The organism is Streptomyces sp. LBL, from assembly GCF_029893585.1.
GTDB lineage: Bacteria > Actinomycetota > Actinomycetes > Streptomycetales > Streptomycetaceae > Streptomyces.
This window is the reverse complement of the sequence record NZ_JARXYX010000020.1, coordinates 1-57,671: the sequence shown is the minus strand read 5'-3', so window position 1 is coordinate 57,671 and position 57,671 is coordinate 1. Positions and strand designations below refer to the sequence as shown.

Sequence of the window (57,671 nt, the reverse complement as noted above, 5' to 3'; positions counted from 1 at the left end):
GCCCGGCACGGCATGACACCCGCCGAACTGCGCACCGCCGTCCGCCGTGGCGCCGGCTGCAGCCCCAAGGACTACCTGCTCGGCGTCCGCCTCGGCCGCGCCAAGGAACTCCTCGCCGCCACCGAACTGCCCGTCGCGGCCGTCGCCCGCCGCGTCGGCTACGACGATCCGGCCTACTTCTCCCGCCTGTTCACCCGCCGGGTCGGCACCGCCCCCGTCCGCTTCCGCGCCCAGCAGGGCCGCACCGTCCCCGGCGGCTGGAGCAACCAGGTCCCCGACCCGACCGATCCACCCATGATCGAACACGCGCCCGCCCCTTAGGGTGGTCGCCCATGACCACCAGCAACACCGGAACCGGTGATGACGTCGACCCCGCCGTCCGCGAGGAGCTCGCCCGGCTGCGCGACAGCATCGACAACATCGACGCGGCCGTCATCCACATGCTCGCCGAACGCTTCAAGTGCACCCAGCAGGTAGGCCACCTCAAGGCCCGCCACCGGCTGCCGCCCGCCGACCCGGCCCGCGAGGGTCGCCAGATCGAACGTCTGCGCACCCTCGCCGGGAACGCCAAACTCGACCCGGCCTTCGCTGAGAAGTTCCTCAACTTCATCGTCGCCGAGGTGATCAGACACCACGAGCGGATCGCCGAGGACACGAGCAACAGCTCGACACCTCTGGCGAACTGACCTCGTCCGACGCGCCCGGGGAGGTGACACGGGGGCCCCGGAGCGCCATGCTGCGATGTGTACTCCTTGTCAGCTGACGAGCACGCCCCGTCAGCTCCCCGGCATATGCTGGTCTGTCCACGAGGGCACGAGGGAGGGACGTCGGGCCATGCCGTCGGATGCCAGAATCCTCATCGTCGACGACCACGAGGACACGCTGTACGCGCTGGAAAGCGCCCTGGCCCCGCTGGGTTACCGGACGGCCCGCGCCACCAGCGGCGACGAGGCCCTCAAACAGGTGCTGCGCGGCCAGGTCGGCCTCCTCCTGCTCGACGTACGCACGCCCGGAGTCGGCGGCCTGGACGTCGTGCGCTACCTGCGCCGCCTGGAACAGACCCAGCACATTCCCGTCATCCTGCTCACCGGCTTCGGCCCGGACCACGAACTGACCTCCGCCGCCTTCCGACTCGGCGTCGCCGACCTCGTCATGAAACCCATCGACCCCTGGGCCCTGCGCACCAAGGTCCGCTACCTGTTCGACACCCACCAGCGCCATCTCGCCCTCGAACACGAGGTACGCGCGCTACGCGCCCTCGCCAAGGACCACACCGAGACCGGCAACCCTCCCGCACGGCCCGCCCCGCCTCACCCGGACGCCCAGGTCCCGCTCCAGTACGCACAGAGGGCGCACACCGGCAAGCTCGAACAAGGCCGGACATAGGGCGCGTACCGATCCGCCTCTGTGCCTGGTCGGTGCCATCAGGCAGCATGGCCTGCATGTCCGTACTGACGCGCGACGAAGCGCAGACCCGAGCCACGCTCCTCGACGTCCACCGCTACACGATCGACCTCGATCTGACCACCGGGGACGACACCTTCGGCTCCCGCACCGTCATCAGGTTCACCGTACGCGCGGACCACGACGCCACGGACACCTTCGTCGAGGTCAAGCCCGCCACGCTGCGCACCGTCACCCTCGACGGACAGCCCCTCGACCCCGAGACCCTGGACGAGAACCGGCTGCCGCTGAAAAACCTCACCCCCGGCGAGCACGAACTGCGCGTCGACGCGGACATGCGTTACTCCCGCACCGGCGAGGGCATGCACCGCTTCACCGACCCCACGGACGGCGAGACCTACGTCTACACGCAGCTGTTCATGGACGACGTCCAGCGCGTCTTCGCCGCCTTCGACCAGCCCGACCTCAAGGCCGTCTTCGAACTGTCGGTGACGGCCCCCGCGCGCTGGACGGTGCTCGCCAACGGCGTCACCGACCACCTCGGCGACGGCCGCTGGCAGGCCGCACCCACCCCGCTGATCTCCACCTACCTCGTCGCCGTCGCCGCCGGACCCTGGCACTCCGTACGCACCGAACACCGCGGCCTGCCCTTCGGCATCCACTGCCGCCGCTCCCTCGCCCCCCACCTGGACACGGACGCCGACGAACTGTTCGAGATCACCCGGCAGTGCTACGACCGCTACCACGAGAAGTTCGAGGAGCCCTACCCCTTCGACTCCTACGACCAGGCCTTCGTCCCCGAGTTCAACGCCGGCGCCATGGAGAACCCCGGCCTGGTCACCTTCCGCGACGAGTTCGTCTACCGCTCCGCCGTCACCGACACCGAACGCCAGACCCGCGCCATCGTCATCGCCCACGAGATGGCCCACATGTGGTTCGGCGACCTCGTCACCCTGCGCTGGTGGGACGACATCTGGCTGAACGAGTCCTTCGCCGAGTACATGGGCTACCAGACCCTCACCGAAGCCACCCGCTTCACCGACACCTGGACCGACTTCGGCGTCACCCGCAAGGCGTGGGGCTACGACGCCGACCAGCGCCCCTCCACCCACCCCGTCGCCCCCGAGAACGTCGACGACACCGACGCCGCCCTCCTCAACTTCGACGGCATCTCCTACGCCAAGGGCGCCTCCGCCCTGCGTCAACTGGTGACCTGGCTCGGCGAGAAGGACTTCCTGGCCGGCATCAACACCCACTTCACCCGCCACCGCTTCGCCAACGCCACTCTCGCCGACTTCATCGACTCCCTCGCCGCCCACACCGAACGCGACGTCCACGCCTGGGCCGACGCCTGGCTGCGCACCACCGGCGTCGACACCCTCACCTCCGAAGTCCGAGCCGAGGACGGAAACTGGCACCTCGACATCCGGCACGGGAGCGGCCCCGGAGTCCGGTCCGAGCCCGACCCCGCCAAGAACCGCCACGGTCTCACCCATCTCACCACCCTCCAGTCGCCCGGCAGCTTGCGCCCGCACCGCATCGTCATCGGCGTCTACGAACGCGACCTCCACGACGCGCGCCTGCTGACCCTGCGCAAGCGCCTGGAGGCGGACCTCCCCGCCACCGGCAACATCGGCATCGGCGCCGCCGGCCCCCGCCCCGCCCTCGTCCTCCTCAACGACGGCGACTTCACCTACGCCAAGGTCCGCTTCGACGCCGAGTCCCTCGACACCGTCAGAAAGGTCCTGTCCGGCCTGCCCGAACCACTCACCCGCGCCGTCGTGTGGAACGCCCTCCGGGACACCGTCCGCGACGGCGAACTCCCCGCCGCCGCCTACCTGGAGGCCGCCCGCACCCACCTGCCGTACGAGACGGACCTCGCCCTCGTCCAGGGCGTCCTCGCCTTCGCCTCCGCCCAGGTCACCGACCGCTACCTCACCCCCGAACGGCGGCCCGCCGCCCTCACCACCCTCACCGCCCTGTGCCGCGACCTCATCCGCCGCACCGAGGACGGCGACAACCCCGGCCTGCGCCTGATCGCCGTACGCCACGTCATCGACGTCGCCGCCCACCCCGACACCATCGCCGCCTGGCTCGCCGACGGCACCGTGCCCGGCGGACCCGAACTCGACCCCGAACTGCGCTGGCGCGTCCTGGGCCGGCTCGCCGTCCTCGGCGCCACCGACGAGCGGGCCATCGCCGCCGAACTCGCACGCGACCCGTCCGCCACCGGCCAGGAGGGCGCCGCCCGCTGCCGGGCCGCGCTGCCCGACCCCGAGGCCAAGCACAGGGCGTGGGAGGCGATGTTCACCGACGACGACCTCTCCAACTACCTCTTCACCGCCACCGCCCAGGGCTTCTGGCAGCCCGAACAGGCCGACCTGGTACGGGAGTACGTACCGCGCTACTACCAGGACGCCGTCGCCGTGGCCGCCCGCCGCGGCCCCGCCATCGCCGACGCCGCAGGCCGCTGGGCCTTCCCCGCCTACGCGGTCGACACCGACACCCTTCGCCTCGGCGAGGAATGCCTGCGCGACGCCGACCCCATCCCCGCCCTGCGCCGCAAACTCACCGACCAACTCGACGACCTGGAGCGGGCGTTGCGCGTGCGAGAGGCCTAAGCGTCCGGGGCCGCTGGTGGGCGCCCGATGCGGTGCCGACCGTGAGCGGTCCGCGAAGTCGTCCCGCAGATAACAGCCCAATATCTGCGCTGACGTGATCCGTCACCTGTGGTGACGTTCTCCAGCCGCTACGTGAAGCGGCTCTGTTATCTGTGGCGAGGGGGAAGCGATGCCCCCTCGCAGCCGGTGACCGAGGTGAACGCCTGGTCCGCGCCGGTCCAGGAGAACACCTCCAGCAACACCTCCGGCAGGTCCACGCGGGGCAGCATCGCGTTCACCGCCGCCCGCAGGTCCAGGAGGGAAGCCGGTTCGGGCTCCGGCGCCAGGGCGGCAAAGTGCAGGCGGCCGTCATCGTCGAAGGAGATCTGCGCGTTGTCCGGCAGCCGGGCCGCCACCCCCCCGGCAGGCGCCGTCCGGCAGCGCGGCCCGCGCCGCCAGGTGCTCGTCCGCCCCCTCGGGCAGGCCCAGGGACGCCAGCACGGTGGGCTTGGCCTGCTCCCATGCCTCACCAGCCAGTAGCTTCGCCCGGGTCACCCCACTTTGAGGAGTTCTTCGCGAGAGCGGCTGTGAGTTCGGCGGGGGCGTCTTCTTGGACAAGATGGCCCCTCGCACGGCAGTACCCCCCTTCGGGTTCCGATCGTTGAACTTTTCGGGCGTGTCCACGCAACCGCGTACAGGCTGGAACTCCCCTCGCCCAGCGCCCCGGAGATCAACGATGAGCACGCCGCCGCTCGCCTCAGGCACCGAAGCCCCCACGCCCTGCGGCCGTTGCTCCACACCGTCCTCGACGCGCTGCACGACGGCACCCTCGCCCGCGGCGGCCCCCTGCCCGCCCACCATCAGCTCGGTCCTCTTCCGGCCCACCCGGCGCCACCGACAGCGCCGTGGCCGCCGTACGCCGCCGACTCCTCACCGACGGCCACGCCGTCCTCGGCCGCGCCCGCTTCGACGGCCGGCTCTGGCTCAAGGCGACCCTCCTCAACCCCCACGTCCAGCCAGAGGACCTGGCCGGCCTCCTGAAACTCGCCGAATCACCCGCGGAAGGAAAAACCCCTCGATGACCACGCCCCCCAACCCTCCACACCTCAACCCTCCACACCACGAGCCCCCACACTCCAACCCTCCACACCCCAACCCCTCACACCACGAGCCCCCACACCCCAACCCCCCGCACCACGAGCCCGGCGCACCCCGCGACCTCGTCGGTATCGGTATCGGCCCCTTCAACCTCTCCCTCGCCGCCCTCGCCCACCCCCTCACCGAACTCGACACCGTCTTCTACGAACAGCGCCCCACCTTCGACTGGCACCCAGGCCAGCTCATCGACGGCGCCACCATCCAGGTCCCCTTCCTCGCCGACCTGGTCACCCTCGCCGACCCCACCAGCCCCTGGACCTTCCTCAACTACCTCAGAACCAGCGAGCGCCTCTTCCCCTTCTACTTCGCCGAGCGCTTCCACATCGAACGCGCCGAATACGACGCCTACTGCCGCTGGGTCTCCGAGAACCTCCCCGCACTCCGCTTCGGCCACCAGGTCGACGCCGTCCGCTGGAACCCCGAACGCGACCTCTTCGAGGTCGACTTCACCCAACCCGGCACCGACGGAGAGGCAGAAGCCCTCGGCCGCACCTACGCCCGCAACGTCGTCCTCGGCATCGGCACCGAACCGTACGTACCCGAACCCCTCAAGCCCCTCGTCGAAGCACCCGGCGTACCCGTCATCCACGCAGCCGACTACCTCGACCACCGCGACACACTCCTCGCCGCAGGTCACGTCACCGTCATCGGCTCCGGACAGTCCGGCGCCGAGATCTTCCTCGACCTGCTCCGCCGACGCCCCGCCGGCCGCGAGAAACTCCACTGGCTCGGACGCACCGAAGCCTTCGCACCCATGGAGTACTCGAAGCTCGGCCTCGAACACTTCACCCCCGACTACACCCGCTACTTCCACGCCCTCACCGAAAGCGTCCGGGACCGCCTCGTCACCACCCAGTGGCAACTCCACAAAGGCATCGCCGCCCACACCCTCGCCGCCATCCACGACGAGCTCTACCACCGCACCCTCCACGGCGGCTGGCCCGACACCGTCCTCACCCCCGGCGTCCGCGTCCGCACCGCCGGCCGCATCGCCACCACCGAAATCGAACTCCACCTCGAACACACCCAGCAGAACACCCGCACCCGTCTCACCACCGACGCCGTCGTCCTCGCCACCGGCTACCGCGAACGCCCCCTCGACCGCATCCTCGCCGGCCTCGACCCCTACCTACGCCGCGACCACCGCGAACGCCCCCGCGTCGACGAACAGTTCCGCCTCGTCCTCGACCCCTCCGTGACCGGCACGGTCCACATCCAGAACGCCGAACACCACACCCACGGCATCGGTACCCCGGACCTCGGCCTCGCCGCCTGGCGCAGCGCCACCATCCTCAACACCCTGACGGAGACGAATCCCTACCCACTGCCCACCCGCACCGCCTTCACCACCTTCGGCCTCTCACAGCCACAGCCCCACATCCCACCCGCCCGCCAGGCACCGACACTCACCCCCCTCGTCGACATCCGGTGAAGCCCTGGGAGAGGTGAAGCCCTAAAAGACCGGCGTGCCGTTCCTCGTCAGCTTCCAGTCCACCGACGCGAAGTCCTTCGGATCCAGCACACCCTTCGCCGTCACCCACTCCGCGATCCGCGTCCGGATCTCCGTCGACTCCGACCACAACTCCTTCGCCGACGCCACATACGGGAACGCACCACCGCCATTGGCACGGTAGTTGTTCACCGCCAGCACGAACTGCTGCCCATCGTCCAGCGCGGCACCGTCATACGACAGGTTCCTGATCCGCGACCCCGCCGCCTGGGCGATGTCGATCTCATACGACAACCCCGACACATAGTCATAGTTGTAGTCCGGACGACCACCCGCGTTCGTCACCTTCTCCACGTCGACAACCGCGCCCGCCCCCGTCTGCACGAAATACTGCGCCGAGTACTCCAGATACGCCCGGACCTGCGCCCCCGTCATCAACTTCGCGACCAGCGTGTTGTCGTACACATACAAGCTCGACAGATCCCGGATCGTCACCTCCCCGGCCGGGATCTCCGACGTCCGCGAGAACGGAGACGCCTGCGCGATCACCGGCACCGACGCGAACTCCGTACCCGCCAGCGCCGCCCTGACCACGTCCTCCTGCACCTTGGTGATCAGATCGATGATCGGCGCGTCCCGGTAACGGGCATCCACCGTCGTCAGCGTCTCCGTCGCCGAACCGACCACCTGGTTCACATACGCCACCACGACATCATGATCGTCCTTCAGCAGCCGGGAGATCCTCGGATCATCGGCAACCGAGTTCGCATTGCGCACCGACGCCGAAACCGACTCGACCGTCCAACGGCCCCTCGACAACACCAACTCGAAGTCGAACACGGACAGCCGCTCCGCGTACGCCAACGGCTCTGACAGCACGACCTCCCGCCCCGTCTCCTCGTTCGCGACCAGCAGCTCCGGAATCTCCACATGCGCATGACCGACGAGAATCGCGTCGATCCCCGGCACCTGCCGCGCCACCAGCGCCGCCGAATTCTCCACATACGGCACCTGATCGCCGTACGACGACGTACCCGACGACCCTGAATGCGCCGACACCACCACCACATCCGCACCCATCGACCGCAGCCTCGGCACCCACTTCGCCGCCTGCTCCTCCAGACCCGGAAACGTCAACCTGCCCTGCACATAAGCCTTGTCCCAGATCGCGATACCGGGATTCGTCAGACCCAGCACCGCCACCTTCACCGGCGGCGCCCCCTTCACCGGAAACCTCTTGAAGAAGTACGGCGGAAACGCCGGCCGCAGCGTCCTCGCGTCCAACGCGTTCGCACCCAGCAACGGGAAGTCACACTGCTCCTCGAACTTCCGCAGCGTCTCGATCCCGTAATTGAACTCGTGATTGCCCAACGCCACCGCGTCATACCCGATCGCGTTCATCGCCGCCGCCATCGGATGCACCGGACCACCCTCCGCGGTGATCGGATCGACCTTCGCGTAGTAGTACGTCAACGGCGTACCCTGAATCGTGTCGCCGGCGTCCAACAACAACGTGTTGCCCCGGCCCTTCTCCGCGCGGACCTGATTCACCAGCGTCGAGATCCGCGCCAGACCCTGCGCGTTGCCCTGGGCGTCCGCGTACTCCGCGTCCTTGAAGTAGTCCCAGTTGAAGACATGACCGTGCAGGTCGGTGGTGCCCATGACCGTCAGCGAGTACCGCTTCACCGGCCCACGCCCCTTCCCCGCCACCTCAGCCTTGCCCATCTCCCCGGCCCCCGCGGCCTGCGCCGCCGGAGCCGCCGCGGCACTCGCCAGCGCCACCCCCGCCCCGGTCACGGCCGACTTCTTCAGGAACTTCCGGCGACCCAACGACATATCTCGAACTCCTCGCAGAACGGCCCGAACGGTCCTCGCATCATGATCAATGACGCGCGTAGATTCTGGCCCGAACACACCCAGCCGCAACAGACCCCACACGTCTCGATCTGATGACCAGCACGGCCCCCAAGCAGATAAGAACTGACACAGTGGGACACATGACCACCCCACCCCCCGACCACCACCACCCGGGCGCCGCCGCCCCCTACGGCACCCCCGACGCCCCCCGCATCGCCGTCCGCGGCGAAGCCCACCTCGAAGTCGACCCCGAAATCGCCCGCCTCGACATCACCGTCGCCTCACGAGGCAAAGACCGCCGCACCGCCCTCGACGACCTCACCCGCCGCAACACCACCGTCCTCGACCTCATCAAAACCTACGGCGACTCAGTCGAACGACTCGAAACCGGCGCCTTCTCCCTCACCCCCCAACTCAAAGAAGGCCGCGGCGAACGCGTCCACGCCCACCACGGCCGCGTCCACATCACCGCCGAACTCACCGACTTCACCGCCCTCAGCGAACTCACCACCCGCCTCGCCGACCTCGACCTCACCCGCGTCGACGGCCCCTGGTGGACCCTGCGCCCCGACTCACCCGCCCACCGCCAAGCCCGACAGCAAGCCGTACGCGAAGCAGTGCAACGCGCCAGGGAATACGCCGAAGCCCTCGGTACCACACTCACCGCCCTCGTGGAACTCGCCGACACCGGCGCCGACAGCACCCCACCCGCCTACCCCGCCCCACCCGGCAGCCGCATGCGCTCCATGGCCCACGGCGCCACCGAGAACACCGCCGCCGCCCCCCTCGACCTCGAACCCCAACGCCAACGCGTCCACGCCCAGGTCAACGCCCGATTCACCATGGCCCCGCCACGTCTGTGATCCGCGGAGGCGTTTACAGCCGCAAAGTAGCTGCACATCGAAAATCCCATCGAATGCTCATGGGAGCGCCCCTATGCGCAATTCAACCCTTGTCAATACCCATTCACCCAAAGGTTATTGAGCAGCCATGCGCGCCCAATTCCCTACCCGCCAGTAAGCTCTAGGCTCAGACCATGCGCCGAGCAAAAATCGTCTGCACCCTTGGCCCCGCCACCGACTCGTACGACCAGCTCAAAGCGCTCGTCGAGGCCGGAATGGACGTCGCCCGATTCAACCTCAGCCACGGCACCCACGCCGAACACGAGGAGCGCTACCAGCGCGTACGCAAGGCCTCCGACGAGACCGGCCACAGCGTCGGCCTGCTTGCCGACCTTCAAGGCCCGAAGATCCGCCTCGGCCGCTTCACCGAAGGACCCGTACTCCTCGAACGCGGCGACACCTTCACCATCACCGTCGAAGAAAACGCCGCGGGAGACCGCCACAGCTGCGGCACCACCCACCAAGGCCTCGCCACCGACGTCACCCTCGGCGAACGCATCCTCGTCGACGACGGAAAAGTCTGCCTCGAAGTCACCTCCGTCGACGGCCCCCGCGTCCACACCACCGTCATCGAAGGCGGCGTGATCTCCGACCACAAGGGCCTCAACCTCCCCGGAGTCGCGGTGTCCGTCCCCGCACTCTCCGACAAGGACGAAGCAGACCTCCGCTGGGCCCTGCGCACCGGCTTCGACGTCATCGCCCTCTCGTTCGTACGGACCGGCCACGACGTCCACGACGTCCACCGCATCATGGACGAAGAGGGCCGCAGACTCCCCGTCATCGCCAAAATCGAAAAACCCCAGGCAGTCGACGCCATCGACGGCATCGTCGACGCCTTCGACGGCATCATGGTCGCCCGCGGCGACCTCGGCGTGGAAATGCCCCTCGAACAGGTCCCGATCGTCCAGAAACGCGCGATCAAACTCGCCAAACGCAACGCCAAGCCCGTCATCGTCGCCACACAGATGCTCGAATCCATGATCGAGAACTCACGCCCGACGAGGGCCGAGGCCAGCGACGTCGCCAACGCCGTCATCGACGGGACCGACGCGGTGATGCTGTCCGGCGAAACCAGCGTCGGCAAGTACCCGATCGAGACGGTCCGCACCATGGCCAAAATCGTCGAAGCGGCCGAGGAGGACATCCTGGCCAAGGGTCTCCCCCCGCTCACGGACAGCAACAAACCCCGCACCCAGGGCGGCGCCGTCGCCCGAGCGGCAGCTGAGATCGGCGACTTCCTCAACGCCAAGTTCCTCGTCGCGTTCACCCAGTCCGGCGACACCGTCCGCCGGCTGTCCCGCTACCGCTCCCCGATCCCCCTCCTCGCCTTCACCCCCGAACCGGCCACCCGCTCCCAGCTCAGCCTGACGTGGGGCGTGGAGACGTTCCTCGGCCCCCAGGCCCAGTCCACGGACGCGATGGTCGACCAGGTGGACGAGCTGCTGCTGCGGTACGGCCGCTGCGAGAAAGGCGACGTCGTGGTCATCACGGCCGGCTCCCCGCCGGGAGTCTCGGGCTCGACCAACCTGGTGCGGGTGCATCACATCGGGGTGGATGACAAGTAGGACGACCGGTGGGCCGGTGAGTGGGCCGGTCAGTGCTTCAGTGTTTGGGGCCTACGTGGGCGTCCATGAGGGCTACTGAGGCTTTGCGGGCGACGGAGATGTTCCGCGCGTTCGCCTGCTTCCAGGCGACGCCCACGTGGTCCAGTGTGTCGGTGAAGAGCCGGGTGATGTCGCCCGACAGGTTGGTGAAGAAGTACCGGGGATATTCGTAGCGCTTCCGCTCGCCCCCGATGAGGCGAGTCGTCCAGTTGGTGATGCGGCAGCCGTCCGAGTGGATGAGGCCGCGGATGAATTCCCAGGGGTACGTGTCGACGATGGCCTGCTGCCAAGGTTCGAGAGCGATCCGGCGTTCGTGTTTCTTGCCGGGGCCGTGCTGAGGGAAGAGGTAGGGCCAGTGCGGGTAGTACCCGGCTACTGATACGTAGCCATGAGCCTGGACGCGGTAGGCGTTGCCTGCTGGATTGACAGCACGCATGGCGGCCGTGCAAGCCTCAATGAGCCCTGGCCAGGCATCGGCGCATGCGATACGGAGGTAGTAGCCGGTGCCGCGCGTGTGCGAGCTGATACAGCCGTCGCCGAGGTAGAGGCCCAGCAGGTAGGCGTACGAGACTTCATCGGTTGGCGGGCCGGGGGGCGGGGTCACCATGCGGGGCAGGGGCTTGAGTCGGTTCTGCCAGGAGCGGATTGCGGCATGTGAGATACCGGTCTCGCGGCTCACCGAGTTCAGGCTGCGGCCTTGGGCGACCAGCGCGAGCGCTCGCTTGCGGGTGTTGACGTCGTACATGTGCCCACTCTGTGAGAGGGATCGTGACGACACGCAGTAAAAAGCGGATGTTCACGAGAACGTGGACATCCGCTTTCGATGGGGATCCTTCGAATCGAAGGTTAAGTGCCCCGGGTGGGACTCGAACCCACACTGAATACCTTTTGAGGGTATCGTCTCTACCGATTGGACTACCGGAGCTTCTTCGAACCGAAGGTTAGTGTAGCCCCTCGGTGCATCAAACATACAGGAGCTAGGTAGGCTCAGGGCAAGCAGTACCTTGCCCCGTACCGAGGAGCCCCCGTGACCGCCCCCGAGTCGCCCCAGCCCGTTGACGCGCCCGACGACGACAAGTCGCACGTGCCTCCGCTGACGACCCGTGTCGTCATCGCCGAGGACGAGGCCCTGATCCGGCTCGACCTCAAGGAGATGCTGGAGGAAGAGGGTTACAGCGTCGTCGGTGAGGCCGGTGACGGTGAGCAGGCCGTCGAGTTGGCCCGTGAGCACAAGCCGGACCTTGTCATCCTCGATGTGAAGATGCCGAAGCTGGACGGTATCTCCGCGGCCGAGAAGATCGCCGAGGAGCGGATCGCCCCGGTGCTGATGCTGACCGCTTTCTCGCAGCGTGACCTCGTGGAGCGGGCGCGGGACGCTGGTGCGATGGCGTATCTGGTGAAGCCGTTCAGCAAGAGTGATGTCGTGCCGGCGATCGAGATGGCCGTGTCGCGGTTCACGGAGCTGCGGGAGCTGGAGAACGAGGTCGCGGACCTTTCCCAGCGGTTGGAGACACGGAAGCTGGTGGACCGGGCGAAGTCGATTCTGCAGACGGAGTACGGGCTGACGGAGCCGGCGGCGTTCCGGTGGATTCAGAAGACGTCGATGGATCGTCGGATGTCGATGCAGCAGGTGGCTGAGGCGGTCATCGCGGATGCCGACGAGAAGAAGGCCAACAAGGGCTGACGCCCGTCCCTGAACGCCGTCGAGGCCCGCGCCCCTGTTGTCCGGGGGGGCGCGGGCCTCGACGTACTCCGTGAGTGGGTTCAGTCCTCGCCGAGGTAGGCCTTGCGTACGGACTCGTCGTGCAGCAGGTCCTGTCCGCCGCCGGAGAGGACGATGTTGCCGACTTCCATGACGTGTCCCTGGTCGGCGAGGGAGAGCGCGGCCTGGGCGTTCTGTTCGACCAGGAGGATGGTCGTGCCCTGGGACTTGAGTTCGGCGATGGTGGCCATGATCTTCTGCATCATGATCGGGGAGAGGCCCATGGAGGGTTCGTCGAGCATGAGCAGTTTGGGCTGGGACATCAGGGCGCGTCCCATGGCCAGCATCTGCTGTTCGCCGCCGGAGAGGGTTCCTGCGGCCTGCTTCCTGCGTTCTCCGAGGATGGGGAAGAGGTCGTAGGCGCGCTGGATGTCTTTCTCGATGCCTGCCTTGTCGGTGCGTAGAAACGCTCCGAGCTGGAGGTTTTCGGTGATCGTCAGCCGGGGGAAGATGTGGCGTCCCTCGGGGGAGTGGGCGAGGCCCAGGGCGACGATCTTGTGGGCGGGGATGCTGGTGAGGGGTTTGCCGTCGAAGACGATGCGGCCGCTGCTCGGCTTGAGGAGCCCGGAGAGGGTGCGGAGGGTGGTCGTCTTGCCGGCGCCGTTGGTGCCGATGAGGGTGACGACCTGGCCGGCTTCGACGCTGAAGGAGATGCCCTTGACGGCTTCGATCTTGCCGTAGGAGACCCGGAGGTCCTCGACTTCGAGGAGTGCGGTCACTGGGCTTCTCCCTTGGTGCTGGTGGTGCTTGGCGCGTCGGTGGCTTCGGCGGCGGTGATCCGCGCTGCCTCGGCTTCTCCGGGTTCGCCCTCGAACGGTTCGCCGAGGTAGGCGGCGATGACGCGTTCGTCGGCCTGGACGACTTCGGAGGTGCCTTCGACGAGCTTTTCGCCCTGGACGAGGACGGCGACGCGGTCGCACAGGTTGAAGATGAAGCGCATGTCGTGCTCGATGACGAGTACGGCGATGCCCTTGTCGCGGATGGCGAAGACGAGTTCTTCGGCGGCGCGGGTTTCCTGGGGGTTCATGCCGGCGGTGGGCTCGTCGAGGAGCAGGATGCCGGGTTCGCTCGCCATGGCGCGGGCGATTTCCAGCTTGCGCTGTTCGCCGTAGGGGAGGTTGCGGGCGAGGTGGTCGCGTTTGTGGGCGAGACCGATGAACTCCAGGAGTTCCATGGCGCGTTCTTCGCTGGCTTTTTCGGCTTTCTTGAAGCCGGGGCCGCGCAGGAGGGCCGACCAGAGGCCTTCCTTGGTGCGGGTGTGGCGGCCGACGAGGACGTTCTCGAGGACCGTCATGTTGGCGAAGAGGCGGATGTTCTGGAACGTCCGGGCGATGCCTGCCTTGGTCACCAGGTGTGGCTTGGGCGGCAGGACTGTGCCCTTGTAGGAGACCGTGCCTTCGGTGGGGATGTACAGGCCGGTGAGGCAGTTGAAGAAGGTGGTCTTGCCGGCGCCGTTGGGTCCGATGAGGCCGACGATTTCCCCGGCGTTGACGGTGAAGTCGACGGAGCGGACGGCGGTGAGGCCGCCGAAGCGCATGGTGACGTCGCGTGCTTCGAGTACTGGTGTGGTCATGAGGTCACGCCCCCGCCTTGGTGACGGTCGCCGGTGTGTCGGTGAGCGTCGTCTGTTCTGGTACGTCGAGTTGGCCGGTCTCGTGGAATTCGAGCTGGCGGCGGCGGTTGGCGATGATGCCTTCGGGGCGGAAGCGCATCAGCAGGATGAGGGCGATGCCGAACGCGAGCAGCGACTTGTCCTGGAGGAAGACCAGTTTCTCGGGCAGCAGGTAGAGCAGGGCGGCGCCGAGGATGGGTCCGGCGACGGTGCCCATGCCGCCGAGGACGACGGCGGCGAGGAGGAAGGCCGAGTTGGGGGGTGTGGCTCCCGCGAACTGGTAGGGGTTGGGGACGACGCTGTAGGTGACGTGGGCGCTGACGGTGCCGGCGAGGCCGGCGAGGGAGGCGCCGAGGGCGAAGGCGACGAGTTTGACGCGGAAGCCGTTGATGCCCATGGCGGTTGCGGCGGTTTCGTCTTCGCGGATGGCGATCCAGGAGCGGCCGATGCGGGAGTCGGCGGCGCGGGTGTAGACGAGGATGACGATGGCCATGATGAGGACCATCAGGAGGTAGTAGTTGGCGAATCGGCCGAGGGTGAAGCTGCCGATGTCGTGGGCTTTGCCGAGGTTGAAGCCGAAGAAGCTGAGGTCGGGGATGGCGGGGATGCCGTTGGGGCCGTTGGTGAGGTCGGGGCCGGAGTCGCCGTCCATGTTGTTGACGGCGATGCGGAAGATTTCACCGAAGCCGAGGGTGACGATGGCGAGGTAGTCGCCGCGCAGGCGCAGGGTGGGGGCGCCGATGAGGATGCCGAAGACGAGGCTGGCGGCGGCGCCGGTGATGGCGGCGGCCCAGAAGGGGAAGTGGATGCCGGAGAAGGTGGAGAACTCGGAGCCGGAGACGAGGGCGGCGGTGTAGGCGCCGACGCCGAGGAAGGCGACGTATCCGAGGTCGAGGAGTCCGGCGAGGCCGACGACGATGTTGAGGCCGAGGGCGACGGTTCCGAAGATGAGGATGTTGACGCCGATGTTGGCGTAGTGGTCGTCGGTCTGGGTGAAGGGGAACGCGATCGCGGCGGCGAAGCCCATGGCGAGCGTGAAGCTGCGGTTGTGGGCGACGATGCGGGAGAAGCGGTCGAGGAGGCCTGCGGTGTGCAGGGCCCAGACGTTGAGGATGACGACGAGGAGGAAGCCGATGAAGAGTTCGCCGTATTCGGTGTCGATGCCGTAGGTGAAGACGGTGAGGCCGACGACGGTGACGACGGTGATGGCGGCGCGTTCGAACCAGGGGGACAGGGCCTGCGGGGCGGGGATCTGGTCCGCCTTGGTGAGGTAGGCCTTGAGGTTGTCCTTGGTGCTGTGTGTCTGCCTGTGGGGGAGGGAGAGGGCGCCGAGGAGGGGGAGGAGGGAGGCGACGGCCGCGATCCATGCGCCGGGTTCGAGGTTGGCGAGGCCCCCGAGTTCGACGCTGATGGAGATGACGGTGTACCAGGTGACGGCGAAGCCGCCGAGGGCGGTGAGGACGAGTGGTGCGTTGTTGCGGGCGGGCAGGAGCCAGCCGAGGCCGCGGGTGCCGTACGAGGCGAGGGAGAACAGGGTGGTGAGGACGCCCGCGATGAGGGTGAGCACTTGCAGGCCGCCGGGGTAGCCGGTGACGGTGAGGTCGCCGGGGAACTCGGAGGTCCAGGTCCAGGCGAGGAAGGTGGAGGCGGCGGTGGCGATGCCGCCGGCGAGGAGGAGGGCGCGGGCTGCGGGGGTGGGCAGGGGCAGCAGGCCGCGGGTGGCGGCGGCGTCCCAGGCCGACGTGGTGGTCTCGGTCATGTGATCACGCCCTGTCCGCGACGCGTTCGCCGAGTAGGCCTTGTGGCCTGACGAGGAGGACGATGATGAGGAGGCAGAAGGCCCAGACGTTCGCCCAGCTCTGGCCGCCGAGCTGCTGCATGCCGGGGACGCCGTCGATGTAGGCGGAGGCGAGGGTTTCGGCGACGCCGAGGACGAGGCCGCCGAGCATGGCGCCGTAGATGTTGCCGATGCCGCCGAGGACGGCGGCGGTGAAGGCCTTGAGGCCCATGAGGAAGCCCATACGGTAGTCGATGTTGCCGTACTTGAGGCCGTAGGCGACAGCGGCGACGGCGGCGAAGAAGCCGCCGATGGCGAAGGCGATGACGATGATGCGGTTGGTGTCGATGCCCATGAGCTGGGCGGTGTCCGGGTCCTGGGCGGTGGCCTGCATGGCGCGGCCGGTGCGGCTCTTGCGGACGAAGAGGGCCAGGGCGGACATGCACACGATCGCGGCGACGACGAGGAAGATGTCGGCGTCCTTGATGGTGATGGAGCCGATGTCGTGGGTGGCGTCGAGGCCGGGGAAGGCGCGGGCGCGGTCGGCGCCGGGGTAGAAGTTGCGGACGACTTCCTGGAGGGCCAGGGAGAGGCCGATCGCGGTGATGAGCGGTGCCAGGCGTGGTGCTCCGCGCAGGGGCCGGTAGGCGAACCGTTCCGCTCCGACGGCGATGAGGATGGCGACGATGCCGCCGCCTATCAGCATCAGGGGGACGGCGATCGCCATCGCCGTGCCGTCGGGGAGGAGGTAGAAGTAGACCGTGAGGGCGCCGAAGCCCCCGGTCATGAAGATCTCGCCGTGCGCGAAGTTGATGAGCTGGACGATGCCGTACACCATCGTGTATCCGATGGCGATGAGCCCGTACATCGAGCCGAGAAGCAGCCCGTTGGCCAGCTGCTGCGGCAGGGTGTTCACCGCGTGGCCTCCATGTCGCTGGTGGTCGTGTGCACTGGTGGTGTGCGGGGTGGTCTGGGGTGCGCTGTCGTGTGCGTGGGTGGGGTGTGCGTGAGTGTCATGTGTGGGGGCCTGGATGTGGAAAACGGGCCGCGCGGTCGGGGTTCTCCTTCCGCGCGGCCCGTGTGAGGTGTGCTGAAGGGCCTGGGTCAGTTGAGGGTGGCGGTGCCGGTGTTGACGGCCTTCCACTTGCCCTTTTCGACCTGGTAGACCGTCAGCTGCTTGTTGGTGGTGTCGCCGTACTGGTCGAAGGAGACCTTGCCGGTGAGGCCGTCGAAGTCGGACTTCTGGACCTCGTCGACGACGGTGGAGCGCAGGGCGTTGATGTCGCTGGGGACCTTGCCGCTGTTGGCGTCGGCGGCGGCCTTCACGGCCTTGATGATGGCGGTGGCGGCGTCGTAGGAGTAGGCGCCGTAGGCGCCGTAGTCACCCTTGTAGCCCTTGGACTTGTAGGTCTCGATGAAGGTCTTGGCGGCGGGCAGGGTGTCGGCGGGGACGCCGATGGCGGTGGAGAGGTCGCCTTCGGAGGAGGTGCCGGCGGCCTCGATGTAGGTGGAGGCGAACATGCCGTCGCCGCCGAACAGCGGGATCTTGGCGCCGGTGCCCTTGAGCTGCTTGGTGATCAGCGAGGACTCGTCGTACTGGCCGCCGTAGTAGACCAGGTCGGCACCGGAGTTCTTGATCTTGGTGACGAGGGAGCCGAAGTCCTTGTCGCCGGTGTTGACGTGGTCGGTCTGGACGACCTGGCCGCCGATTTTCTTGAACTGCTGGCCGAAGATCTTCGCGAGGCCGGCGCCGTAGGTCTGCTTGTCGTCGACTACGAAGACCTTCTTCTTCTTGAGGGTCTTGTAGGCGTACTGGGCGGCGAAGCTGCCCTGCAGTTCGTCGGTGGTGGCGGTGCGGAAGTACGTCTTGTACGGGCGCTTCTTGGCGGTCTGCCAGTTCTTGCCCTGGGTCAGCTCGGGGTTGGTGTTCGCGGGGGAGATCTCGACCATGTTGGCCGAGGCGAAGACCTGCTGCATGGTCTGGGCGACGCCGGAGTTCAGCGGGCCGACGGCGCCGACGGAGGTCTTGTCGCCGGTGATGGCGGTGGCGTTCTGCTGTCCGGTGGCGGGCTGGGCCTTGTCGTCGAAGGCCTTCAGCTTGAAGGTCACGCCGGGGACGAGCTTGTTCTTGTTGGCGTCGTCGACGGCGATCTGGGCGCCGTACTGGATGCCGAGCCCGGTGGTGGAGTTCTCGCCGGAGAGGGGGGCGTCGACGCCGATGGTCAGGGTGGTGTCCCCGTTGTCGCCGCTGTCGCCGCCTTTGTCGTCACGGGAGCCGCATGCGGTGAGCGTCAGAGCTCCAGTCGCGAGGACGGAGGTAAGTATCACCATGGAACGTCGCACAATCAGTCCTTTCCGCAGGCACTGCCGCCGCGGTTGGGGGCGGCCGGTGCCGCGCTGGTACCGAACTCCCGATGGAGCGGTGACTGGCCGTGACTCTAAGCCCGGTTTGCAGGCCGGGGCATCGTCGAGGGCTGGCTTGTGACTTTCTTGTTATGACGTGATGGATGGCAGGCTTCGGCAAAGGCGACTCTCAGCCGTTTTGGCGTGAATCCGCTGTGTCCGCATTCTGAGAACGTGCACTTCCGCTCGGTCGCGGGGCGGTGGTGCGGATCAGGGCTCGCGGGAGGGCCCCGGGGGCCCGGAAAGGCCGTCGGAGTGGCCGCGGCCGATGAGGAAACTGTTGCGTTGTATTGCGTGTGTGTTACGGAGCGTTACGCCTGGAAAAGGGGGGAGCCGCATTTCAGGGGCGGGTCGGAACAGTCGGATAAGGAGATCTCGACGGATTCCGGCGCGTTGTTCCGTGTTCGTACGCTGAAGGCGGGCTCGGGTGTGACGCGGCCGCGCGGTCCGGGGGCGGTGGCGCTGGTGACCCGTGGGGTGACGGGGGGCCGTTCTCGACGTCGACGGTGAACCGGAAGCGCCCGCTGTGGGTTGGGGGTCGGGAGCCGGGGCGCAGCACCCGCACGTACGCTCCCGGTGCGAGGCCTGTCCCCGGCTCCAGTGGCCCGTGCCGTCACTCAGCCGCCCGCACGTTCGCCGCGTCCGCCGCTGTCACGTCCCGGAGCAGACACGTCAGGCGCGCGGTGCACACCCGCCGCCCCTCCTCGTCGCTGATCACGATCTCGTACGTCGCCGTGGACCGCCCCCGGTGCACCGGTGTGGCCACTCCGGTCACCAGTCCGGATCGCGCGCCTCGGTGGTGGGTGCAGTTGAGGTCGACGCCGACCGCGATCTTCGAGCTTCCGCCGTGGAGCATCGATCCGACCGACCCGAGTGTCTCGGCGAGCACTGCGGAGGCGCCGCCGTGCAGCAGTCCGTACGGCTGGGTGTTGCCTTCGACCGGCATGGTCCCGACGACCCGCTCCGCCGATGCTTCCAGGATCTGTACCCCCATCCGCGCGCCGAGGTGTCCCGCGGAGAACAGGGCCGGCAGGTCGACGCCGAGGGCGGCGTACTCGTCGATGACCTCCTGCGGGAACTTCACGTGCTGGTGCTCGCCCATGGGGTGCGGCTCCGTTCGTCATGCAGATCTGGTGGCTGAGCAAACGCTCAGTCGGTCGCCGATTGTTCCAGACGTATGACGACGGACTTGCTGGCCGGGGTGTTACTGGTGTCAGCGGTGGCGTCCAGCGGTACGAGCACGTTGGTCTCGGGGTAGTAGGCGGCGGCGCACCCGCGCGCGGTCGGGTAGTGCACGACCCGGAAGCCGGGAGCCCGCCGTCCCACGCCGTCCTTCCACTCGCTCACGAGATCCACGTACGCCCCGTCGGCCACCCCGAGGGCCTGCGCGTCCTCGGGGTTGACGAGGACCACCCGGCGGCCGTTCCTGATGCCCCGGTAGCGGTCGTCGAGGCCGTAGATCGTGGTGTTGTACTGGTCGTGCGAGCGCAGAGTCTGCAGCAGCAGTCGGCCCTCGGGCAGCTTCGGGTATTCGACCGGCGCGGCGGTGAAGTTGGCCTTCCCGGTGGCGGTCGGGAAGCGGCGCTCGTCGCGGGGGGCGTGCGGGAGGGCGAAGCCGCCAGGGCGACCAGCAGAACCAGTGACCCGCGCGTTGAAGTCCTCGAAGCCGGGGATGACGCGGGCGACGCGGTCGCGGATGGTGGCGTAGTCCTTCTCGAACTCCTCCCACGGCACCTTGCTGTCCTCGCCGAGCACCCGGCGGGCGAGGCGGCACACGATCGCCGGTTCGGACAGCAGGTGCGCGCTCGCCGGCTCCAGGCGGCCGCGGGAGGCGTGCACCATGCCCATGGAGTCCTCGACGGTCACGAACTGCTCGCCGCCGCCCTGGAGGTCGCGTTCGGTGCGGCCCAGGGTGGGCAGGACGAGGGCACGCGCGCCCGTGATCACGTGCGAGCGGTTGAGCTTGGTCGACACGTGCACGGTCAGCCGGGCCCGCCGCATGGCCGCCTCGGTGACCTCGGTGTCGGGGGAGGCGGAGACGAAGTTGCCGCCCATGGCGAAGAAGACCTTCGCCTCGCCGTCGCGCAGGGCACGGATGGCCCGTACGACGTCGTAGCCGTGCTCTCGGGGCGGAGCGAAGCCGAACTCCTTCTCCAGGGCGTCCAGGAAGGCGGGGGCGGGGCGTTCGAAGATGCCCATCGTGCGGTCGCCCTGCACGTTCGAGTGGCCCCGCACCGGACAGACGCCCGCGCCCGGGCGGCCGATGTTGCCGCGCAGGAGGAGGAAGTTGACGACCTCGCGGATGGTGGGAACGGAGTGCTTGTGCTGGGTGAGGCCCATCGCCCAGCAGACGATGGTGCGCTTCGAGGCGAGGACCATGCGCAGGGCCTCGTCGATCTCCGCGCGGTCGAGGCCGGTCGCGGTGAGGGTCTCGTCCCAGTCGGCGGCGCGGGCGGTCGCCGCGAACTCCTCGTAGCCGTGGGTGTGTTCGCGGACGAATTCCTCGTCGACCGCGCCCTCGCTGTCGAGGATCAGCTTGTTGAGGAGGCGGAAGAGGGCCTGGTCGCCGCCGATGCGGATCTGCAGGAACAGGTCGGTGAGCGCGGCGCCCGCGGTGAGGCCCTTGGGGGTCTGCGGGTTCTTGAAGCGTTCCAGACCGGCCTCGGGCAGCGGGTTCACGCTGATGATCTTCGCGCCGCCCGACTTGGCCTTCTCCAGGGCGGAGAGCATGCGCGGGTGGTTGGTGCCGGGGTTCTGGCCGGCGACGATGATCAGGTCGGCCTTGTAGAGGTCCTCCAGCAGGACGCTGCCCTTGCCGATGCCGATCGTCTCCGACAGGGCCGAGCCGGACGACTCGTGGCACATGTTGGAGCAGTCCGGCAGGTTGTTGGTGCCGAGCTCACGCGCGAAGAGCTGGTAGAGGAACGCGGCCTCGTTGCTGGTGCGTCCCGAGGTGTAGAAGAGGGCCTCGTCGGGCGAGGAGAGGGCGTGGATCTCCTCGGCGATGATGTCGAAGGCCCGCTCCCAGGTCACCGGCTCGTAGTGCTCGCCCCCCTCGGGCAGGTACATGGGGTGGGTGAGCCGGCCCTGCTGTCCCAGCCAGTAGCCGCTCCTGTTCGCGAGGTCGGCCACGGAGTGCGCGGCGAAGAACTCCGGGGTGACCCGACGCAGGGTGGCCTCCTCGGCGACCGCCTTCGCGCCGTTCTCACAGAACTCCGCCGCGTGCCGGTGCTCCGGCTCCGGCCAGGCGCAGCCCGGGCAGTCGAAGCCGTCCTTCTGGTTCACGCGCAGGAGGGTCAGCGCGGTGCGCCTGACGCCCATCTGCTGCTGTGCGATGCGCAGGCTGTGCCCGATGGCCGGGATCCCGGCCGCCGCGTGCTTCGGCTCGGCGACCTGCGGCGCATCCTGGACCGGGTCGGCCTTGGGCGGCTTCGTTGCCATAGCGCGCTCTCCTTCGCTGACGCGGGTGCACCACCGCTTCGCTGACGCGGGTGCATTACCGCCCAGATCCTCGCACGGGGCGGTGACAACGACCCCTGCCGGGCTTGCGGGGCTTGCGGGGCTGCGGGGTTGGGGGATGGGGGATGGGCGGGGCGTCGGCTGCACCGGAGGGATTTCCGCCGCCGATCTTCTCGGGGGCAGGGTGCGGGGGTTCCGGGATGGTCCTGGCAGTGGGGTCCGCCGTGCCGGGTCGACGGGGGCTTGGGGCGGTTGAGGTGGTGGGGCTGTCCGGTGCCCGTCCGGTTCTGGTCCCCGGGCGGTCCCGCGGGTGCCTGTCCCGGGGCGGTCCCCGGGGGTGCCGGTCCTCGGACGGTCCCGCGGGTGCCTGTCCCGGAGAGGTCCCGGGGCGGTCTCGCCGGTTCCCGTGCCCGTGCCCGTGCCGGTCCCGGGGCGGTCCCGACTGTCAGTGGGGCGTGACAGGATCGGGGACGTGGCAGAAACAGCATCGAAGAAGACCGACAAGACCGCCGGCGGCGTGCGCCCCCGCCTGATGCTCATGGACGGGCACTCCCTGGCCTACCGCGCGTTCTTCGCGCTGCCCGCGGAGAACTTCACGACCGCGACGGGCCAGCCGACGAACGCGATCTACGGTTTCGCGTCGATGCTGGCCAACACCCTGCGCGACGAGGCGCCCACGCACTTCGCGGTGGCCTTCGACGTCTCCCGCAAGACCTGGCGCTCCGCGGAGTTCACGGAGTACAAGGCCAACCGCTCCAAGACGCCGGACGAGTTCAAGGGCCAGGTCGAGCTGATCGGCGAACTGCTCGACGCGATGGACGCGCAGCGCTTCGCCGTCGAGGGCTTCGAGGCGGACGACATCATCGCCACCCTGGCCACGCAGGCCGAGGCCGAGGGCTTCGAGGTGCTGATCGTCACCGGCGACCGGGACTCCTTCCAGCTGGTCAGCGAGCACACGACCGTGCTGTATCCGACGAAGGGCGTCTCCGAGCTGACCCGGTTCACTCCGGAGAAGGTCTTCGAGAAGTACGGGCTGACGCCCACGCAGTACCCCGATTTCGCGGCCTTGCGCGGCGACCCGTCCGACAACCTGCCGGGTATCCCGGGCGTCGGCGAGAAGACGGCCGCGAAGTGGATCAACCAGTTCGGCTCGTTCGCGGAACTCGTCGAGCGGGCCGAGGAGGTCAAGGGCAAGGCCGGGCAGAACCTCCGCGACCACCTGGAGGCCGTCAAGCTCAACCGGCGGCTGACCGAGCTGGAGCGGCAGGTGGAGCTGCCGAAGACGGTCGCCGAGCTGGAGCGTGCGGCGTACGACCGCAAGGCCGTCGCGATGGTCCTGGACACCCTGGAGATCCGCAACCCCTCCCTGCGTGAGCGGCTCTTCGCGGTCGACCCCGGCGCCGAGGAGGCCGAGTCGACGTCGGTCGTCGCGGACGGCGTGGAGGTGGACGGCACCGTCCTCGGCACCGGTGAGCTGGCCCCCTGGCTCTCCGAGTACGCCGGCGAGGTCCTCGGTATGGCCTCGGTCGACACCTGGGCGCTCGGCACCGGCTCGGTCGCCGAGGTCGCGCTCGCCGCGGCCGGGGGAGCGGCCGCCTGGTTCGACCCGTCCCAGCTGGACGAGGCCGACGAGACCGCGTTCGCCGCCTGGCTGGCCGACGCGGACCGCCCCAAGGTCCTCCACAACGCCAAGGGTGCGATGCGCGTCTTCGCCGAGCACGGCTGGAGCATCGGCGGCGTCACCATGGACACGGCGCTCGCCGCCTACCTGGTCAAGCCGGGCCGCCGCTCCTTCGACCTGGACGCGCTGTCCCTGGAGTACCTGCACCGCGAGCTGGCCCCCGCCGCCGCAGCCGACGGCCAGCTCGCCTTCGGCGCGGACGAGGGCGCCGAGGCCGAGGCCCTGATGATCCAGGCCCGAGCCGTTCTCGACCTGGGCGAGGCGTTCGGGACGCGCCTTCAAGAGGTCGGCGCCGCGGATCTCCTGCGCGATGTGGAGTTGCCCACCTCCGCCCTGCTGGCCCGGATGGAGCGGCACGGAATCGCCGCCGACCGGCCCCACCTGGAGGCCATGGAGCAGATGTTCGCGGGCGCCGTCCAGCAGGCCGTGAAGGAGGCGCACGCGGCGGCCGGGCACGAGTTCAACCTCGGCTCGCCCAAGCAGCTCCAGGAGGTCCTCTTCGGCGAGCTCGGCCTGCCGAAGACGAAGAAGACCAAAACGGGTTACACCACCGACGCCGACGCGCTCGCCTGGCTGGCCGGGCAGACCGACAACGAACTGCCGGTGATCATGCTCCGGCACCGTGAGCAGGCCAAGCTGCGCGTCACCGTCGAGGGCCTGATCAAGGCGGTCGCGACGGACGGCCGTATCCACACGACGTTCAACCAGACCGTCGCGGCGACCGGTCGGCTCTCCTCCACGGACCCGAACCTGCAGAACATCCCGGTCCGTACGGACGAGGGCCGGGCCATCCGCCGTGGCTTCGTCGTCGGTGAGGGCTTCGAGTCGCTGATGACGGCCGACTACAGCCAGATCGAACTGCGCGTGATGGCCCACCTGTCGGAGGACGCCGGCCTGATCGAGGCGTTCACCTCCGGCGAGGACCTGCACACCACGGCCGCCGCGCAGGTGTTCACGGTGGAACCGGCCGCGGTGGACGCGGAGATGCGCCGCAAGATCAAGGCGATGTCGTACGGCCTGGCGTACGGCCTGTCGGCCTTCGGCCTCTCTCAGCAGCTGAACATCGAGGCGGCGGAGGCCCGCGGCCTGATGGACGCCTACTTCGAGCGGTTCGGCGGCGTACGGGACTATCTGCGCCGGGCGGTCGACGAGGCGCGGGCGACGGGTTACACGGCCACGCTCTTCGGGCGTCGCCGCTACCTCCCCGACCTCAACAGCGACAACCGCCAGCGCCGCGAGGCGGCCGAGCGGATGGCCCTCAACGCGCCCATCCAGGGCACGGCCGCGGACATCGTCAAGATCGCCATGCTGAATGTGGGCCGGGCCCTGGGCGAGGCGGACCTCAAGTCCCGCATGCTCCTTCAGGTCCACGACGAAATCGTCCTGGAGATCGCCCCCGGCGAACGCGCGGCCACGGAGGAACTGGTCCGCCGGGAGATGTCCGCCGCGGTGGTCCTCAGGGTTCCGTTGGGCGTCTCGGTGGGCTCGGGACCGGACTGGGAGTCGGCGGCGCACTGACCTCCGGCGGTGGGGCGGGGGCAAACGTCCCCCACCCGACCCGGCGGTGCCCCCCACCCAACCCCCCGTACACATGCAGCACTGGCCCACCAGCACGCAGACCTCGCGCTCACTCCCGTCTCCACCCTCACAGGGCCCGTCACTCGCGTGGCCCTCGCGAAGGCGCCGCCCGGCCCGCCTTCCCGCAAGGATGCGGGCATGGGTATACGCATGCTCCACCGCCGGGCGGCCCATGGACGGGCGCAGACACAGGCACACGCCGCAGCGCCCCTGTTGCCGCCGCCTCCTCCTCCGCCGGTCCCGGCCATCGCGGCCACCGCAAGCACCGCCCGCATCCCCACCGACCTCGCGACAGCCCTGCGCCGGATGACTCCGCCAAGCCCGGCGACGGGCCTGCGCGGGGTCATCGCCCCCGGCACCGGCCGCATCGCCGCCCGTCTCGCGAGGAATCTGCGCCACGCCGGAGCAGCGCTCAGGTACCGGTTCGTCGAACGGGACCGGGACGCCGTACGGGACAAGCTCCAGGCATCCAGGTGACGGCTGCCTGCCGATCTGAGCTGCGGATACCTCCCCCTGGCGCACCTCCCCCTGGCGCTCACGCAGTCACGGTGCCGCCCGCTGCCATGGTCCCGTCCGCAGCCATGGTGTCGCCTGTTGCCGTGGACCCGTCCGCCGGCAAGGTCCCGCCCGCTCCCACGACCCGGCCCGCAGCCACGGTGCCGCCCGCCTCCACGACCCAGCCCGCTCCCACGACCCCGCCCGCAGCCACGGTCACCGTGTTCACCACCGTCACCGAGCGGCCTGACCGCTGCGCTCCCCAGTCGCCGCCGCCATACCGTCGGCCGTCCGGGCCGGACGCCACACTCTGACCGTGATGGCGTACAGCAGGACGCCGAGGACGAGTCCCGCGCCCGCTCCGAAGCACAGTGTCGGAATCAGTTCCCAGGGTTTCGCGGTGGACCCCCGGTACTCCCACCACCGCGTCGCGCGCTGCACGGCCGCGACCACCGCACAGCCGCTGATCAGGGCCCCGGCCCCCCACCGGTCCCGTGCGGTCAGCTTTGCGATCCCCATCACCGGGGCCGTCCCGGGTGTCCGCCGCAGCGCGTGCACCACGAACACGGCGATGACGACCGCGGCGACCGCCGAGCCGCCGTACTGCAGGTACCAGTACAAAGGGGAGCCCGCCACCTCACGGCCCAGGACGGGGAACAGTCGCATCCCCCACCGGTCGAGGTGGGTGAACGCGTCCCACACGACGTGGGTCAGCGCGCCGAGCACGGCGGACACGTACCACCACAGCACGGAGGTCGGCCGCACGCGGGCGCGTGGCGCCCCGCAGCGCAGGAGTGCCGCCGGCCGGACCTGCCGGGCCGGCGGGAGCAGTGCCACCAGCGGTTCGCGTACCAGCAGCCACAGCCCCACCAGCGCCCAGGCGAGCAGCACGTCGATCGTGAAGACGCCTGGGAAGGAGTGGGTCACCTCACCGAACTCCATGGCCCCGGACACGACACTCGCCGCGTAGTAGGTCATGTCGGGAGAGAAGGAACCCGCCACGAGTACGGCCGGAACCAGTCGGCCCCGGCCGCTTCCGTCGGCGCGCACGGCGGGCAGGACGGCCGCGGCATGGCTCAAAGTAAAGGGCAACGAGGCTCCCCGCAGCGAGTGTTGGAGGGGCCGAGAGGGCCGTTGATCAGGAAAGCCCAGTATGCGGGACGGTACACCTGGTGGCCGGGGGCACAATCTCACGTGGCCAACCGGTGAAAATCGGGCACGAACGGGTGCCCACGCAAAGGAAGTTGTCGTAGGGTCGCCTGGGTCGCCGGGCCGGAAAGCCCGGGTCGAACACGCGAACAGGGAAACGGGGCACGCCGCGGGGGCAACCTCCGGGGTGGATCGACCGTCACAACTGGACGAGGGTTACGGACACGCGGGCGCTCGGGCGTCCACGGGAGGGGTTCAATCTATGGCGGCGCAATTCGGCAGGAGGCTGACCAAAGGGGCGGCAACCACCGCCGTGGCCGCGGCCGCGGTCGCGGCCCTGTCCGCCTCTCAGGCTCCGGGGGTGACGGCCGATGAAAGCAGACCGGCCACCAGCGGCGCCGACTCCGCACCCGACGTCACCGCCGACAAGGGTGCCGCGACCGGCAACTCGCCGTACTACACGGACCTGCCGCCGCTCAACTCTCCGAATCCCTCGCCGTCCGTCGGGCCGCCCGCCGTCGCTCAGGGTGAGACCGAGGGGGGCATTCCCGCGACCGTCCTCGACGCCTACAAGAAGGCCGCGACCGAACTGCAGTCGTCCAAGCCCGGCTGCAACCTGCCCTGGGAGCTCCTCGCCGCCATCGGCAGGGTCGAGTCGGGCCAGGCCGGCGGCGGCAAGGTCGACGCGAACGGCACCACGCTCACCAAGATCCTCGGCCCGGAGCTCGACGGCAACGGCTTCGCGCTGATCAAGGACACCGACAACGGCGCCTATGACGGCAACAGCGCGTACGACCAGGCCGTCGGCCCCATGCAGTTCATCCCGTCCACCTGGAGGTGGGCGGGCCGCGACGGCAACGGCGACGGCACGAAGGATCCCAACAACGTCTACGACGCGGCGCTCGCGGCCGGCCACTACCTGTGCCGCAACAGCTGGGACCTGTCCGTCGACGCCGATCTGAGCCGCGCGATCCTCAGCTACAACAACTCTCAGGACTACCTGAACACGGTCCGGACGTGGCTGGAGTACTACCGCAAGGGCACCCACGAGGTCCCCGACGGCACGGGCCCGCTGCCCGGCAGCCGCAGCGACGGCACCTCCGGGACCGCGAGCCCCAAGCCGCCGTCGCCGCCCGCCCACCGGCCGAACAAGCCCGGCAGGCCCAGCGGCGGCTCCCAGAGCCCCCAGCCCCCCCAGACCCCTCACCCCAAGCCGCCCGCGACGACCCCGCCGGCCACCACCCCGCCGAGCACCACTCCGAGCACGCCGCCCGCCACCCCCCCGACCCCCACCGACACGGTGGACCACCTGGCGGACGCGGGCACCGCCCAGCTCACCGCGCAGGCGGGCGACGCGTTCGCCAAGAAGATCAACGCCCGGGCCGAGACCAAGAGCGGCGCGGCCGTCGGCAAGGTCCGGATCCGCTTCACGATCATCGGCGGCACCGACACCACCTTCACGGGCGGCGAGAGCGTGGCCACGGTCGTCACCAACAACACCGGTGTGGCCGTCGCGCCCGCGCTGAAGGCGGGTGAGAAGACGGGCGGCTTCACCGTCCGTGCCACCGTCGTCGGCCGCCTGGTCAAGGGCCTCGACTACAAGGCCACCGTCACCGAGCGCACCGCCGACGCCCTCACCCGCACCAGCGACACCGCGCTGACCTGCACCCCGGGCGGCGAGTTCGCCGACCAGGTCGAGGTGAAGGCCACCTATCTGGGTGAGGCCGCAGACAAGGTCGCGGCCACCGCCACCCTGATCAAGTCGGCGCTGGACCCGACCGAGAACGACAAGGGCCCCTACTTCAAGGACGCGGACGGCAAGACCGTACGCACCCTCACGGGTCTGCAGACGGACGCGAACGGTCTACTGAAGCTGCCGAAGCTGTACGCCGACGGCACCGCCGGCACGTACATGCTCCGCATCACCACCGCGGGCGGCGCCGCCGTCAACGTTCCGCTGACCGTCGCGCCGGCCGAGACGCCGTCGCCGAGCCCGTCCCCGTCGGGCAGCGGCTCGCCCGGCTCCGGCGCGTAGTCCCGCGCAGACCCGCACAGTCCGGTCCGTTCCCGCGCAGTTCTCCGTACGACAACGGCGGCGCTCCTCCTCGGAGGGGCGCCGCCGTTGTGTGTGCGACGTGTTCTCATCTCACCCGCCCGTTGCTACGGTGCCGGACCTGACGATGTATCAGTTCCAGCTCGCCCGGAGGCAGGCATGCGTGCCCTGATCGCCGCCGCGACCGGTCTCGCCGTCGCGTTCGCCCTGGTCCTCACGATCACGGCCGTGGGCGCGCCCACGGGCAACACGTCCCCGAAACCGCTGCTGACGACGGTGCCCGCACACCCGTAACGACTCGGGACGGAGACCGAGATGCGCCGCAAGGCCAGTCTGATCCTGCTCGCTCTCGCCGTGTTCTTCGCGGCGCTGTCCCCGCTGCTGCGCTGGTACGCCTTCCCCCGCTTCGCCAAGATCCCGGCGAACCAGTACCAGGAGATGGTCCTGGAGGCGAAGGACGCCACCCTCCTCGACTACGGCACGATGAAGGCGAAGAAGGTCCCCAAGGTCACCGTCGTCCAGACCCTCAAGGGCAACGTGGAGGCCTCCGAGGCGATCGAGAAGACGGCCGGCAAGGACGTCGTCGTCTGGGACAGCCTGTCCTATGTGCAGGGCCCGGACGGAAAGATGGTCTCCAAGATCCCCGAGCGGTACATCTTCGACGCCCACAGCCAGGAACCCGTCCACGCCACCGGCGAGATGGTCGACGGCGACCCGGTCAGACGGGAGGGCATCGAGTTCAAGTGGCCGTTCCTGACGGAGAAACGGGACTACGAGTACTTCGACGCGCAGGCCCGTGTCACGGCCCCCATCCACTACCAGGGCACCCAGGACTTCCGGGGTGTCGCGGTGTACTACTTCGAGCAGACCATCCCGTGGACGAAGGTGACCTTCCCCAAGGCCATGCCCGTCGCGGGCATCACCCCCGAGTCGCTCGCCAAGACCGGCACCACCCGCTGGTACACGACGGTCCGCAAGTTCTGGGTCGAGCCGGTGACCGGTGCCCCGGTCTACGGCGAGGAGATCCACAAGGAGGAACTGCGCGGCGGCAGCCTGCTCGGCGGGCGGGAGAAGGTGACGGCGTTCTCCGGGCACGTGAAGATGCGCGAGGACTACATCGAACACACCGTCGACATGGTCAGGTCCAAGCGCACCGTCGTCCTGCTGCTGACCTCGTATCTGCCCTGGGGCTTCCTGGTCCTCGGCGTCCTGCTCCTGTCGCTGTCGCTGTACCTGGAGGCCCGCAACCGCCATCCGGGTGACCCGGCGCCCGCGCAGACCTCGGAAACCCGGCCGGTCACCGCCTGAGCCGGGCGTTGGTGTACCGCGTCGGCTCGGCGGACGCCGGGTCCTCGGGCCACGGATGCTTCGGATACCGGCCGCGCAACTCCGCCCGGACGCCGTTGTAGCCCTGCTTCCAGAAGGAGGCAAGGTCGGCGGTGACGGCGGCCGGCCGTCCGGCGGGGGAGAGGAGATGGACCAGGAGGGGGACCCCGGCGACCCGCGGCGACTCCTGAAGGCCGAACATCTCCTGCAACTTCACGGCCAGGACGGGCTGTTCGGGTTGGGCGTAGTCGATCCGGATCCGAGACCCACTCGGTACGGTGATCCGCTCCGGCGCGAGTTCGTCGAGCCGCGCGGCCTCCCCGGAGGCCCAGGGCAGCAGCCGTGTCAGCGCCTGCCCGGCATTGATCCGCGCGAGATCGGCGCGGCGCCGTGCCCTGCCCAGCTCCGGCTCCAACCACTCGTCCACGCGCGCGTGCAGGGCATCGTCCGACACCTCGGGCCACGGGTCCCCGAGGCGCAGCCGCAAGAAGGCGAGCCGCTGCCGCAGGGCGACCGCCTCGTCCGACCACCGCAGCAGCCCGAGCCCTTCCTGCCGCAGACCTTCGCGCAGCGCATCGCGTACGAGCCCGGCGTCCGCGTTCCGGAGCGGACGCGCCGCGAGTTCGACGGCCCCCAGCCGCTCCACCCGCCGTGCGACGACGTCCCCGTCGTTCCAGTGCACCTCGTCCCGCTCGTCGGCCAGCGTGCCGGCCGCCCTCCGGGCGGTCTCCTCGTCGACGACGGCCCCGAGCCGCACCCGCGCGTGCCCGGTGCCCACGGGCCGGTCCGCAACGGCGATCGCGATCCAGGGAGCACCGCGCAACCCGGTGCCCTGAGCGGTTTCGGCGCGTGTGCCGGAGACCATGAGGTAGGAACCGCCGTCCGCTTTGGCGACGCGCTCGGGGAAGGCGAGAGCGGCAACGAGGCCGGCGACGCCTTCCTCCGTGGTGCCCACCGTGGCGCCCACGGACCGCCTGTCGGCGTCCCCTGGAAGAGAGCCATGGCCGGGAAGAGGGCCATGGCCGGGCGGATGCGCCCACTCGGTCGCGACGCCCCGCAGCCGTCGCACCTCGGCACGCCACCGCGCCCCATAGGCGTCACGCCCACGTCGCGCCGCCCGCACGGCGGCAGCCAGGTCATCCCCGTACTCCCGGGGAGGTTCCTCACTCAGCAGCGCGACAACCTCCGCCGCCCGTTCCGCTCCCACCGCCGGCGCCGAGTCCAGCAGGGCTCGCCCCAACCGGGGGTGCAGTCCCAGCCGCGCCAGGCGCTGACCCCGCTCGGTGGCCCGCCCGTCGGAGCCGACCGCCCCGACCGCCGTCAACACCGACCGCGCCGCCGCCATCGCCCCACCGGGCGGAGGGTCGAGCAGCGCCAGCCCGGACGCGTCCGGATCGCCCCAGCACGCCGTTTGCAGCGCGAACGCCGTCAGATCGGCCACTTTGATCTCCGGGGCCGGGAAGCGCGGCAGACGGGCGTCCTCCGCCTCCGCCCAGCACCGGTACACCGCACCCGGCGCCTCACGCCCGGCCCGGCCCGCCCGCTGCCGTCCGGCCGCCTGCGAGGCCCGCACCGTCGTCAACGCGCTGAGCCCGCGCGCGTGGTCCACCCGCGGCTCCCGCGCCAGCCCCGAGTCGACGACCACCCGCACCCCGGGAACCGTCAGCGACGACTCGGCCACCGAGGTCGCCAGTACCACCCGGCGCCGCTCGGCGGGAGCCAGCACCGCGTCCTGCACGGCCGCCGCCGCCCGCCCGTGCACCTGGAGCACATCCACCTCACCGAGGGCGCCCAACTGCCCGGCCACCCGCGCGATCTCGCCCACGCCGGGCAGGAAGCACAGCACGTCACCGGAGTGTTCGGCCAGCGCCCGCCGCACCACCGACGCCACATGTGTCAGCAGCGCCGGATCGACCCGCATCCCGTGCGGCGGCCGGACCGGACGGGCCGGCGGCGCCCACACCACCTCCACCGGATACGAGGCCCCCGCCGCCTCGACCACCGGCGCACCACCCAACAGCCGCGCCCAGCCGTCCGCGTCGGTCGTCGCGGACGCGGCCACCAGCCGCAGCTCCGGCCGCAGCGTCTCGCGCACGTCCCACAGGAACGCCGCCGCCGTGTCCGCGTCCAGATGCCGCTCGTGGCACTCGTCCAGCACCACCACGTCGACACCGGCCAGCTCCGGCTCCCGCTGCACCCTTTGCAGCAGCACACCGGTCGTGACGACCTCCACGCGCACGTCCCGCCCGACCACCCGCTCCCCGCGCACGGTGAAGCCGACGCTCCCGCCGACCTGCTCGCCCAGCAGCCACGCCATCCGCCGCGCTGCCGCCCGCGCCGCGATCCGCCGCGGCTCGGCCACCACGACCCGCCGTGCGTGCCCCTCGCCCAGCAGTCCGGCCAGCGCCAGCGGCACCAGCGTCGTCTTGCCGGTACCGGGCGGCGCGACGAGCACAGCGGTGCCGTGCCCCTCCAGGGCCTCGTTCAGACCGGGAAGGGCAGCGCGTACAGGAAGGGAGTCCAGAGCGTCGTAACGGATCACGCCCCCAGTGTCGTACGCCCGCGAACCGCCTCCCCACGCGCGCGTACGTTCCATCCCCTCCCACGCGCACGAGCGCGGGGGCTCAGCCCCGCTCGCACACGAAGATCGCGGTCCCGGGAATCAGGTTCCCGCGCAACGGTGACCAGCCGCCCCACTCGGACGTGTTCCACGCCGGCCACTCCGGCTCGACCACGTCGACGAGGCGGAAACCCCCGGCCACCACGTCCCGCACCCGGTCGCCGATCGTCCGATGGTGCTCGACGTACACCGCGCGGCCCTCCTCGTCCTGCTCGACATAGGGCGTGCGGTCGAAGTACGAGGCGGACACCGACAGCCCCTCCGGGCCGGGCTCGTCGGGGAACGCCCAGCGGATCGGGTGCGTCACCGAGAAGACGAATCGGCCGCCGGGACGCAGCACCCGGCGTACCTCCTTGAGGACCTGCACCGGGTCGGCGACGAACGGCAGCGCCCCGTACGCCGAGCACGCCAGGTCGAAGGAACCGTCCGCGAAGGGCAGCGCGCCCGCGTCGGCGCACACCAGGGGGAAGGCGCCGCCGATCCGCAGCGCGTGCTGGAGCTGGCGGTGGGAGAGGTCCAGGGCGACCGGACGAGCCCCCTGCGCGGCCAGCCAGCGCGCGCACTGGGCCGCTCCGGCGCCGATCTCCAGGACGCGCCTGCCGTCGAGTTCCTCCGGCGGGCCGAGCAGTCCGGCCTCGATCTCGTCGAGGCCCTCGGGGCCCCACACGAAACGGTCGTCCCCGAGGAACGTGCCGTGATCGACCTGGTACTCGTCGGCGTTGCGGTCCCACCAGCCCCGGTTGGCCCGGGAACTCTCCGTGACACCGGCTGCGCGCCGGGTGGCTTCCGACTCGGACGTTTCGGGCTCTTGGATGATCGGCTCCCTGGTATTGGTCTGCGGGCTGTCCGCTCCCGCTGTCCCGCCGGCCTGGCGGGTGGGCGTCGCGAACGGGACGTCATCAGGCCCGCGTGGCCTTGCGAGACTCGTTTTGTGCCGGGTATGCGGCGATCCGCCCCGGGTGTGCGCCTTCGCGCATTGACCCTGTCCGACTGCCCCCGTATGCTACAAGTTGCGCTGCGAGCTTGCGCTCCTCAGACGTAGCAGGCTGCGCTCGCATCTGTTGTTGTCCCCTCGGTTGTCGAGGCGCCGCCAGAGTTTTCTGGTGTGGCGCTTCCTTGGCTGTCCGGCTTCTTCAGAGCGAAACGGGCTCCCGGCGTAAGCAGTACCTACGACTCACTGTCCGTACCGGAGCCCTTTCCCACATGACGAGCAGCACCGAGACCACCTCTACCACTCCGCAGGTAGCGGTCAACGACATCGGTAACGAGGAAGCTTTCCTCGCCGCGATCGACGAGACGATCAAGTACTTCAACGACGGCGACATCGTCGACGGCGTCATCGTGAAGGTCGACCGGGACGAGGTCCTGCTCGACATCGGTTACAAGACCGAAGGTGTCATCCCGAGCCGCGAGCTCTCGATCAAGCACGACGTCGACCCGAACGAGGTCGTCAAGGTCGGCGACGAGATCGAGGCCCTTGTTCTCCAGAAGGAGGACAAGGAAGGCCGCCTGATCCTCTCGAAGAAGCGTGCCCAGTACGAACGTGCCTGGGGCACCATCGAGAAGATCAAGGAAGAGGACGGCATCGTCACCGGTACCGTCATCGAGGTCGTCAAGGGTGGTCTCATCCTCGACATCGGCCTCCGTGGCTTCCTGCCGGCTTCCCTCGTCGAGATGCGCCGTGTCCGCGACCTCCAGCCCTACGTGGGCAAGGAGCTCGAGGCGAAGATCATCGAGCTGGACAAGAACCGCAACAACGTGGTCCTGTCCCGCCGCGCCTGGCTCGAGCAGACCCAGTCCGAGGTTCGCCAGACGTTCCTCACCACCCTGCAGAAGGGTCAGGTCCGCTCCGGCGTCGTTTCCTCGATCGTCAACTTCGGTGCGTTCGTGGACCTGGGTGGCGTCGATGGTCTGGTGCACGTCTCGGAGCTCTCCTGGAAGCACATCGACCACCCGTCCGAGGTTGTCGAGGTCGGCCAGGAAGTCACCGTCGAGGTCCTCGACGTCGACATGGACCGCGAGCGTGTCTCCCTGTCGCTGAAGGCGACCCAGGAAGACCCGTGGCAGCAGTTCGCCCGCACCCACCAGATCGGCCAGGTCGTGCCCGGCAAGGTCACGAAGCTGGTTCCGTTCGGTGCGTTCGTCCGCGTGGACGAGGGCATCGAGGGTCTGGTCCACATCTCCGAGCTGGCCGAGCGCCACGTGGAGATCCCGGAGCAGGTCGTCCAGGTCAACGACGAGATCTTCGTCAAGGTCATCGACATCGACCTCGAGCGCCGTCGCATCAGCCTCTCGCTGAAGCAGGCCAACGAAGCCTTCGGCAACGACCCGGCCTCGGTCGAGTTCGACCCGACGCTGTACGGCATGGCCGCGTCGTACGACGACCAGGGCAACTACATCTACCCCGAGGGCTTCGACCCCGAGACCAACGACTGGCTCGAGGGCTTCGAGTCCCAGCGTGAGGTGTGGGAGAACCAGTACGCCGAGGCTCAGACCCGCTTCGAGCAGCACCAGCAGCAGGTCATCAAGTCCCGCGAGGCGGACGCTGCGGCTGCCGCCGAGGGCGTCGACACCCCGGGTGCGGCTCCGGCCGCGTCCGCTGGTGGTAGCGGCGGCGGTGGCGGTTCCTCCTACTCCTCCGAGGGTGCGGACACGTCCGGTGCCCTCGCGTCGGACGAGGCGCTTGCCGCGCTGCGCGAGAAGCTGGCGGGTGGGCAGAGCTGAACGCCCACTGAGCAATAGCTCTTGAACTGAGGGCCCGTATCCCCTGGGGTACGGGCCCTCAGTGCGTTCCCCGCCACCCTGGTGGAAACGTAGGGGATGTACGAGCAACTGATGGGCTGCAACCGGCCTTTGGGGGCTTCCTTGATCATTTATGATCGGGAAGAGGCGCCGAACACCTGGCGCACACGGACAACGGGCCCGGCACCAGTCGGCGTTCGTTCCCGCGGAACGTCCGGCTCACCGGTGGCGCCGGCGTGCCGTGTTCGCCACCATGGGGCACCCGGGCTCGCACCCACCGCCCAGGCCGCCCAGCGCGAACAAGCCCTTCCGCGCCCTCAGCGCGAGCGACTTCACGCTCACGTGACGTGCCGTCGCGTCGACGCGGAGGCCGACGCGGAGCATGAAAAGCCCGTAAGAAGGGGCTGATGGGGGGCGTCAGCGGGAATGCCCCCGCTCTGCACCGCGTTGTGGAGTACGAACACGAGGAGGAGCGGTCACAGTGCTTGATCCGCAGGGTTTGTACGCATGGGAGCCGAAGGGCCTGGCTGTCGTCGACATGGCGCTCGCACAGGAATCGGCCGGCCTTGTCATGCTCTACCACTTCGACGGATACATCGACGCGGGCGAGACCGGCGACCAGATCGTCGACCGGCTCCTCGACACGTTGCCCCACCAGGTCGTCGCCCGCTTCGACCACGACCGGCTCGTGGACTACCGCGCCAGGCGCCCGCTGCTGACGTTCAAGCGCGACAGCTGGGCCGCGTACGAGGAGCCCACCATCGACGTACGGCTGGTCCAGGACGCCACCGGGGCGCCCTTCCTGCTGCTGTCGGGGCCCGAGCCGGACGTGGAGTGGGAACGCTTCGCCGCGGCCGTCCAGCAGATCGTGGAGCGGCTCGGCGTCCGGCTGTCGGTGAACTTCCACGGCATCCCCATGGGTGTCCCGCACACCCGCCCGGTGGGCCTCACCCCGCACGGCAACCGCACGGAGCTCGTCCCCGGCCACCGCAGCCCCTTCGAAGAGGCCCAGGTGCCCGGTAGCGCCGAGGCCCTCGTCGAGTACCGCCTCATGGAGGCCGGACACGACGTCCTGGGCGTCGCCGCGCACGTGCCGCACTACATCGCCCGCTCCCCGTACCCGGACGCGGCGCTGACCGCCCTGGAGGCCATCACGGCGGCGACCGGCCTGGTCCTCCCGGGCATCGCGCACGCCCTGCGCACGGACGCCCACCGCACACAGACCGAGATCGACCGCCAGATCCGGGAGGGCGACGAGGACCTCGTGGCCCTCGTCCAGGGTCTCGAGCACCAGTACGACGCCGCGGCGGGCGCCGAGACCCGCGGCAACATGCTCGCCGAGCCGGTGGAGATCCCCTCGGCGGACGAGATCGGCCGCGAGTTCGAGAAGTTCCTGGCGGAGCGGGAGGGCGACGGTTAGGAGCTTCGGGCTCCGCCGGGTGGGATGTCGGTGGCAGGCCCTAAGCTTCGGCTCATGCTGAAGGTAGGTCTGACCGGCGGGATCGGCGCCGGCAAGAGCGAGGTGTCACGGCTGCTCGTGGAGTGCGGTGCCGTGCTGATCGATGCCGACCGCATCGCGCGCGAGGTCGTCGCGCCGGGGACACCCGGCCTGGCCTCCGTCGTCGCTGCGTTCGGGACGGACGTCCTCACCGCCGACGGCAGCCTGGACCGGCCCGGACTCGGTTCCATCGTCTTCGCCGACCCGGAGAAACTCGCCGTCCTGAACTCGATCGTCCACCCCCTGGTGGGCGCCCGTTCCCACGAGCTGGAGACCGCCGCCGCCGAGGACGACGTCGTCGTCCACGACGTGCCGCTGCTGGCGGAGAACGGACTCGCGCCGCTGTACGACGTCGTGATCGTCGTCGACGCGAGCCCCGAGACCCAGCTCGACCGCCTCGTCCGGCTGCGTGGCATGACGGAGGGGGACGCCCGCGCGCGGATGGCCGCCCAGGCGACGCGCGAGAAGCGCCTGGAGATCGCGGACATCGTCATCGACAACGACGTACCCCTGGACGACCTGCGGGAACGTGTGCGGGAGATATGGGCCGACCTGGTGCGCAGAGCCCACGCGTCCGAGCCTCCCCAGGAATAGCGGCCCCGGCCCGGGCGTTGAACCCCTGCAGCGAGGGAAGGACTTTGCCGTGCCCGAGACCAGCGGAACGACCGGACGTACTCCGGAGACGCATGTCATCGACTTCCGTGCCGCCGAGCAGTTGCTCGCCGCACGGGACCCGCGGGGCGCGGTGAAGCTGCTCGACTCGGTGATCGCCGCGCACCCCGAGAACACCGCGGCCCGGTTGCTGCGCGCGCGTTCCTTCTTCGCCGCCGCACAACTGAGGCCCGCCGAGCTGGAGTTCACCATCGTTCTGGAGCGCGAGCCGGACAACGCGTTCGCGCACTTCGCGCTCGCCCGGACCTATGAGCGTCAGGGCCGGCCCGACGAGGCCCGGCGCCACTTCAGGCTGGCGGCGGCGCTGGATCCGAATCCGGAGTTCTTGAAGGCGGCGCGCTTCGAGGAGTGAGGCCGGTGAGGCCGTCCGGGGCGGCACGAAGGGCGTGACCCACGAGAGCGGTCGTCCGGTTCGCTGGTGCCGCGAGGGTGCGGACATCGCCTGTTGCGGACCAGCGGCGACTAGCGGCGACGGTTCTCAGGAGGCCGGTACGGCGGAACGTCCGGGCCCGGCTGGTAGTGCGGACCCTGGCGGATGTGTCTGAGGATCAGGGCCAGATCGACGGTGATCACCAGCCACAGCACCCCGCAGGCGATCGCCCACCCGGTACGCCCGGCCAGCGCGAACGCGGCCGTACCGAAGGTCGCCCAGACCAGACCCCACACGCTCAGCCACATCCGCGCGCGCAGCGCACTGCGCGCGGTCGTCGGCTCACTGCCCGTACGCATCAGGATCACTACTCCTCTTTGCAACGTACCCTTCGGAACGGACGTTCACCAACGAGGTCGGAACAGGAGGTCGCCGCGTGCTTCCTGACGCCGATGAGCTGGCCGAGGTGCTGCTCGATCTGGCCGTACCGCACGAGGACATCAACGAACTCGTCCGGATGGGCCGAAGAGTCACGGACGACCCGGAGCTGCTGCGTTTCCTCGAGGCGTCCGTCGAGGAACTCGTCCGGGACATGGGAGAGGTCGGCGCCGCGGTCGACCTTCCCGAGCTCGACTGGGCGTCGGGTGCCCTGCAGCGCTGCTTCCCCGTGTACGTGTTCGTGGCCGCACTGCCCCACATCCGCGCGCACCACCGCGAGCGCGGCATCCCCGCAGATGTCTCCCGGCACACCCTCGCCGACCTCGGGCGGCACGTCGCCCTGCACCGCAGGCGCCACGGCCTGCCGGGCGTACAGGCCCCGCACTGGCTCACCCACCACTTCCGGGGCGAGCTGTACCAACTGGGCCGGCTGCAGTTCGAGCGGGCGCGGCACGGGGAGCGTACGGGGCGGATGCTCGCCTCGGCAGGGCTGGAGCCGGCCCCGGGCACGCCCTGTCTGAACCTCCACATCCCCGACTTCCTCGGGCCGCTGTCGCCGGCCGCCTGCGACCGCTCGCTGGCGCTGGCCGGCGAGTTCTTCGCGCGGCACTACCCAGAGGAGAAGTTCCGGGTCGCGCTCTGCCACTCCTGGCTGCTCGACCCGCAGCTGAAGCGGTACCTGCCCGAGGACTCCCACGTCATCCGGTTCCAGGAGCGCTTCCGGGTCGCCCGCGAGGACACGGAGCCCGCGGACACGGAACCGGTCCGGTTCGTCTTCGGGGACCCGGAGTTGCCGATCGAGACGCTGCCGCGGCGTACGTCCATGGAGCGGGCCGTGGGTGATCATCTGCGGGCGGGTGGCCATTGGCACATCGGGCACGGCTGGTTTCCGTGGTGAGCCGCATCGGGCTGTTGTGAGCCGTAGCAGGGCCGTTGAGAGTGGTGGCGGGCTGTTGTGAGCCAGGGGCTTGGGGCTGCGTGCCCGTGTTGCAGGCCCGTCGCCCACCGGTTGTCACTCACACGGGTGAACATGTGCGAGGCAGGAACGGGTGTGCGGGGGTGGGCCGTTGGGCTGGCATGGAGCTGAAAATGCGAACGGGACATGAGGGAACGGGCCCCGGGGCGATCACCCCTGACGGCTGTGCGGTCGAGCTGTACTCACGGCTACCGCTGGGACCCGATCCGGACATCATCGCCGGAGCTGTGCCGGCAGGGGCACGCATCCTGGAGTTGGGCAGCGGCGTCGGGCGCATGACCCACCCCCTGTTGGAGCGGGGCTTCACGGTCACAGCGGTGGACGAGTCTCCCGAGATGCTCGAGCGTGTCCGCGGAGCGCGCACGATATGCAGCCCCATCGAGGACATCGACCTGGGCGAGACCTTCGACGTGGTGCTGCTCGCGTCCTTCCTGGTGCACAGCGGAGACGTCCGGGTGCGGCAGGGGCTGTTGCGCGCCTGCGCGAGGCATGTCACGGCGGACGGCTGTGTGCTCGTCCAACGCGAGGGCGAGGACTACCACACCAATGTGCCGCGCGAGCGGATCGACCCCAGCGGCGCGACTATACGGATCGTGTCGTCCGAGCCGCTCGGCGACGGAGTCAACTCGGTACGCGCGGAGTACGAGTTCCCGGACGCGACCTGGATCCAGACGTTCCGGGCCCGCCCGCTGACGAAGGAACAGTTCGAGGAAGCACTTGCGGAGGCTGGGCTGGAGGTGGACAAGTACCTGACGGAGGACCGGATCTGGGTGCGTGCTGTAAGGCGATGAGTATGTCCGAGACCACCGTCGTCGCCGTGGACGTGCTACCGACGTCAGCAGGGCCGATGTCGTAGACCTGGCAGATGTAGGCGTCGGCACGGTGCAGGTCGGCGGCGGGGTTGCTGGTGCCGTCGGCATGGGCTCGGTTGCTGTTGTCGGGTGCCCCGGTCAGTGGCCCTCGGGGTGGCCACCTCCCGGCAGGCCCCGCAGGCGTTCCAGCTCGCGGCGGTCGCGCTTGGTCGGGCGGCCCGTGCCGCGGTCGCGGATGCCGGCCGGGGCGAGGGCCTCGCGAGGCGGGGGCGGCGGGCTGTTGTCGACGTAGCACTGGACGGCCACCGGGGCGCCGACCCGCTTGCGGATCAGTCGCTTGACGATGACGATCCGCTCCCAGTTCTCCTGCCGCAGCCGCACCTCGTCGCCGACGCGCACCGAGTAGGCAGGCTTCACGCGCTCGCCGTTGACCCGGACATGGCCGCCCCGGCAGGCGGTGGCTCCCATGGACCGGGTCTTGACCAGTCGGACGGCCCAGATCCAGCTGTCGAGGCGCACGGTCTCGCCGTTCTGCGGACCGGCCGCCTCGGCTGCGGCCACGGCCGCGGCCACCTTCGGGTCGACGACCTCGGCCTCGGACGCCGGGCCGCTTCCGCTCCCACCGGTACCGCCAGTTCCGGTTCCGGTTCCGGTCGCGTTCCCGGCGAGGCTGTCGGCCCCGGTGCTGCTCCCGCCGGTCTCGCCCGTCTTGTCGTCCGTACGCTCCTCAGCCATGCCTCCGACCTTAGTACTCAGCGCCGGGCGGTCCCGGCGGGTTTCCGACACCGCGGCGGGGAGCCGGAACGTGGGGTGTCCGTCCCTTCCGTACGGTGAAGGCATGAACACCAGCGGCCATGCCGGACCAGGCGAGCCCGGCGGACACACCGGCTACACCGGATACACCGGACGTGCCGGGCACGCCGGACATGCCGGTCTCGTCGGGCTCGACGAGCGGGTCGCCGGGTGTCGGGCCTGTCCTCGATTGGTCGGCTGGCGGGAGGAGGTGGCCCGTACCAAGCGCGCCGCCTTTGCCGACTGGACGTACTGGGGCCGTCCGGTACCCGGGTTCGGCCCGGCGGATGCCCGGCTGCTGATCGTCGGTCTCGCCCCGGCCGCGCACGGCGGCAACCGCACCGGCCGCATGTTCACCGGCGACCGTTCCGGAGACGTGCTGTACCAGGCGTTGTACGACGTGGGACTCGCCTCCCAGCCCACCGCGGTCTCCGCCGACGACGGTCTGCGGCTGTACGGCGTGCGGATCACCTCGCCCGTCCACTGTGCCCCGCCCGCCAACAAGCCGACCCCCGAGGAACGGAACACCTGCCGGCCCTGGCTCGTCCAGGAGCTGAACCTGCTGCGGCCGACCCTGCGGGCGGTGGTCGTCCTCGGCGCCTTCGGCTGGCAGGCCGCGCTGCCGGCGTTCGCGGAGGCGGGCTGGGAGGCGCCCCGGCCTCGCCCCGCATTCGCGCACGGCGCGCACGTCCCGCTCGACGGGCTCGACCTCTTCGGCTGCTTCCACGTCAGCCAGCGCAACACCTTCACCGGCCGGCTCACCCCCGAGATGCTCCGCGAGGTGCTGGCCACGGCGTCGAAGGCGGCGGGACTGCGAAAATGAGGCGACGTCGACGTCGTACGCACGTTACGGTCCCCGGATGCCCCTCTACCCGGAGATCGAACCGTACGACCACGGCATGCTCGACGTCGGCGACGGCAACCGCGTGTACTGGGAGACCTGCGGGAATCCGAGCGGCAAGCCGGCGCTGGTGCTGCACGGTGGGCCAGGGTCCGGTTGCAGCCCGTACCTCCGGCGGCTTTTCGACCCGGCCGCGTACCGGATCGTGCTGCTCGACCAGCGTGGGAGCGGGCGTTCGACACCGCGCGCGAGTGCGTACGACACCGACATGAGCGTGAACACGACCGCTCATCTCATCGCCGACCTGGAGCTGCTGCGCCGGCACCTGGGGATCGGGCGGTGGCTGGTGTGGGGTGTGTCGTTCGGGTCGGTGCTGGGGCTGCGGTATGCGCAGACGCACCCGGGGGCCGTGTCGGAGCTGGTGCTGACGGGCGTCGCGACCGGTTCGAATGCCGAAGTAGGGCTGCTGACCAGGGGACTCGGCAGGATCTTCCCGGAGGCCTTCGCGGACTTCCTGGCCGGGCTGCCGGAGGCGGAGCGGTCCGGCAATCTCGCCGCCGCCTACAACCGGTTGCTCGAGTCGCCCGACGCCGAGGTGCGGGAGCGGGCCGCGCGGGCGTGGACGGACTGGGAGACGGCGATGGTTCCGGCGCCGCCGAGGTCGGTCGAGCGCTTCGAGGACCCGGCGTTCCGCCTGGGTTTCGCCCGGACCGTCACGCACTACTTCGGCAACGACCACTTCCTGGGTGAGGGCAACGGAGAGGGGGTCGTGCTGCGGGACGCGGCTCTTCTGAAGGACATCCCCGGGACGCTGGTCCAGGGCAGCCTCGACCTCGGTAACCTCCTCGGCATCGTCTGGCGGCTCCATCACGCCTGGCCGGGGAGTGAGCTGGTGATCGTGTCCGAGGCGGGACACAACGCGGGAGCGCCGGGTGTGGCGCAGGCGCTGGTGGCAGCGACGGACACCTACGCGGCCCGCTGACGCACACCTACGCGCCACACCCGCGCGCCCGCCTGCACCATCCCGGCCGTCCAGCCGCGGGCGAAGAGTCTGCCACCGTCCCACGAAACGTCAGGCCGCCAGGGCGTGTCGCGGTTCCTTCCGCCCGTCCTCACGGCTCTGAGCGGTCAGGACCCCTCTGACCTGCGGGGGGGGGGTGCCCCCTTTCCGGGGACCGGGGCGCCCGTGGTGCCGGAAGGTCGATCAGGTCGCTGACGCCTGCCACCTCCTGGAGGGTGCGGGCGAGGGAGACCAGGGTCTGCCGTACCGCTGTGATCTCGGCGCGCAGAGCGTCCACGTGTTCCCACTGGCGCTCGTGCGCGACGGGGTCCCGGCCGGGCGGGCGCTGGGACTCGTAGGCCGTCAGTCGCGGGTGCCAGGAGGCGAGGAGGGGGCGCAGTACGCGGTTGAGGACGGTCACGGCCAGGACGCCGAAGCTCACATGCCCGGGCGCCAGGGGCGGGGCGACGTCGGGGCCGTAACGGCGGAGTATCTCGCGGGTCGTGGTGAAGAACGTGTAGAGGGAGGACAGCGCCTCGCGCAGGAAGCCCTCCTCCGGGTCGAGTTCCTCCACCGACACCCGCGTGACCAGCTCCAGGTACAACTCCCAGGCCGCACTGCGTTCGGCGTCGGCCGGTTCCCACGTACCGGAGATCTCGCCGACGAAGGGAATCGTCAGCTTGGCCGTGACCTGCGCCGGGCCTCTCGGGCTCCGACGCCTGCGCTGCCTGTGTCCCATGATCGCCTCCCCGGTACCCACAGTAGGGTAAGTCGCCGTGTGGGATGTCTTCCTCAGCTACAGCCGCGGTGATGTGGAGCAGGTCCGTCCGCTCGCGCGGGCACTGCGCGACGGCGGGCTCCAGGTGTTCACCGACGAGACCGGAGTCGCCTTCTTCGCCGGCATCAGCGCCACCATCCGGCGCGAACTCGCCCGCTCCAAGGCACTCCTGGCGTACTACTCCACCGGCTACCCCGAGCGCGAGGCCTGCCAGTGGGAGCTGACCACCGCCTACCTCGCGGGACTTGAGGAGGGCGACCCGCGGCGCCGCGTGATGGTCGTCAACCCGGAACCGGGGGCGGACCACATCCATCCGGTGGAGCTGCGGGACGCGCGGCACGGCCCCGGGGAGGACCTCGTCGCCCTCGTTGCCGACGTACGCGCGCACGTGGCGTTGCTCGACGGTCCGATGACCGTGCGGGAGCGGGACGTACGACGACGGTCGCCGGGCGCGCCGCCGCCGCGTCCCGAGTTCCTCGGCCGTCTCTCCGAGCTCTGGCGGGTGCACTCCGCCCTGCACGCCCATGCCGCGCCCCTGGTCACCGGCCGTGCGGCCGCGCGCGCCGCGCAGATCCGCGGCATGGCGGGCATCGGGAAGACGGCACTCGCCCAGGAGTACGCGCTCCGCTTCGAGGCCGCGTACCCGGGCGGCGTCTTCTGGCTGGACGCGGACGCGTACGACGACTCCCTGCGCGCCCTCGGCGCGGGCGACCTCTTCGCCCGCCTCGACGCCGCCGGCGAACCGTACCTCTGGATCGTCGACGGTGTTCCTGCGCGAAGCCGCCGCACCACACGCGAGATCGCGGACATGGCGGCACCTCACCCCCTGGGCCACACCCTCTTCACCCTCCGCGGCCGTGCCTACGACCGACTCGGCACCCCCATCGACCTGGGGCCCCTCGACGCGCTCCACGCGCGCGTGCTCGTCAGCGGCGAGGACACACCGATCGACAGCGGCGAGGACACACCGACCGCCGCGCCGCACGGCCGCTGGTCCGCTCTCCTCGACGCGGTCGACGGACATCCGCTCGCCCTGTCCCTCCTGGGCCGTGCGGTCCGCGGAGGCCATTCGCCGCACGCCCTCTACGACCGCCTGCACGCCCGGGGAACCTCCCTGCTCGACACGCTCGCCGACGAAGACGTGACGGGCTCCCTGGTAGGCGACGTGCACACGGCGAACGCCGCCGACGTACTGCGCTGCGCCGGCGCACTGCACCCGCTGCCACTGACCGTCGAGGACGCGGAGCACGTGCTGGCCACCGCCGACCGCCTGCCGAGGGCGGTCGCCCGCCGACGCGCCGAGAACGGCGTCGCCGAACTTCGTGTACGCAGCCTGCTCGCCCCCGCCCCCGACGGGGGATGGCGGCTCCACCCGGTCACCCTGCACGCCTGGCACCACCAGGACCCGGCCCCCGCCCGTACCGAGGCCCTGCGCCATACCGCCCTGCGCACCCTGTGCGTGCGGCCCGACCCGGTTACGCTGGCCTTCCCCGGAAGCCGGAGGGAGGCACCCATGACAGCACCCAGCGAGTCGGAACGCATGGCGGCCTTCGACCTCCAGGTCGAACTGGTCACCCGGATCGGGGTGCAGGAACTGGCACCGGGCACCGGAAGTCTGCGCGAGGCACTCACTTCGCTGAAGTCACTGATCGACTTCACGCGCGCGACGCTGCACACGTACAGCATCGGCCTGGAACGCGGCACGGACGGCGGTGCGCCGACGGTCCAGAGCCTCGCGTACACGTTGATCAACGACGTCATCCGGCCCTTCACCACTCCATGGCATCCCCGCCTCGCCGCGTACGAGGCCCGCTGCCCGGCGGACGTCGCCCCCCTCGACCATGAGGCGGACTGGCCGGAGGCGGATGCGGTGCGCGCCGAACTGGCCGCGCTGCGGGCGCCGTTGCTGCGGATCGCGGAGGGGCTGGGGGACATCTCCGGCGCGGACTTCGGGGTGGCGGCGACGGGTTGAGAACCCGGAACGGACCTCGGCAGTGTTGATCGCGATCAGCTGCCGAGGGCGTCGCAAGGACTTCGAGACCTCTGTGGTCGGCTCCGTACGCACAGCGGGCAGGAAATTGCGTTCATAAGGAATCCAGGTCTCCAGCCAACCGTCACACGGCCGAAACGCAGCCGTTCCATCCTCTGCAGGACCGCGATCTACCGTGGAGCAGTGGAGCATACGGGCCGCACTCGATCGGGCCCCCTGCCTGCCCTGGCCCCACACCCTGCCCCGCAGCCAACAGCCCGGCCACCGTCGCCCGAAGGCCCACCCCCGCCTCGTACCGACGACAGGAGCCCCGTGTCGCGACCCGCTGCTCTGACTCTTCCACCCTGGCTCGCCCACGCTCTGCGTGCCCAGCGGGGGCCCGTGCCCTGGAACGCGGTGGCGCGGGGCGCGCTGTCCGCCGGGCCGGTACTGCTCGCGGCCGTGGTGGCCGGGCGTACGTCCCTGGGGGTCGTCGCGGCCATCGCCGCCATGCTGGCCGGGATCAACGACCGGCCCGGCAGCCGACGGGCCTCGGTGCGCAGGATCGGGGTGCCCGCGCTCGCTGGGGCCCTGGGGCTGCTGGTCGGGACGTATGCCGGGACGCATGTGGGGGCCGTGCTGCTGACCGTGCTGCTCACTTTCGTCGGACTGGTCGCCGGGGGCGTGAGTGCCGCCGGGCCCGTGGCCTCCGGTGCCGGGACGCAGTTGCTGGTCGCCTCCGCCATCGGGGCCGGGATGCCGTTGCCCGAACCGGGATGGCAACGGGCGCTCGCCTTCCTCGTGGGAGCCGGATGGCTGCTCGGACTGCGGCTGGCCCTGCCCACGCCCGGCTCCTTCGCCGGAGACTTCCGGTTCGACGGGGAGCGGGTGGCCGTCGCCGCGGTCTATGACACCGTGGCGGAACTCCTCGACGCCGCGGGTACGCCGCACGCCGCCGCCCGGCGTGCCGCGCTCACCGCCGCCCTCGATCACGCGCAGGACGCGCTCGCCGGTCCCCGCCTGCGCCGGCATGCCAGTTCCGCGGCCGAACGGCGGCTGCACGCGCAGTACGCCGCCGCCTTGCCGCTCGCCGAAGCCGCGACCGCGCTCGCCTGGGCCGGGGAGAACGTCTCCGGGCGGGCTTCCGAAGGCCCCCGACGCCTCGCCGCCGCCGTACGCGACAACACGCACACCGGGCCGCTGCCCGCGCCCTCCCGTTCGGCGCCCGGGCTGCGGGCCCTCGACGACGCCCTCCTGCACGCCGCCGAGGCCTTCGACCGTGCCAAGGGCGTCGATCTGCACACCCGCAGGCGCGGCGCCAGGGGCCTGCTCCGTACCGCGTTCGGGGCCGGGGGACGGGAGTACGGGCTGCGGGTCGCCCTCTGCTTCGGGGCCGGCGTCGGTGTCGCCCAAGCCCTGCACCAGGCGCGCTGGTACGGGGAGCACGAGCACTGGTACTGGCTGCCCGCCACCGCCGTCTTCCTCGTCAAGCCCGACCTGGGGCCGCTCGCCTCGCGCGTCCTGTGCCGCGCCGCCGGAACTGTCCTGGGGGCCCTCGTCTTCGCGGCGTTCGCGGCGGTGCTGCCCCGGCCGGAGGGGCTCATCGCGCTGGTCGCCGTCAGCGGTGCCCTGATCCCCGTCGCCACCCGGCACTTCGCCGCGCAGACCGCCGTCGTCACCGTGCTCGTCCTCGCGTTGGTGATGGTGGGTGGGGAACCGCAGGCCTCCGCCGGCCGGATCGGGGAGACGCTCCTGGCCTGTGTGATCGTGCTGATCGTGGGGCACCTGCCGATGCCGGGACAGCGGGCCGGCGGGGTGCGGGCGCGGTTGGCCGTGGCGGTGAGCGCGGCGCATGCGTATCTGGCGCATGTGCTGCGGGAGTCGGACACGCCCCTTGTGGACGATGGCGGGACTCGCGCGCTCGCCGACCGCGCCGGCGAAGGCCGCGTAAGCGAAGGCCGCGTAAGCGAAGGCCGCGCCAACGCAGGTACCAGTAGCACGGTCCGTACTGGCGCAGACCATACAAATCCCTACCGTATCGGTGCAGGCTTTACCCATGCCGGTCACGCTCACCCGATCCGCCCACGCGACGACGACCGCGCCCGTCGTTGGACCCTCCGCCGCGAGGCCTACCGCACGCTCGCCGAGGCCCGTGCCGCCATCGCCCTCGCCGCCGCCGAACTCCCCGCGCTGGCCCGGCACGCCGAGGGTGCGGACGAGGTGGCCGATATCCTCGAACAGCTCGTCGACACCACCACTGCCTGTGCCGTGCAACTCGACGACACGGGGCGGCTCCCACCGGAGCACGCGGAGCGCCTGGCCGTCCTGCTCGATGGACTCGCCGGGCACCGGGAGCTGGTCGGGCCGCGTTCGCCCGACATCCCCCTTGCCATGTGACGGGCGGAACCCAAGGGTGTGCGTCGGCCTTCGGGGCGCGAGCGGGGAGTGAGCCCCTTCGGTGTCACGATGAGTGCGAGGAACGAAACGAACAGTAGTCAAATCGAGCATTGAGTAACCGAATTCTCACACTCCGCGCTGAATCCGTGTCAACTACGTCTCAGTCCCGCAACTGAGCGAGGCGTTCGGCCCCTGGAGGGCGTTAACTCCTACAGTTACGACGCTTTCTGGAGGTGCAGGGTGGTGAACGGGCGAACAGTGCTCGAACGCTTTCCCGCAGGTGGGCCGCGAGGCTCGTGGCCGGCGGAGGAGTTCGCGCACGCGCGGCGACTTGAAGGGCTGCAGGCCGAGGTCGTGATGGACCTTGCGACGGACGCGTTCCTGGTGATCGTGCGCGGTGGAGAGGTGGCAGCCGACGCCGTCGCCTGAGGTCAGCCCCCTTTCGGGGCGGGCACCTGCGCCTGGTGGGCGGGTGCCCGCGTCGGAATCCTCGACGTGAACTGCTCCGCCTGGAGCGAGTAGAGCTCCGCGTAGATCCCTCCTGTCGCCAACAGCTCCTCCGGTGTGCCGGACTCCACCAGCCGGCCCTGGTCCAGGACATGCACGAGGTCCGTGTGCCGGACGGACGCCAGCCGGTGGGTGATCAGGATCACCGTCTGACCCGTACCGGCCAGGGCGCGGATCTTCTCGAAGACCTCCAGCTCGGCCCGGGCGTCCAGGGCCGCCATCGGCTCGTCCACGATCAGGATCCGCTCGCGCCGATAAGCGGCCCGGGCGATCCCCAGCCGCGGCCACTGGCCGCCGGACAGCTCGTGCCCGCCGCTGAAGTTGCGGGCCAGCAGGGTGTCCAGACCGCGCGGCAGATCCACCATCACCTCCTCGGCCCCGGCCTCCGCGACCGCGTCGGTGATCCGCTCGTCGGTGAGCGGCTCCGACGAACGTCCGACCGCCACGTTCACGCATCGCGGTCGGTCAGGATCGCGCCGAACGGGGTGATGACGGTGAGCCCGGGCGATGGTGTTCAGCTGGAGTGAGTCGTCACCAGCGGCCAGTTGTTCACGGGCGACCTGTAACACCCGAGCGCGGTTGCGTGCGGGATCCGCCCGTAGCACCGGCCCCTGCTCGCCCTTCGGTGTCACGAGCCCAGCATGAAGGACCACCAACCACAACCGTTCTCCTTCCCCTCTGCTCCAGCTGGACGGCGACGTTCTGACAACCGTGCGAGGGCAACCACGGCGTCCGCCGCGCACGGAGCCACCCTCAGCGCCGGCGGACCAGGGCATCTCCGAGGAAGCGGCCGTACAGTGATCGCGGTTCGCAATCCGAGCTGCACCCGGTCTGGTGCGGTGGCCGGGGTCGGTGGACCTGTGCGCGCATTGCGTTGTCCAGGCTGCGGTGACCGGTTGAGGTCGGATGTCAGGCCCCCGCCGTCCGAGGGCGCGGCCCTATGCGGCGGCCGAGCTCGCGCGGCTTCGGTAGGCGTCTTCAGCGCCGCACCAGGAGATCGATAGCGACCTCCAGCCGTTCGAGGTAGAACTCCCGTGACGCGGCCTGATGCTTGAGGCCGATCGACGCGCTGATCATCGTCTGCGCGACAGCGGAGGCCGCCGCTCGTCCTGACGCGACGGCGATCGCGTCTGTGATCAGTTCCTCGAAACGTCGCGGCGCGGTCTCGACGATCTCTCCGAGGAGGTCGGGATTGTCCTCGATGACCACCGCGACATCGCGCGTCAGCGGACCGATGTAGCGGCCCGCCCACTGGTCGAACGATTCGACGAGGCGCTCTGGAAGGGGTCGGCCGGTGTCGGCCAGGACGTGTTCGACCGCTGTGATGTCGCGATCCAAGGCCTGGGTGACCGCGGCACGGAACAGAGTCTCCTTCGAGGAAAAGAGGAAGTAGAGCCCGGGCCGGGAGATGTGCGCCGCCCGCGCCACCTCCTCCATCGAGGTCTTCCTGTAACCGAATCGCGCGAACGTGACCATGGCGGAGTCCAGAACCATGGACCGACGGTCGGTATCGGCGACTGTCGACGGCGGGTGGCCAACATCGGGACTGCTCATGAAACGAGCATACGAGCGAGAGCCGCACTATACAAATCAAGTCCAGTGCGTATAGTCGCCGTCATGACCACTCGCGAACCCATCTCCACACCCTTCACCTCCTCCAGCACCGCGGACGAGGTACTGCGGGGCGTCGACCTCACCGGCCTCCGCGCGATCGTGACGGGAGCCTCCTCCGGAATCGGGATCGAGACGGCTCGTGCGTTGACCTCTGCCGGGGCGGAGGTGACGCTCGCTGTCCGGAACACGAATGCGGGTGACGCCGCCGCTGAGACGATCGCGAAATCGACCGGAGAGATCCGGCCCCGAGTCGTCCAGCTCGACCTCGCCGACAGGACCACCGTTACGCGATTCGTCGACGCGTGGGGCGGCCCGCTTCACCTGCTGATCAACAACGCGGGCGTGGTCACCGGCGGCCTCGAACGAACACGTGAGGGCTGGGAGCTGCAATTCGCGACAAACCATCTCGGCCACTTCGCCCTGGCCGCCGGCCTTCACGGCGCCCTGGCCCTGGGAGCGTCCGACCGCGACGGAGCACGGATCGTCTCGGTCAGTTCGACGGCGCACATGCGCTCCGGCATCGACTTCGACGACCTCCACTTCGAGCGTCGCGTCTACGACCCGCAGATTGCCTACGCCCAGTCGAAGACGGCGAACTCTCTCTTCGCCGTCGAGGCGACCCGCCTCTGGGCGTCCGACGGCATCGTTGCCAATGCGGTGAACCCGGGCGGTGTCGCAACGGGACTGCAGCGGAACTTCACCACGCAACAGAAGGAGTCGCTCGATGCGGCCGAGGCCGCCGGAGTCTTCACGTACAAAACGGTCGAGCAGGGGGCCGCCACCAGCATCGTCGCGGCCGTCGCCCCCGAGTTCGCTCACTCCGGAGGCCACTACCTCGACGATGCACAAGAGGCCTACACCGTGTCGAACGACGCCGACCTCGCGCAGCACCCACACGGCGTCAAGGAATGGGCGCTCAATCCCGCCACCGCCAAGCGCCTCTGGACGGTCTCGACCGACCTACTCCGCGCCTGACCTCTCGACGCCACAGCAAGTGGCACAGCCGCCTTCGCAGTTGGGTATAGCTCCTTTGAACGGAAGGGTTGATCTGCACTGACCTGCGGTCTGCCCCATCGGCGTGATCCTCTTCGGCCTCTGCTGACTGCGGCTGCCCTCGGGGGGGCGTGGACGACGAAGATCGCGCGTCAAGAGCTGCTGGCCGAGCAAGACGGCGGGACTGCCCTGGAGGACGCGGCCTGCGATGCCTTTGCGGCGGACATTCTTCTGCCCGACATGCTCGTCGATCGCCACATCACGGCTGTCAGTCCCACAGCGGACGCCGCCGTCGAACTGTGGCGGGCGAGCAATGCCTCCCGTATGGCGACGTGCGTCAAGACCAGTGAGCAATCGGAGTGGGCCGTCGGGAGGGCTATGGGGAGGGCCCGTCGTGACGGGGCATCGGGAGGCCTGTCGTGCGGGGTCGTCGGGAGGGGCACCGGGAGGGCTACGCGCTGACCGGCCTCGACCATGTCGGCGTCGCCCCCGTCAGGAGGCACAGGGCCAGGTACAACGGTATCGGCGGGGTGTACGGAACGGTTCCTGACGGCCGGTGGATCAGGCCCGGGACGGTCGGAGCGTCCGGAGCCTCCGGAGCCTCCGGAGCGTTGGGGGTGTCCGGGACGACCGCTCCGGTGGCGTACTGCGCCGGGGCGGGCCACTCCAGGGCGTAGTCGGAGTCGGACGGAACGATCCACCACCAGCGCGCCTCATCGGCGTAGACGCACCCGACCCGTGGCAGTCGCGGCATCAACAGGGGACCGAACCGTGCGGGGACCGCCACCGCGTCGCACCCCAGCGGGGCGGTCATGCCCTCGGGGAGGGGCAGGCGTCGGGGTGTTCCCGAGGCGTGCAGCCCGCGTCCGAGGCGGACCAGCGTGTCCAGGCTCAGCACCTGGCCGCCGCCGGAACCAGCCCTTATGCCCATTCGGTCCCCGTCCCGCGACGCCGGGCCCGCTCGGCGCCACCTGTACCTGTGTCTGTATCCGTGCCTCTGCCTGTGCCTCTGCCTGTATCCGTGCCACGTGCGGTGTCACGCCGTGGCTCGAGGCCGAAGCCGGTCGAGGCCGCAGCCCCGTGAGGGGGCCGGGCCTCGGTCTCCGCGCCGGAGCGCATGTCGGTGTCTGTGCCGGGGTGTATCCCGGTTCCCGAGCCGGGGAGTACTCCCGTTTCCGGGTCGGCGTGTATCCCGGTTCCCGGGCCGGGATACGGCTCGTTTCGCTCCCCGGCGTGCGTCTGTGCCGTCGCGCCCCCCGGGTTGCCGGACGGTCCCGGTTTCGGGCGGGCGCCCCAGCCCAGGTCGTTGCGGGAAGCGGTGTCGTAGCGCGGGGTGTCGGCCTTGCGGGGCAGTTCGGCCCAGACCAGCAGGCCGGGACCGTGCTCCTGGGCGCCCCAGGCGTGGCAGAGGGCGTCGACGAGGAACAGTCCCCTCCCGTGTTCCTCCTCGGCCCCCTGCGGCGACGGCTGGGGCTCACCCGGCGCGCAGCCTTCGTCCCGTACGGCTATCCGCACCAGGTCCTCACCGTCGTGCAACTCGCAGACGACGCGGCGACTCGCGGTGTGCACGATGGCGTTGGTGACCAGCTCGGAGACCACCAGAGCCGCCGAGTCGCAAGTGTCCTCGCAGACCGACCAGCCGGTCAGTCGCGCCCGTGTCAGGCGTCTGGCCTGAGCGGGGGAACCCGGATGGGCGGCCAGCTCGAATCGGAACCGGCGATCGGCAGTGGCCTGGCCGGGGATCACTCCCTCCTCCGCTCTCGAACGGGTTCGAGTGGGGGAACCCCCATCGACACCGAGACCGAGGGGGCGGCCTGCGGCAACGTCTGTTCCTAAGGGCGCGGACGGAATCACGCTTGCCACTATCGCCCCGCCGTGAACACTTGGCAAGTGTCACTCTGAAAAATGCAGAGTGCCGCGTGACGCGGTGAGGCGCCGTGGCACACTGCTCGCAACAGCATGTCGAGCGAGGCCAGTTGGGATCACCGAAGGCCGGTGCGCATCCGTTCCGTACGCATCCGTACCGATCTTCGAAGAGGCCTTCGAACAGAGCCGCAGGGCTGTCAGCATGCTTCGGTGGACCGGCCCGATTCTCTCGAGGCCGCCGATTCAGGGACTTTGTGGAGGTGGAGGGTGTGAGTGAACCGCGGCCCGCGCCGACGGTCGGTCAGGTAGTCCTCGGGCGGCGCCTTCTGGACCTGCGCGAACGCGCGGGACTCAAACGCGAGGAGGCCGCCCGTATCCTCCGCGTCGCCCCCGCCACGGTCCGCCGCATGGAGATGGCCGAGGTCGCACTCAAGATCCCGTATCTCCAACTGCTGCTGAAGGCCTACGGAATCTCCGACCAGGAGGCCGAGGCCTTCGTGCAACTGGCCGAGGACGCGAACAGACCCGGCTGGTGGCAGCGGTTCCACGACGTCCTGCCTGGCTGGTTCTCGATGCACGTCAGCCTGGAGGGGGCGGCCGCCCTCATCCGGCAGTACGAGCCGCACTTCGTGCCCGGCCTGCTGCAGACCGAGGACTACGCGCGTGGCGTCCTGGAGTCCGGTGCCATCGGGCAGACGGGCCCCGACGACATCGAGCGCCATGTCGCCCTGCGCATGCGACGACAGGAACTGCTCACCCGTCAGGAAGCACCCCGGCTGTGGGTCGTGATGGACGAGACCGTGCTGCGCCGCCCCGTCGGCGGCCCGGAGGTGATGCGTGCCCAGATCGACAAGCTGCTCGACGCGACGAAGCTGCCCAACGTGACCCTGCAGGTCGCCCCGTTCGAGAACGGGGCGCACCCGGGCACGTACGGGCCCTTCGTCCTCTTCCGATTCGCCGTGCCGGAACTTCCCGACATGGTCTACAGCGAGTACCTGACCGGCGCCGTCTACCTGGACGCGCGTGAAGAGGTGGCGACCCACCTCGAGGTCATGGACCGCATGGCGGCGCAGGCCGCAACTGCACATCGCACGAAGGAGATCCTCCGGGATCTCCGCAAGGAGCTGTGAATGGATCGCATCAAGCCGCGCAAACGCGTCTACAACGGCATGCCTGCGCGGGAGTTGGGCAGCGAGGGCTGGCACAAGCCCTGGAGCGGCGGCAACGGCGGCAACTGCCTGGAGGCGATGAAGCTCTCCGACGGCCGGATCGCCGTCCGCCAGTCCACCGACCCGGACGGACCGGCGCTGATCTACAGCACGGACGAGATGACCGCGTTCATCGAGGGCGCGAAGGCGGGGGAAGCGGACTTTCTGCTGTCGTGACGTTTGTTTCTGACTCTCGTATTGTCTGACTCTCGCTCAATTTCCTTGTCTTGGCGTTGAATTGATGGGTACTGAACTAATGGTTGAGATCGACACCAGCAAGCCCCACCCCGCGCGGATGTACGACTGGTACCTCGGCGGCAAGGACAACTACCCGGTGGACGAAGCCATGGGACGGCAGATGCTGGCCCTCGACCCGAGGGTGCCGGTGATGGCCAGGGTCAACCGGGCGTTCATGCAGCGGGCCACGCGCTGGCTCGCCGAGCACGGCGTTCGCCAGTTCCTGGATGTAGGCACCGGCATTCCCACCGAACCGAACCTCCACCAGGTCGCCCAGCAGATCGCCCCCGACGCCCGGGTCGTCTACTGCGACAACGACCCGATCGTCCTGGCCCACGCGGAGGCCCTGCTGCGCGGCACGGACGAAGGAGTGACCGAGTATCTGCAGGCCGACGTACGGGATCCGGACGCCATCCTCGAAGGCGCCCGGAAGATCCTGGACTTCGACCGGCCGGTCGCGCTCTCACTCATCGCGCTGCTGCACTTCGTCTCCGACGAGGACGGCGCGCACGAGTTGGTCGGCCGACTGCTGTCCGAACTTCCCTCCGGCAGCTACCTGGTGGTCAGCCACGCGACGGCCGACTTCACGCCCGAGGAGTCGCAGGCGGCCACCGAGAAGCTCAAGGCGGCCGGCGTCACCCTGGCGCTGCGCTCCCGCGAGGAGTTCACCCGCTTCTTCGACGCCCTGGAACTCGTCGAACCCGGCGTCGACGTCCCGCAGCTGTGGCATCCCGAGCTGGGCGAGCCGATCCCGGGCCAGGACGACGGGGTCATTCCCGGTTACGGGGCGGTGGGACGCAAGCCGTGAGTGACGGGGCTTGACGGCTGCCGGCCTTCAACCTCGGGACCTGCCCCGCACGCGGTCATCCCGGCCCCGCACACCGTCGTCCCGGCCCCGGCCCCGACCGTGTTCGCGTTCGCGTTCGGCGAGAACGGCTGGGAGCCGACGGACGGCTCATCCCACCGCAGGACCCGCCGTAGGCGGCTCCTGCGGTGGGAGCACCCCGCACAGCGCGTCCAGTGCCGCCCCGTACGCGTGCTCCGAAGGCGTCGCGTAACCCACGACCAGACCGTCGCCTGCCGCCATGTCGGTTTCGGGGTGCCGGAACTCGGCGAGGCCGTCCACGGCGACGCCCTGCCATGCGGCGGCCTTGAGGGTGGAGCGTTCGGTGCCCGGCGGCAGCCTGAGCACCGCGTGCAGCCCGGCGGCCACCCCGGTGACCTCGACGTGCGGCGCGTGTGTGGCGAGCGCCGCGACGAGCCGGTCCCGACGGCCGCGGTACCGCTGCCTCATGCGCCGCACATGACGGTCGTAGGACCCGCAGGAGAGGAAGTCGGCAAAACTCAGCTGGTCCAGCACGCTCGCCCAGGCCTCGCGCTCGCCCTTGGCTTCGAGTACGTCCTCCACGTACCGCTCCGGCAGCGCCATCCAGCCCAGCCGCACCGCGGGCGACAGGCTCTTGCTGACCGAGCCGATGAAGATCACGCGCTCGGGATCCAGGCCCTGGACGGCACCGACCGGCTTGCGGTCGTAACGGAACTCCCCGTCGTAGTCGTCCTCCAGGACCACCGCCCCACGCGCGCGTGCCCAGTCGACGACCGCGGCCCGGCGCACGGGATCCAGCGGCCCGCCGGTCGGGAACTGGTGTGCGGGCGTGAGCAGTACCGCCCGCTCGCGCCCCAACCGGTCGACAAGGGCGCCGTGTTCGTCGAGGGGCAGCGGCACGGTCCGTACGCCTGCGGCCCGGAGCAGTTCCCGGTGGAAGCCCAGCCCGTACGCCTCCACGGCCAGCGGACCGCGCAGCACTCCCGCTCCGAAGAGCAGCCGCAGCGCGTGCCCGAAACCTGAGCAGATGACGAGCCGGCCCGGCTCGGTGCGCACCCCACGCGCGCGTGCCAGGTACTCCGTGAGCGCTTCCCGCAGCTCGATGCGGCCGGCAGGGTCGCCCGGCCCGAACACCTCGTTGGGGGCCTGCTGGAGGGCCCGCCGGTAGGAGGTGAGCCAGGCCGTGCGCGGGAACGCCGACGCGTCCGGAGTTCCCTGCCGCAGGTCGTGCCGCGGTCCACGCGCGCGTGGAGGTGCCTTACGAGGCACTCGTACGGCGTGTCGCAATGGCTCGGCCCGTTCCGCGACCTGGGTGCCCGACCCTTGGCGGGCAGTCAGCCAACCCTCCGCGACGAGCTCCGCGTAGGCGTCGGCCACCGTGTTGCGGGCGACCCCGAGATCGGCGGCGAGCGAACGGTACGGGGGCAGCCGGGTGCCGGGAGCGAGCCGTCCGCTGCGCACGGCCTCACGCAACGCCCGGATCAGCGCGGCCCGTCCACCTCCCGGGCCGGTCAGCTCCAGGTGCAGGTCGGCGCCGATCCGCTCCGCAGAATTGACCCACGATTCGTCCATGGAAATGCACCCTACAGAAGGTCTTTCATGACCGTAGGTTGATGCACATGACGACGTACACGACGACACATACGACGCCCACGGCGACGGCCGGGGCGACACCCACGGCGACGCCCACGACGCCGGCCGGGGAGCGGGCCCGCCTGGACTTCGCGAAGTCCGCCCCGAAGGTCTTCCGTGCCCTGGTCGGCTTCGATGCCGCCGCCCGGGAAGGCCTCGACCCGGCGCTGGTCGAACTGATCCAGATCCGCGCCTCGCACCTCAACCGCTGCGCGTACTGCCTGCACATGCACACGAACGACGCCCGCAAGGCCGGCGAGAGCGAGGACCGGCTTCACCTGGTCGCCGTCTGGAGCGAGGCCCGCCACTTCTTCACCGAGAAGGAACAGGCGGCCCTCGCCCTCACGGAGGCGGTGACCCTGGTAGCCGACGCAGGCGTCCCCGACGACGTCTACGCCCGGGCGGCTGCCCACTTCGACGAACAGGAACTGGCCCACGTACTGGCTTTGATCCTCACGATCAACACCTGGAACCGGGTGGCACTGTCGACGGCGAAGAGGGCCGGCACGGACGGGCGCGGCTAGTGCCGCGGCAGGCAATGTTCGCCCCGTCGCGACGCCTGGCACGCACTCTCGCCGCACCGGGCGAAAGCCCAAGTACATCCAGTACGAGG

48 protein-coding genes, 1 tRNA gene and 4 pseudogenes (1 of these 53 running past the window's edge) are annotated in these 57,671 nt (G+C 69.9%); 30 read left to right on the top strand and 23 right to left on the bottom strand.

The genetic code is table 11. From position 1 onward, the window contains the following. The 4 genes from M2271_RS23900 to pepN form a co-directional block, all read left to right on the top strand. A protein-coding gene (locus M2271_RS23900) for an AraC family transcriptional regulator (protein WP_280889354.1) crosses the window boundary here: on the top strand, positions 1–321 show its 3' portion. 570 nt of this gene lie to the left of the window's left edge; the window shows 321 of its 891 coding nt (coding positions 571–891); its start codon lies beyond the left edge, outside the window; it ends in the stop codon at positions 319–321. 11 nt (positions 322–332) lie between these two features. Continuing rightward, positions 333–686, top strand: a complete 354-nt coding sequence (locus M2271_RS23895; protein ID WP_280889353.1) for a chorismate mutase — start codon at positions 333–335, stop codon at positions 684–686. A gap of 148 nt (positions 687–834) precedes the next feature. After that, positions 835–1,386, top strand: coding sequence for a response regulator (locus tag M2271_RS23890; RefSeq protein ID WP_280889352.1), 552 nt, complete (start codon positions 835–837; stop codon positions 1,384–1,386). A gap of 47 nt (positions 1,387–1,433) precedes the next feature. After that, positions 1,434–4,025, top strand: coding sequence for an aminopeptidase N (pepN, locus tag M2271_RS23885; protein WP_280889351.1), 2,592 nt, complete (start codon positions 1,434–1,436; stop codon positions 4,023–4,025). Between the two features lie 182 nt (positions 4,026–4,207). On the opposite strand, the pseudogene M2271_RS42575 reads toward pepN, so the two are convergent. After that, positions 4,208–4,581: pseudogene (locus M2271_RS42575) on the bottom strand (Tn3 family transposase); the annotation flags it as partial. A 276-nt stretch (positions 4,582–4,857) separates the two neighbouring features. Here M2271_RS42575 and M2271_RS23875 point away from each other — a divergent pair. Together M2271_RS23875 and M2271_RS23870 are read left to right on the top strand one after the other, a co-directional pair. Continuing rightward, a pseudogene (locus M2271_RS23875) lies at positions 4,858–5,086 on the top strand (aspartate aminotransferase family protein); the annotation flags it as partial. Beyond that, the gene (locus tag M2271_RS23870; protein ID WP_280889349.1) at positions 5,083–6,594 is read left to right on the top strand and encodes a SidA/IucD/PvdA family monooxygenase; all 1,512 of its coding nucleotides are present in this window, start codon (positions 5,083–5,085) and stop codon (positions 6,592–6,594) included. The pseudogene M2271_RS23875 and the gene M2271_RS23870, both read left to right, overlap by 4 nt. A gap of 21 nt (positions 6,595–6,615) precedes the next feature. On the opposite strand, the gene M2271_RS23865 is transcribed toward M2271_RS23870, so the two are convergent. Further along, positions 6,616–8,448 carry a 5'-nucleotidase C-terminal domain-containing protein gene (locus M2271_RS23865; protein WP_280889348.1) on the bottom strand — a complete coding sequence of 611 codons (1,833 nt, stop codon included), beginning with the start codon at positions 8,446–8,448 and terminating at the stop codon, positions 6,616–6,618. A gap of 161 nt (positions 8,449–8,609) precedes the next feature. Between M2271_RS23865 and M2271_RS23860 the strand changes: the two genes are divergently transcribed. Beyond that, a complete protein-coding gene (locus tag M2271_RS23860; protein WP_280889347.1) occupies positions 8,610–9,332 on the top strand; it encodes an SIMPL domain-containing protein in 723 nt (240 codons plus the stop codon). A gap of 173 nt (positions 9,333–9,505) precedes the next feature. Then, complete coding sequence (gene pyk, locus M2271_RS23855; RefSeq protein WP_280889346.1) at positions 9,506–10,936, top strand: pyruvate kinase; 1,431 nt, start codon at positions 9,506–9,508, stop codon at positions 10,934–10,936. Between the two features lie 37 nt (positions 10,937–10,973). Here pyk and M2271_RS23850 read toward each other — a convergent pair whose 3' ends face one another. Next, positions 10,974–11,720, bottom strand: coding sequence for a helix-turn-helix domain-containing protein (locus tag M2271_RS23850; protein WP_280889345.1), 747 nt, complete (start codon positions 11,718–11,720; stop codon positions 10,974–10,976). Positions 11,721–11,826: 106 nt separating this feature from the next. Further along, positions 11,827–11,900: transfer RNA gene (locus M2271_RS23845), tRNA-Leu, on the bottom strand. Positions 11,901–12,002: 102 nt separating this feature from the next. Between M2271_RS23845 and M2271_RS23840 the strand changes: the two genes are divergently transcribed. Next, positions 12,003–12,659 (top strand): response regulator, encoded by a 657-nt coding sequence (locus M2271_RS23840; RefSeq protein WP_280889344.1) that lies wholly within the window; start codon positions 12,003–12,005, stop codon positions 12,657–12,659. An 80-nt stretch (positions 12,660–12,739) separates the two neighbouring features. Here M2271_RS23840 and M2271_RS23835 read toward each other — a convergent pair whose 3' ends face one another. The 7 genes from M2271_RS23835 to M2271_RS23805 form a co-directional block, all read right to left on the bottom strand. Further along, positions 12,740–13,456, bottom strand: coding sequence for an ABC transporter ATP-binding protein (locus M2271_RS23835; RefSeq protein ID WP_280889343.1), 717 nt, complete (start codon positions 13,454–13,456; stop codon positions 12,740–12,742). Next, on the bottom strand, positions 13,453–14,310 hold the full coding sequence (locus M2271_RS23830) for an ABC transporter ATP-binding protein (RefSeq protein WP_280889342.1): 858 nt from the start codon (positions 14,308–14,310) through the stop codon (positions 13,453–13,455). Before M2271_RS23830 ends, M2271_RS23835 begins: the two co-directional genes overlap by 4 nt. Before the next feature lie 4 nt (positions 14,311–14,314). Further along, positions 14,315–16,108 carry a branched-chain amino acid ABC transporter permease gene (locus M2271_RS23825; protein WP_280889341.1) on the bottom strand — a complete coding sequence of 598 codons (1,794 nt, stop codon included), beginning with the start codon at positions 16,106–16,108 and terminating at the stop codon, positions 14,315–14,317. 4 nt (positions 16,109–16,112) lie between these two features. Beyond that, a complete protein-coding gene (locus M2271_RS23820) occupies positions 16,113–17,042 on the bottom strand; it encodes a branched-chain amino acid ABC transporter permease (RefSeq protein WP_280889340.1) in 930 nt (309 codons plus the stop codon). A gap of 188 nt (positions 17,043–17,230) precedes the next feature. Then, positions 17,231–18,457: a branched-chain amino acid ABC transporter substrate-binding protein gene (locus M2271_RS23815; protein ID WP_280889339.1), complete on the bottom strand. Its 1,227-nt coding sequence runs from the start codon at positions 18,455–18,457 to the stop codon at positions 17,231–17,233. 685 nt (positions 18,458–19,142) lie between these two features. Beyond that, on the bottom strand, positions 19,143–19,631 hold the full coding sequence (locus M2271_RS23810) for a hotdog fold thioesterase (RefSeq protein ID WP_280889338.1): 489 nt from the start codon (positions 19,629–19,631) through the stop codon (positions 19,143–19,145). A gap of 47 nt (positions 19,632–19,678) precedes the next feature. Further along, complete coding sequence (locus M2271_RS23805) at positions 19,679–21,970, bottom strand: FdhF/YdeP family oxidoreductase (RefSeq protein WP_280889337.1); 2,292 nt, start codon at positions 21,968–21,970, stop codon at positions 19,679–19,681. A 490-nt stretch (positions 21,971–22,460) separates the two neighbouring features. Between M2271_RS23805 and polA the strand changes: the two genes are divergently transcribed. Further along, positions 22,461–25,187, top strand: a complete 2,727-nt coding sequence (polA, locus tag M2271_RS23800) for a DNA polymerase I (protein ID WP_280889336.1) — start codon at positions 22,461–22,463, stop codon at positions 25,185–25,187. Between the two features lie 198 nt (positions 25,188–25,385). Further along, positions 25,386–25,724: a hypothetical protein gene (locus M2271_RS23795; protein ID WP_280889335.1), complete on the top strand. Its 339-nt coding sequence runs from the start codon at positions 25,386–25,388 to the stop codon at positions 25,722–25,724. Between the two features lie 58 nt (positions 25,725–25,782). Here M2271_RS23795 and M2271_RS23790 read toward each other — a convergent pair whose 3' ends face one another. Together M2271_RS23790 and M2271_RS23785 are read right to left on the bottom strand one after the other, a co-directional pair. Then, complete coding sequence (locus tag M2271_RS23790; protein WP_280889334.1) at positions 25,783–25,971, bottom strand: hypothetical protein; 189 nt, start codon at positions 25,969–25,971, stop codon at positions 25,783–25,785. Positions 25,972–25,976: 5 nt separating this feature from the next. Further along, positions 25,977–26,834 (bottom strand): DUF4184 family protein, encoded by an 858-nt coding sequence (locus M2271_RS23785; RefSeq protein ID WP_280889333.1) that lies wholly within the window; start codon positions 26,832–26,834, stop codon positions 25,977–25,979. A 319-nt stretch (positions 26,835–27,153) separates the two neighbouring features. Here M2271_RS23785 and M2271_RS23780 point away from each other — a divergent pair, with 319 nt between their 5' ends. The 3 genes from M2271_RS23780 (at position 27,154) to M2271_RS23770 (ending at position 30,252) form a co-directional block, all read left to right on the top strand. Further along, on the top strand, positions 27,154–28,926 hold the full coding sequence (locus M2271_RS23780; protein WP_280889332.1) for a lytic transglycosylase domain-containing protein: 1,773 nt from the start codon (positions 27,154–27,156) through the stop codon (positions 28,924–28,926). Positions 28,927–29,103: 177 nt separating this feature from the next. Next, positions 29,104–29,238 carry an SPW_0924 family protein gene (locus tag M2271_RS23775; RefSeq protein ID WP_280889331.1) on the top strand — a complete coding sequence of 45 codons (135 nt, stop codon included), beginning with the start codon at positions 29,104–29,106 and terminating at the stop codon, positions 29,236–29,238. Positions 29,239–29,259: 21 nt separating this feature from the next. Then, complete coding sequence (locus tag M2271_RS23770) at positions 29,260–30,252, top strand: DUF3068 domain-containing protein (protein WP_280889330.1); 993 nt, start codon at positions 29,260–29,262, stop codon at positions 30,250–30,252. Here the strand turns inward: M2271_RS23770 and hrpB are convergent. Together hrpB and M2271_RS23760 are read right to left on the bottom strand one after the other, a co-directional pair. After that, a complete protein-coding gene (hrpB, locus tag M2271_RS23765; RefSeq protein WP_280889329.1) occupies positions 30,242–32,812 on the bottom strand; it encodes an ATP-dependent helicase HrpB in 2,571 nt (856 codons plus the stop codon). The genes M2271_RS23770 and hrpB overlap by 11 nt on opposite strands. A gap of 82 nt (positions 32,813–32,894) precedes the next feature. Then, positions 32,895–33,707: a class I SAM-dependent methyltransferase gene (locus tag M2271_RS23760; protein ID WP_280889463.1), complete on the bottom strand. Its 813-nt coding sequence runs from the start codon at positions 33,705–33,707 to the stop codon at positions 32,895–32,897. A 386-nt stretch (positions 33,708–34,093) separates the two neighbouring features. On the opposite strand from M2271_RS23760, the gene rpsA reads away from it, so the two are divergent. The 4 genes from rpsA to M2271_RS23740 all read left to right on the top strand — a co-directional run bounded on the left by rpsA (position 34,094) and on the right by M2271_RS23740 (position 38,154). Continuing rightward, positions 34,094–35,614 carry a 30S ribosomal protein S1 gene (gene rpsA / locus M2271_RS23755; protein WP_280889328.1) on the top strand — a complete coding sequence of 507 codons (1,521 nt, stop codon included), beginning with the start codon at positions 34,094–34,096 and terminating at the stop codon, positions 35,612–35,614. Between the two features lie 499 nt (positions 35,615–36,113). Further along, positions 36,114–37,052: a PAC2 family protein gene (locus M2271_RS23750; RefSeq protein WP_280889327.1), complete on the top strand. Its 939-nt coding sequence runs from the start codon at positions 36,114–36,116 to the stop codon at positions 37,050–37,052. A 54-nt stretch (positions 37,053–37,106) separates the two neighbouring features. Continuing rightward, the gene (gene coaE / locus M2271_RS23745; protein WP_280889326.1) at positions 37,107–37,724 is read left to right on the top strand and encodes a dephospho-CoA kinase; all 618 of its coding nucleotides are present in this window, start codon (positions 37,107–37,109) and stop codon (positions 37,722–37,724) included. 49 nt (positions 37,725–37,773) lie between these two features. Beyond that, complete coding sequence (locus M2271_RS23740; RefSeq protein ID WP_280889325.1) at positions 37,774–38,154, top strand: tetratricopeptide repeat protein; 381 nt, start codon at positions 37,774–37,776, stop codon at positions 38,152–38,154. A 110-nt stretch (positions 38,155–38,264) separates the two neighbouring features. On the opposite strand, the gene M2271_RS23735 is transcribed toward M2271_RS23740, so the two are convergent. Beyond that, entirely contained in the window at positions 38,265–38,531 is a 267-nt protein-coding gene (locus M2271_RS23735) for a DUF6343 family protein (protein ID WP_280889324.1), read from the bottom strand. 77 nt (positions 38,532–38,608) lie between these two features. Between M2271_RS23735 and M2271_RS23730 the strand changes: the two genes are divergently transcribed. Both M2271_RS23730 and M2271_RS23725 read left to right on the top strand, forming a co-directional pair. After that, positions 38,609–39,508, top strand: coding sequence for an acyltransferase domain-containing protein (locus M2271_RS23730; protein WP_280889323.1), 900 nt, complete (start codon positions 38,609–38,611; stop codon positions 39,506–39,508). Between the two features lie 191 nt (positions 39,509–39,699). Next, complete coding sequence (locus M2271_RS23725) at positions 39,700–40,377, top strand: class I SAM-dependent methyltransferase (protein WP_280889322.1); 678 nt, start codon at positions 39,700–39,702, stop codon at positions 40,375–40,377. A gap of 159 nt (positions 40,378–40,536) precedes the next feature. Here the strand turns inward: M2271_RS23725 and M2271_RS23720 are convergent, their stop codons facing one another. Then, positions 40,537–41,133: an RNA-binding S4 domain-containing protein gene (locus tag M2271_RS23720; RefSeq protein ID WP_348539188.1), complete on the bottom strand. Its 597-nt coding sequence runs from the start codon at positions 41,131–41,133 to the stop codon at positions 40,537–40,539. A gap of 103 nt (positions 41,134–41,236) precedes the next feature. Here M2271_RS23720 and M2271_RS23715 point away from each other — a divergent pair, with 103 nt between their 5' ends. Beyond that, entirely contained in the window at positions 41,237–42,013 is a 777-nt protein-coding gene (locus M2271_RS23715; protein ID WP_280889321.1) for a uracil-DNA glycosylase, read from the top strand. 37 nt (positions 42,014–42,050) lie between these two features. Further along, positions 42,051–43,013, top strand: coding sequence for a prolyl aminopeptidase (pip, locus tag M2271_RS23710; RefSeq protein WP_280889320.1), 963 nt, complete (start codon positions 42,051–42,053; stop codon positions 43,011–43,013). 130 nt (positions 43,014–43,143) lie between these two features. Here pip and M2271_RS23705 read toward each other — a convergent pair whose 3' ends face one another. Continuing rightward, positions 43,144–43,770, bottom strand: coding sequence for a hypothetical protein (locus M2271_RS23705; RefSeq protein WP_280889319.1), 627 nt, complete (start codon positions 43,768–43,770; stop codon positions 43,144–43,146). Between the two features lie 37 nt (positions 43,771–43,807). On the opposite strand from M2271_RS23705, the gene M2271_RS23700 reads away from it, so the two are divergent. From M2271_RS23700 to M2271_RS23690, 3 genes are all read left to right on the top strand, one after another. Beyond that, on the top strand, positions 43,808–45,781 hold the full coding sequence (locus M2271_RS23700; protein ID WP_280889318.1) for a toll/interleukin-1 receptor domain-containing protein: 1,974 nt from the start codon (positions 43,808–43,810) through the stop codon (positions 45,779–45,781). A gap of 330 nt (positions 45,782–46,111) precedes the next feature. Continuing rightward, positions 46,112–48,175, top strand: a complete 2,064-nt coding sequence (locus tag M2271_RS23695; protein WP_280889317.1) for an FUSC family protein — start codon at positions 46,112–46,114, stop codon at positions 48,173–48,175. Between the two features lie 243 nt (positions 48,176–48,418). Then, complete coding sequence (locus M2271_RS23690; RefSeq protein ID WP_280889316.1) at positions 48,419–48,604, top strand: hypothetical protein; 186 nt, start codon at positions 48,419–48,421, stop codon at positions 48,602–48,604. 2 nt (positions 48,605–48,606) lie between these two features. Here the strand turns inward: M2271_RS23690 and M2271_RS23685 are convergent. Together M2271_RS23685 and M2271_RS23680 are read right to left on the bottom strand one after the other, a co-directional pair. Continuing rightward, positions 48,607–49,134, bottom strand: a pseudogene (locus tag M2271_RS23685) (ABC transporter ATP-binding protein); the annotation flags it as partial. A 526-nt stretch (positions 49,135–49,660) separates the two neighbouring features. Then, the gene (locus tag M2271_RS23680; RefSeq protein ID WP_280889315.1) at positions 49,661–50,158 is read right to left on the bottom strand and encodes a TetR/AcrR family transcriptional regulator; all 498 of its coding nucleotides are present in this window, start codon (positions 50,156–50,158) and stop codon (positions 49,661–49,663) included. Positions 50,159–50,299: 141 nt separating this feature from the next. On the opposite strand from M2271_RS23680, the gene M2271_RS23675 reads away from it, so the two are divergent. Further along, positions 50,300–51,271, top strand: a complete 972-nt coding sequence (locus tag M2271_RS23675) for an SDR family NAD(P)-dependent oxidoreductase (RefSeq protein WP_280889314.1) — start codon at positions 50,300–50,302, stop codon at positions 51,269–51,271. A 469-nt stretch (positions 51,272–51,740) separates the two neighbouring features. Here the strand turns inward: M2271_RS23675 and M2271_RS23670 are convergent, their stop codons facing one another. Together M2271_RS23670 and M2271_RS23665 are read right to left on the bottom strand one after the other, a co-directional pair. Then, positions 51,741–52,220 (bottom strand): hypothetical protein, encoded by a 480-nt coding sequence (locus tag M2271_RS23670; protein ID WP_280889313.1) that lies wholly within the window; start codon positions 52,218–52,220, stop codon positions 51,741–51,743. A gap of 323 nt (positions 52,221–52,543) precedes the next feature. Then, positions 52,544–53,152, bottom strand: a pseudogene (locus tag M2271_RS23665) (ATP-binding protein); the annotation flags it as partial. 272 nt (positions 53,153–53,424) lie between these two features. Here M2271_RS23665 and M2271_RS23660 point away from each other — a divergent pair. From M2271_RS23660 to M2271_RS23650, 3 genes are all read left to right on the top strand, one after another. Then, positions 53,425–54,285: a helix-turn-helix transcriptional regulator gene (locus M2271_RS23660; protein ID WP_280889312.1), complete on the top strand. Its 861-nt coding sequence runs from the start codon at positions 53,425–53,427 to the stop codon at positions 54,283–54,285. Continuing rightward, positions 54,286–54,540 carry a DUF397 domain-containing protein gene (locus tag M2271_RS23655; protein ID WP_280889311.1) on the top strand — a complete coding sequence of 85 codons (255 nt, stop codon included), beginning with the start codon at positions 54,286–54,288 and terminating at the stop codon, positions 54,538–54,540. 79 nt (positions 54,541–54,619) lie between these two features. Next, positions 54,620–55,408 (top strand): SAM-dependent methyltransferase, encoded by a 789-nt coding sequence (locus M2271_RS23650; protein WP_280889310.1) that lies wholly within the window; start codon positions 54,620–54,622, stop codon positions 55,406–55,408. A gap of 147 nt (positions 55,409–55,555) precedes the next feature. On the opposite strand, the gene M2271_RS23645 is transcribed toward M2271_RS23650, so the two are convergent. Continuing rightward, a complete protein-coding gene (locus tag M2271_RS23645; RefSeq protein ID WP_280889309.1) occupies positions 55,556–56,998 on the bottom strand; it encodes a PLP-dependent aminotransferase family protein in 1,443 nt (480 codons plus the stop codon). Between the two features lie 47 nt (positions 56,999–57,045). On the opposite strand from M2271_RS23645, the gene M2271_RS23640 reads away from it, so the two are divergent. Next, entirely contained in the window at positions 57,046–57,582 is a 537-nt protein-coding gene (locus M2271_RS23640) for a carboxymuconolactone decarboxylase family protein (RefSeq protein WP_280889308.1), read from the top strand. The last annotated feature ends 89 nt before the right edge of the window (positions 57,583–57,671 follow it).

Coding starts and splice junctions, on each gene's coding strand:
- M2271_RS23895 (WP_280889353.1), top strand. CDS start 333: ATGACCACCAGCAACACCGGAACCGGTGATGACGTCGACCCCGCCGTC.
- M2271_RS23890 (WP_280889352.1), top strand. CDS start 835: ATGCCGTCGGATGCCAGAATCCTCATCGTCGACGACCACGAGGACACG.
- pepN (WP_280889351.1), top strand. CDS start 1,434: ATGGCCTGCATGTCCGTACTGACGCGCGACGAAGCGCAGACCCGAGCC.
- M2271_RS23870 (WP_280889349.1), top strand. CDS start 5,083: ATGACCACGCCCCCCAACCCTCCACACCTCAACCCTCCACACCACGAG.
- M2271_RS23865 (WP_280889348.1), bottom strand. CDS start 8,448: ATGTCGTTGGGTCGCCGGAAGTTCCTGAAGAAGTCGGCCGTGACCGGG.
- M2271_RS23860 (WP_280889347.1), top strand. CDS start 8,610: ATGACCACCCCACCCCCCGACCACCACCACCCGGGCGCCGCCGCCCCC.
- pyk (WP_280889346.1), top strand. CDS start 9,506: ATGCGCCGAGCAAAAATCGTCTGCACCCTTGGCCCCGCCACCGACTCG.
- M2271_RS23850 (WP_280889345.1), bottom strand. CDS start 11,720: ATGTACGACGTCAACACCCGCAAGCGAGCGCTCGCGCTGGTCGCCCAA.
- M2271_RS23830 (WP_280889342.1), bottom strand. CDS start 14,310: ATGACCACACCAGTACTCGAAGCACGCGACGTCACCATGCGCTTCGGC.
- M2271_RS23825 (WP_280889341.1), bottom strand. CDS start 16,108: ATGACCGAGACCACCACGTCGGCCTGGGACGCCGCCGCCACCCGCGGC.
- M2271_RS23815 (WP_280889339.1), bottom strand. CDS start 18,457: ATGGTGATACTTACCTCCGTCCTCGCGACTGGAGCTCTGACGCTCACC.
- M2271_RS23810 (WP_280889338.1), bottom strand. CDS start 19,631: ATGGGCGAGCACCAGCACGTGAAGTTCCCGCAGGAGGTCATCGACGAG.
- M2271_RS23805 (WP_280889337.1), bottom strand. CDS start 21,970: ATGGCAACGAAGCCGCCCAAGGCCGACCCGGTCCAGGATGCGCCGCAG.
- M2271_RS23795 (WP_280889335.1), top strand. CDS start 25,386: ATGGGTATACGCATGCTCCACCGCCGGGCGGCCCATGGACGGGCGCAG.
- M2271_RS23780 (WP_280889332.1), top strand. CDS start 27,154: ATGGCGGCGCAATTCGGCAGGAGGCTGACCAAAGGGGCGGCAACCACC.
- M2271_RS23775 (WP_280889331.1), top strand. CDS start 29,104: ATGCGTGCCCTGATCGCCGCCGCGACCGGTCTCGCCGTCGCGTTCGCC.
- M2271_RS23770 (WP_280889330.1), top strand. CDS start 29,260: ATGCGCCGCAAGGCCAGTCTGATCCTGCTCGCTCTCGCCGTGTTCTTC.
- rpsA (WP_280889328.1), top strand. CDS start 34,094: ATGACGAGCAGCACCGAGACCACCTCTACCACTCCGCAGGTAGCGGTC.
- coaE (WP_280889326.1), top strand. CDS start 37,107: ATGCTGAAGGTAGGTCTGACCGGCGGGATCGGCGCCGGCAAGAGCGAG.
- M2271_RS23735 (WP_280889324.1), bottom strand. CDS start 38,531: ATGCGTACGGGCAGTGAGCCGACGACCGCGCGCAGTGCGCTGCGCGCG.
- M2271_RS23725 (WP_280889322.1), top strand. CDS start 39,700: ATGCGAACGGGACATGAGGGAACGGGCCCCGGGGCGATCACCCCTGAC.
- M2271_RS23720 (WP_348539188.1), bottom strand. CDS start 41,133: ATGGCTGAGGAGCGTACGGACGACAAGACGGGCGAGACCGGCGGGAGC.
- M2271_RS23715 (WP_280889321.1), top strand. CDS start 41,237: ATGAACACCAGCGGCCATGCCGGACCAGGCGAGCCCGGCGGACACACC.
- pip (WP_280889320.1), top strand. CDS start 42,051: ATGCCCCTCTACCCGGAGATCGAACCGTACGACCACGGCATGCTCGAC.
- M2271_RS23705 (WP_280889319.1), bottom strand. CDS start 43,770: ATGGGACACAGGCAGCGCAGGCGTCGGAGCCCGAGAGGCCCGGCGCAG.
- M2271_RS23680 (WP_280889315.1), bottom strand. CDS start 50,158: ATGGTCACGTTCGCGCGATTCGGTTACAGGAAGACCTCGATGGAGGAG.
- M2271_RS23675 (WP_280889314.1), top strand. CDS start 50,300: ATGACCACTCGCGAACCCATCTCCACACCCTTCACCTCCTCCAGCACC.
- M2271_RS23670 (WP_280889313.1), bottom strand. CDS start 52,220: ATGGGCATAAGGGCTGGTTCCGGCGGCGGCCAGGTGCTGAGCCTGGAC.
- M2271_RS23655 (WP_280889311.1), top strand. CDS start 54,286: ATGGATCGCATCAAGCCGCGCAAACGCGTCTACAACGGCATGCCTGCG.
- M2271_RS23650 (WP_280889310.1), top strand. CDS start 54,620: ATGGTTGAGATCGACACCAGCAAGCCCCACCCCGCGCGGATGTACGAC.
- M2271_RS23645 (WP_280889309.1), bottom strand. CDS start 56,998: ATGGACGAATCGTGGGTCAATTCTGCGGAGCGGATCGGCGCCGACCTG.
- M2271_RS23640 (WP_280889308.1), top strand. CDS start 57,046: ATGACGACGTACACGACGACACATACGACGCCCACGGCGACGGCCGGG.